The sequence below is a fragment of the Pseudomonas indica NBRC 103045 genome (assembly GCF_002091635.1).
Classification (GTDB): domain Bacteria; phylum Pseudomonadota; class Gammaproteobacteria; order Pseudomonadales; family Pseudomonadaceae; genus Pseudomonas_M; species Pseudomonas_M indica.
The window spans coordinates 1-57,671 of sequence record NZ_BDAC01000005.1; the positions used below are offsets into that span (position 1 = coordinate 1).

Below are 57,671 nucleotides of genomic sequence, written 5' to 3' on the forward strand. Positions count from 1 at the left end.
ACCGCTCAACGCGAACGGCAAGCTGGATCGCAAGCAACTGCCGCGTCCGCAACTGGAGCAGGCCGAAGACCGCCACGAGAATCCCCAGGGCGAGGCCGAGCGGCGCATGGCCGAACGCTGGGCCGAGCTGCTGGAAATACCGCTCGAGCTGATCGGCCGCGACAGCCACTTCTTCCGCCTGGGTGGCCACTCGCTGCTGGCCACCGTGCTGCTCGCCCGGCTGCGCCAGGAGTACGGCCAGGCACCGGCCCTGCGCCAACTGTTCGAGCAGCCGACGCTGCGCGCCTTCAGCGCCCTGCTCGGCACGCCGGCGGGCAGCGCCGCCGCCGAGCTGACGCCTCAGCCGCGCCCCGAGCGCCTGCCGCTGTCCTATGCGCAGCAGCGCCTGTGGTTCCTCGACCAGCTCAACCCGCAAGCCGCCGAGTACAACATCACCTCGGCCGTGGAACTCAGCGGCCCGGTGCGCCTCGACTGGCTGCAGCAGGGTCTGACCGAGATCGTCGCCCGCCACGAAGTGCTGCGTGGCCGTCTGCTGGAGCGTGGCCAGGGGGCCGAGTTGCTGATCGACGCCGAGAGCCGCGCGCACCTGCCTATCGAGCCGCTGGCCGAGACGGACTGGGACGCCCGGGTCGCCCAGCGCCTCGAAGAAGAATCCCGGCGCCCCTTCGACCTGGCGGCCGGCCCGCTGGTCCGTGGCTGTCTGCTGCACAACGAGCGGCGCACCCTGCTGCTCCTGACCCTGCACCATACGGTGGCCGACGACTGGTCGATGCAGTGCCTGATCGACGAACTGGCCGAGCTCTACCGCGCCCGCGGCGAGCAGCGCGAGGCATGTCTGCCGGCCCTGCCGGTGCAATACGTCGACTACGCCCTCTGGCAGCGGCTGCCGGCCCAGGCCGAGCGCTACCGCCAACAGTTGCAGTACTGGCGCGACACCCTCGGCGATGGCGACTACCAATTGGAGCTACCCACCGACCATCCGCGCCGAGCCGAACCCGACACCGCCAGCGGCTTCCACGATCTGCTGCTGCCCGAGGCTCTCGCCCAGCGCCTGCGCCAGACCGCGCAGCGCCAGGGCATGACCCTCTACGTGCTGCTGCTGGCAGCCACCCAGGTGCTGCTCGGCCGCCTGGCCGGCCAGCGCGACGTGCGCATCGGCACCGCCGTGGCCAACCGCGATCTGGCGGAAACCCAGGCGCTGATCGGTTGTTTCGTCAACACCCTGGTGATTCGCGCCGAGGTCGACCCGCAGTTGGCCTTCGAGGCCTTCCTGAAGCAGGTCGGCGAACGCGTGCTCGCTGCCCAGGAGCATCAGGAGGTGCCCTTCGAGCAGGTGGTCGATGCCCTGGTCAGCGAACGCGACATGACCCGCACGCCGCTGTTCCAGGTGCTGTTCGCCATGCAGAACGCCCGCCTGCGCGCCGATGCCTGGGCGCCGCTGACACTGCGCGAAGTGGAGGTACCGTCCAGCGCCTCGAGTTTCGACCTGGGCTGGGAGGTGCACGACGACGGCCGACGCCTGTCGCTGCGCCTGAAATACAAGCGCCAGCTGTTCGAGGCCGATACCATCGCGCGCTGGGCAGGCGCCTGGCAGCGCCTGCTGGCCGATATCGCCGAGCGGCCGCTGGCGAAACTGGGCGAACTGGACCTGCTCGGCAGCGCCGAGCGCAGCCGCCAACTGCAGCAGTGGAATGCCACGACCAGGGCCTACCCCAGTCCGCACGACTTGGCCCAGGCACTGGCCGAACAAGCTGCGCGCACCCCGCACGCGCCGGCGCTGGTCTATGCCGAGCAGCGCCTCAGCTATGCCGAGCTGCACGCCCGCACAGGCGCCGTGGCCAGGCAACTGCGCGAGCGCGGGGTGGGCCGCGAGCAGGTGGTCGCCGTGTGCATGCAGCGCTCGGTGGAAATGGTGGTCGCCCTGCTCGGCATCGTCCGCGCCGGCGCCGCCTACCTGCCGCTCGATCCGGAGCTGCCGCCGGCACGCCTGACCCTGATGCTGGAGGATGCCGCCCCGGCCCTGACCCTGGCCCAGCCGGCCACCGCTGCCTGTCTGCCGGCCGGCACACCGCTGTGGTGCCTGGATGCCTCGGCGCTGGAAGACGGCCCGCAGCCCGAGCCGATCAACCAGCCCGGCGACCTCGCCTACGTCATCTACACCTCCGGCTCCACCGGCCAGCCCAAGGGCGTGCTCAACGAGCACGGCGCGCTGATGAACCGCCTGTACTGGATGCAGGAGGCCTTCCCCATCGGCACCGACGACCGTGTGCTGCAAAAGACCCCCTACAGCTTCGACGTGTCGGTATGGGAGTTCTTCTGGCCATTGATCACTGGCGCCTGCCTGGTGGTCGCCAAGCCCGACGGTCATCGCGACAGCCATTACCTGGCCGAGCTGATCCAGCGCGAACGCATCACCACCCTGCACTTCGTGCCCTCGATGCTGCAGGCCTTCGTCGGCGAACCGGCCCTGCCGCGCTGCACCTCGCTGCGCCAGGTCTTCGCCAGCGGCGAGGCCCTGCCGCTGGAACTGCAGCAGCGCTTCCAGGCGCGCCACCCGGCTAAGCTGATCAACCTCTACGGCCCCACCGAGGCGGCCATCGACGTCAGTTGCTGGGTCTGCGATCCGGCCTCGACCCTGGGCTTCGTGCCCATTGGCAAGCCGATCGCCAACCTGCAGCTGTACATCCTCGACGAGGCGCTCGCCCCGCTGCCCATCGGCGCGGTCGGCGAGCTGTACATCGGCGGCGCCGGCCTGGCCCGTGGCTACCTGAACCGGCCGGAACTGACCCACGAACGCTTCGTGGCGAGTCCGTTCGACGCCGGCCAGCGCCTGTACCGCACCGGCGACCGTTGCCGCTTCCTCGCCGACGGCAACATCCAGTACCTGGGACGCCTCGACCATCAGGTCAAGCTGCGCGGTCTGCGCATCGAACTGGGCGAGATCGACGCCACCCTGCTCGACCAGCCCGGCATCGACGCCGCGGTCACCGTCCTGCGCGAAGACCTGGCCACGCCGCAACTGGTCGCCTACCTCTGCGGCCCCGAGGCCCTGGACGTCGACGCGCTCAAGCAGGTCCTGAGTCAGCAGCTGCCGGCGCATATTGTGCCGGCGTTCATCGTGCAACTACCGGCCCTGCCGCTGAGCAGCAACGGCAAGATCGACCGCAAGGCATTGCCCAAACCCGAGCTCGAGGGCCAGGCGCGCACGCAGCGGGCGCCGAGCAACGCCACCGAGGAGGTGCTGTGCCGGCTGCTCGGCGAACTGCTCGGTGTGGAGCGGCCGAGCGTCGACGACAACTTCTTCGCCCTCGGCGGCGACTCGATCCTCGGCCTGCAATTCATCGCCCAGGCGCGCGCCCAGGGCATCGGCCTGACGCCGCGCCAGCTGTTCCAGCAACGCACCCTGGCCGACCTCGCGCGGGTCGCCAGCCAAGTCGAGCAGTGCCAGGCGGAACAGGGCCTGCTGGAGGGCGAGGCGCCGTTGCTGCCGATCCAGCACTGGCTGCTGGAACGAGCGCTGGCCGAGCCCGGCCATTGGAACCAGTCGGTGCTGCTCAAGCCCAGCCGCCCGCTGCACGCCGATGCCCTGCAAGCCACGCTGCAGGCCCTGGTCGAGCAGCACGACGCCCTGCGCCTGCGTTTCACCCGCGAAGGCGATCAGTGGCGCCAGGCCTATGCCGATGCCAGCCAGGCAGTGGCATTCGCCCAGGTCCGTCTGGCCGTGCCCTGCACGCCGGAAGCCCTGCGCGCCTGCATCGCCGAACAGGTCGAGGCGAGCTTCGACCTGGCCAGCGGGCCGCTGATCCGCGCCCTGCTGATCGACCTGGCCGAGGGTGAGCAGCGCCTCTACCTGGTTGCCCATCACCTGGTGGTGGATGCGGTGTCCTGGCGCCTGTTGCTGGAAGACTTCAACACGCTCTACCCACGACTGGCCGCCGGCCAGAACGCCACGCTACCAGCCAAGACCAGCTCCTACCGCCAGTGGGGCCAGCGCCTCTGGCAGCAGGCCGCCAGCCCGGCCGTGCAGGCGCAGCGCGACTACTGGCTGCAACAGACGCTGCCCGGCGAGCTGCCGGTGGACCAGCCCCAGGCCGACAACCGCGTGGCCGACGAGGTCAGCCTGAGCGCGGCGTTGAGCATCGAGGAAACCCAGGCGCTGCAGCAGGCGCAGGGCAGCTATCGCACCCAGGGCCATGAACTGCTGATCGCCGCCCTGGCCGGCGCGCTGCAGCAATGGTCGGGCGCGAGTGCCATCGGCATCGACCTGGAAGGCCACGGCCGCGACGCGCCGTTCGCCGAGCTGGACGTCAGTCGCACGGTGGGCTGGTTCACCCAGCTCTATCCGGTGCGTCTGGACCTGCCGCAGGGCGGCGACAGCGGCGCGCTGATCGTCGCGGTCAAGGAGCAACTGCGCGCCGCGGCCGACAAGGCCCTGGGCTACGGCCTGCTGCGTCACCAGACCGGGGTGCCGCTGCCGGCGCACCGCCATCCCGTGCTGTTCAACTACCTGGGCCAGATCGATGGCGTCGGCGGCGAGGGGCTGCTGCAACTGGTGGATGAGCCGCTGCCGCCCACCGTCGCCGCCGACACCCCGCGCAGCCATGAGCTGGAGGTGGTGCTGGCGGTGCTTGGCGGGCGTCTGCAGGTGGAGATGAAGTTCGCCGGCCTGCGCCTTGCGCCGGCCACCCGCGAGCGCCTGTTGCAGGCCTACCTCGCCCATTTGCGCGGCGTCATCCGCCACTGCCAGGGCAACCAGACGGGGCAACTGTCGCCGACCGACTTCCCCCTGGCCAAGGCCCTGAACCAGAAGAACCTGGACACCCTGCTGAGCAAACTCAAGAGCAAACCGATCTCGCAGAGCTAGCGGGCGCTGCGCCGGCTACCCCATGGGGCGCCGGCGCCCGCCACGCACTCGATACCTTTTTACGGCCTACGGACTGGAACAAGAATCATGAGCAACATCGAGGACATCTATTCCCTCTCGCCCACCCAGCAGGGTCTGCTGTTCCACAGCGTCTACGAGCCGGATTCGCGCGTGTACTACCAGCAGCTCAGCCTGGACATGACCGGCCCGCTCGACAGCGGCGCCTTCCGCCGCGCCTGGCAGGCGCTGCTGCAGCGTCATGCGGTGCTGCGCACCGCCTTTCTCTGGGAAGACCTGGACGACGCCTACCAGGTGGTACAGCACGAGGTGCCGCTGCCGCTGAGCGAACTGGACTGGCGCGACCGCGACGAGGCCGAGGAGGCGCTGCGCCAGCGCGCGCGGCAGGAACGCGACCAGGCGCTGGAACTGAACGAGGCGCCGCTGATGCGCCTGTGCCTGGTGCGCCTGCCCGGGCAACGCTGGCACCTGATCTGGACCTTCCATCACATCCTCATGGACGGCTGGAGCGTCGGCGTGGCCATCCAGGAATGGCTGGCCCTGTACTACCAGCAGGTGCGCGGCGACGCCCCCGGCCTGCCGCCGAGCCCTGGCTACCGCGACTACATCGCCTGGCTGGCCGAGCAGGACGCCCAGGCCACCGAGGACTTCTGGCGCGAGCAGCTGCTGGACTTCAGCGACCCCACCCCGCTGCCCTGCTTCGCCCTGCCCGAGGCGCCGCAGACGCATCCCTACGCGGAACGCGAGACGCGCCTGGACGCCGCCGAGACCGAACGCCTGAACCGGTTCGCCCGCAGCCAGCACCTGACCGTCAACACCCTGATCCAGGGCGCCTGGGCACTGCTGCTGGGACAGCACGCCGGGCGTGACGAGGTGGTCTACGGCGTCACCGTCGCCGGTCGCCCGGACGGGCTGGCCGGGGTGGATGCCATGGTCGGCCTGTTCATCAACACCCTGCCGCTGCGCGTGCGCCTGGACGACGCCCGCCCGCTCGGCGACTGGCTGCAGGACCTGCAGCAACGCAACAGCGATCTGCGCCAGCACGCCTACCTGCCGCTGAGCCGGCTCAAGCCGCTGAGCCAGGTGCCGGCCGAGCGCGCGCTGTTCGATTCGATTCTGGTGTTCGAGAACTTCCCCGTTACCGACGCGCTCAACCAGGACGCCGGAGGACTGAGCTTCAGCGCCCCAGCGGAGCTGCGGCGCGAAGACGGCATCCGCCTGACCCAGGGCCGCAACCACTTCCCGCTGTCGCTGATCGTGATACCCGGCGAGCGCCTGAAATACCTGTTCAGCTACGACCGCAGCCGCTTCAGCGACGCCGAGATCGCTATCCTCAGTGCCCAGCTGCGGGCGATCCTGCTGGCCATGGCCGAACAGCCGCAGGCGCGCGTGCAGACGCTGGACTGGCTGAGCGACGAGGAACGCCAGCGCCTGGAGGCCCATGGCCAGGGCGCACGCCTCGCGGTGCCCGCCGCCACCCTGCAGCAGCGCTTCATCCAGGGCGCGCAGGCCCATCCCGAGCGCCTGGCCGTGCAGGACCGCCAGCGCGCGCTGAGCTATGCCGAACTGGACGCCGAGTCCAACCGTCTGGCCCACCGCCTGCAGGCCCAGGGCATCGGACGTGGCCGGTTGCTCGCGCTGGCCCTGGAGCGCAGCGTCGACTTCGTGGTGGCGCTGCTGGCCACCCTCAAGAGCGGTGCCGCCTACCTGCCGCTGGACCTCAAGCAGCCGGCCGGGCGCCTGGCGGACATCCTCGAGGACAGCCGCGCCGATCTGCTGCTCAGCCGCCGTGCGCTGGAGTCGCGCCTGCCGCGCAGCGAGGGCCCGGCCCGGTTGTGGCTGGACGACGAGGCGAACGCCCTCGCCGACCTGCCGGCCAGCCCGGTGACGGCGAGCGACGACCCGGGCGCCCCCGCCTACGTCATCTACACCTCCGGTTCCACCGGCACGCCCAAGGGCGTGGTGGTCGAGCACCGAGCCATCGTCGGCTATCTCGCCGCCGTCGCCGAACTGCTCGATCCACCACCCGCGGCGCGCTACGGCCTGCTCTCCACGGTGGCGGCCGACCTCGGCCACACCCAGCTGTTCGGCGCGCTGTGCAACGGCGGCAGCCTGATCCTGGTCGACGAGGACACCAGCTTCGACCCGCTGGCGCTGGCCGACTTCTTCGGCGAACACCCGGTGGACGTGCTGAAGATCACCCCCGGCCACCTGCAGGGCCTGCTCCAGGCCCACCCCGACCCACGCCTGCTGCCGCGCGAACGCCTGGTGTTCGGCGGCGACGCACTCAAGCCCGAGCTGCTGCGCCAGGTCGGCGCCCTGGCGCCGGCGTTGCGCCTGTTCAACCACTACGGCCCGAGCGAGGCCACGGTGGGGGCCCTGGCCACCCCGCTGGCGGCCGACATCGGGCTGGTCGCCCTGGGCCGGCCGCTGGCCAACCGCCGCCTGCGTGTGGTCGACGGCAGCGGCCGCGAGGTGGCCATCGGCGTTCCCGGCGAATTGTGGATCGCCGGCGACTTGGCGCGCGGCTACCTGCACCGCGCCGACCTGACCGCCGAGCGCTTCGTCGAAGCCAACCGGCAGCGCTGGTACCGCACCGGCGACCGCGTGCGCTGGCTGGCCGACGGTCAACTGGCGTTCCTCGGCCGGATCGACAACCAGGTCAAGATCCGCGGCAACCGCATCGAGCTGGGCGAGGTGGAAGCGCAGATCCGCCGCCTCTCGCCGCTGATCGAGCAGGCCCTGGTGCGCATGCTGGAGGTGGATGGCATGCCGCGCCTGGTGGCCTACGTGGTGGCGCGCCAGTCGCTGTCGGCGAGCAAACTGTGCGACGACCTCGGCCGCCGCGTGCCGGACTATATGGTCCCGGCGCACGTCATCACCCTCGACGCCATCCCGCTGACCGCCAACGGCAAGCCGGACCTGCGCCAACTGCCGCTGCCCAGTGCACCGGCCGCCGACAGCGCCAGCCACGTCGCCCCGCGCAACGAGGTCGAGGCGGTACTGGCGCGCATCTGGCAGGACGTGCTGAAGGTGGAGCGAGTCGGCGTGCACGACAACTTCTTCAGCCTCGGCGGCGACTCGATCCTCAACCTGCAGATCATCGCCCGCGCCAACCAGCAGGGACTGAAGCTGACGCCCAAGCAGTTGTTCGAGAACCGCACCATCGCCGATATCGCCCAGGTACTCGGCGCCGGCGCCGAAAGCGCGGCGGCCCGGCAACAGGGCGATGGCTTCGTCATACCGCTGAGCGCCGGCCAGCATTCCCGCCTCGAAGCCGGGGCCCTGCAGCCCAGTTGGCGTTGCCTGGCCATCGACGGCGAGCTGCCTGCCGCCCACCTGGCCCAGGCACTGGCCGCCCTGCAAGGGCATCACCAGGCGCTGCGCCTGGCCGTGCAGCGCACCCCGGAAGGCGAGTGGCAACAACGCGTGCTGGCCACTGCCGCGCCCGTTGCAGTGAGCGAGCAGCCGCGCAGCGACGAGCCGCTGCAAACCCTGGCCGAAGCGGCCTTCGCCCGCCTCGACCTCGTCGCCGGACAGGGCCTGCATGCCAGCCTGCTGCGCGGCGAAACGGGTGATCGGCTGCTGCTGGTCGCCCATCCGCTGTGCCTCGACGAAGCGGCCTGGCCACTGCTGCTTTCCGACCTCAACCTGGCGCTGTCGCAGTTGCGCCATCAGCGGCCGATTCGCCTGTCCTACACGGGCGGCGAGCTCGGCGCCTGGTGCGAACATCAGCAGCGAGACGCCGGCAGCGATCGCCTGGACGAGGTATGGGAGCACTGGCTGCAATTCGCCGGCCTGGAGCTGCCCCCGCTGGCCCTGCCTGAGCAGACCGGGCAGGCCGCGCAACGCCTGGACGACGCCACCTCGGCGCGGCTGAAGCGTCTGGTCGACACCCTGCAACTGGACTGGAATGCTCTTCTGGCGGCCAGCCTGGTCGAACGCCTGCGCGGCGAAGACGGCGCATCGGTCGCGCTGACCCTGCTGGCCGGTCGCCCGGACGCCACGCGCCTGCCACTGCACGCGCCAATCGCCCAGGCCGATCTGGACCCGGCGCGTCTGCTCGGCGCCCTGGCCCTGCCGGTGCCGTTCTATCTGCAGGCTCCGACCGGCGACAGCCTGGCCCGCCTGCAGGACGTGGCCGCGCAGTTGCGCGCCTACCCGCAACAGGGCGCGGATTACGGCACCCTGCGCCACCTGGCCGACAACCCCTACCTGCTGGAGCCGCTGCGCGAGTTGCCGACGCCGGCGGTGGCCCTGCGCTGGCTCGGCGATTGGGATGCGCACCGCGAGGCGCAGGCGGTACTCGCCGGCGTCCAGGCTGCCAGCCGCGAACCGGTCCTGGCCAAGGCGCTGACCCTGGACGCCTGCTGGCACGATGGCACCCTGCACCTGCACGCCGAAGGGCCGCTGTCCAGTGCCTGGCTGCCCGCCCTGGTGGAACAGCTGCAGAGCCTGGCGGCGCTGGCGGATAGCCCCGAGCTGCGCCCAGCCAGCGAGGCGTTCCCGCTGTGCCACGCGCAGGCCGCGACCCTGGCCAGCGAGCCGCTGCCCTGGGCACGCCTGGAAGACCTCTATCCGCTCTCGCCCATGCAACAGGGCATGCTGCTGCACACCCTGCTGCAACCGCACAGCGGCATCTACCTGATGCAGCAGCGCTACAGCTGGGACGGCGCGTTGCAGCGTCCGGCCATGGAACGTGCCTGGCGCCTGCTGCTCGAGCGCCACCCGATGCTGCGCACCGCCTTCTGGTGGCAGGAGGATCATGCCCCGCTGCAGTGCGTGTACCGCGACACCGAGCTGGCCTTCGAGTGGTACGACTGGCGTCACCTCGACGCCGAACGCCAGCGCGAGGCGATGGACGCCGTACTGGCCGACGAGCGCCAGCGCGGCTTCGACATGAGCCGCGCGCCGCTCACCCACCTGCGCGTGTTCCAGTTGGCGGACCAGCGTTTCAGTCTGGTGCGCAGCTTCCATCACATCCTCACCGATGCCTGGTGCTTCGGCCTGCTGATGGAAGACCTGCTGGCCATCTACCAGGCCGTGGCGCGCGGCGAAGCGGTGGCGCGCCCGCGCCTGCGTCCGTTCCGTGGCTACATGAGCTGGCTCGCCCGCCAGGACATGGACAGCGCGCAGGCCTTCTGGCGCGGCGAACTGGCGGGCTTCGAGGCGCCGACGCCGCTGCAGGTCGATCTGCCCGTGGCCCAGCCGGACCGCGCGCCGGAGGTGGTCGGCGACTGCGACCTGACCCTCAGCGTCGCCCGCACCCAGCGCCTGCAGCAGCTCTGCCAGGCGCACCAGCTCACCCCCAACACCTGGATCCAGGGCGCCTGGGCCCTGCTGCTGTCGCGCTACAGCGGCAACCGCGACGTGCTCTTCGGCGTCACCGTGGCCGGCCGCCCCACCGCGCTGGCCGGGGTCGAGGAGATGGTCGGTCTGTTCATCAACAGCCTGCCGCTGCGTGTCGACGTCGACCCCGAGCGCCCGGTGATCGGCTGGTTGCAGGCGTTGCTGTCGCATAACGCCGAGCTGCGCGATCACGAATATGCGCCGCTGGTGGACATCCAGCGCTGCAGCGAAGTCCCCCGTGGCCGCCAGTTGTTCGACAGCCTGGTGGTGTTCGAGAACGCGCCGCTGGACGTCGCCAGCGTCAGGCTCGACGGCTTCAGCATCGACATCTACGAAGACCGGGTGCACACCAACTTCCCGATGACGGTGGTGCTCTACCCCGGCGACCGCCTGGGTATCCGCCTATCCTACGACCAGAGCCGGTTCACCTCCGACAGCGTGCAGCGCATGCTGGGCCACCTGGTGCAACTGCTCGGCGAGATGCTCGACCAGCCCGAGGCGCCGCTCGGCAGCCTGCAGATGCTGCCCGAGGCCGAGCGCCGGCAACTGCTGGTGGAATGGAACCGCAGCGCCGTCGACTTCCCGCTGGAACGCGGCTATGCGGCGCTGTTCGCCGAGCGGGTGCAGGCGCATCCGCAACGCCTCGCCGCAGTCTGCGCCGGTGAAACGCTCAGCTACGCCGAACTCGACCGACGCAGCAATGCCATCGCCCATGCCCTGCAGCAGGCCGGCGCCGGCCCGGACACCCTGGTCGCCCTGGCCGCCGAGCGCGGCCTGGCCCTGCTGTGCATGATGATCGCCACGCTCAAGGCCGGCGCCGCCTTCCAGGCGCTGGACATCCAGCACCCGCCGCAGCGCCTGGGCGAACTACTGAGCCTGAGCGGCGCGCCGCTACTGCTGGTGGACGAGAAGGCCAGCGGGCTGCTCGATGCGGTACTGGCCGGCGTCGCGCGGCAGCCCACCTGCCTGGTGGCCCAGGAGCTGTGGCAGGCCGACGCCGCGCCGGTGCGCTACGTCCATCGCGCCGACCAGCTCGCCTACGTGATCTTCACCTCCGGCTCCACCGGCACGCCCAAGGGCGCCCTGGTGGAACAGCGCGGCATGCTCAACAACATCTTCGGCAAAGTGCCGAGCCTCGGACTTTGTGGCGAGGATCGTATCGCCCAGACCGCCTCGCCGGCGTTCGACATTTCGGTCTGGCAGTTCCTCGCCGCGCCGCTCGTCGGCGCCACCGTGCATATCCTGCCGGACAGCGTCGCGCACGACCCCGCCGCGTTGCTCGACGCCATCGAAACGCAGCGCCTGAGCCTGCTCGAGGCGGTGCCCGCGCTGATCCGCGGCCTGCTCCAGGAGGCCGGCCCGCAGCATGAACTGGCCAGCCTGCGCTGGCTGCTGCCGACCGGCGAGGCGCTGCCGCCGGCGCTCGCCCGCGACTGGCGGCGGCGCTTCCCCGGCACCCCGCTGATGAATGCCTACGGCCCGGCCGAGTGCTCCGACGACGTCGCCTTCCACGCCATCCACGACGCGCCGCAGGACGACTGCGCGCACATGCCGATCGGCCGCCCCACCGCCAACAACCAACTGTTCATCCTCGACGACGCCCTGCGCCCGCTGCCCATCGGCGTACCGGGCGAGCTGTGCGTCGGCGGCGTAGGTGTCGGCCGCGGCTATCTCAACGACGCCGAGCGCACCCGCGCGGCGTTCGTCGAGCACCCGTTCGAGCCCGGCGCACGCTTCTACCGTACCGGCGACATCGGCCGCTACCGCGCCGACGGCGTCATCGAGTACCTCGGCCGCCGCGACCAGCAGGTGAAGATTCGTGGCCACCGCATCGAACTGGGCGAGATCGAGAACCGACTGATGCGCCACCCGCAGGTCGACAGCGCCGCGGTACTGGCCCTGCCCGACGCCCGTGGCGACCTGCAACTGCTGGCCTGCTACGTGACCTGCGACGCGGCGCTGGACGATGCCATGGCGCAGGCACTGCTGGGCGAGCATCTGCGTGGACAACTGGCGGCCTACATGGTCCCCGGCCACTGGCGCCGCCTGGAGCGGCTGCCGCTGAACGCCAACGGCAAGGTCGACCGCCGCGCCCTGGCCGCCCTCGGCCTGCCCGGCGAAGCCGCCGCGCAGGCCCGGGTGGCGCCGCGCACGCCCACCGAGCAGGCCCTGGCCGAGCTCTGGCAAGACCTGCTCGGCCTGAACTCGCTGAGCGTCGACGACGATTTCTTCGCCCTCGGAGGCCATTCCCTGCTGGCCACCCAGGTCGTTGCGCGCATCCGTCGCCGGCTCGCCGTCGACCTGCCGCTGCGCGCCCTGTTCGAGCACCGCACGGTGGCCGAGCTGGCCAAGGTGGTGGACGCCCAGGCACCCAACGAATCGGCAGCCGAGGAGATCGTGCCGGTGTCGCGCGACCAGTTGCTGCCGCTGTCCTACGCCCAGCAGCGCCTGTGGTTCCTCGACAAGCTGGAAGGCCCCAGCGCCGCCTACAACCTCTCCACCGCGGTGCGCCTGGAGGGCGAACTGGACGTCGAGGCGCTGCGCGCCGCGCTGCAACACGTGCTCGACCGCCACGAGTCGCTGCGCACCGGTTTCAGCCTGGACGGCGATACGCCGCGACAAGTGATCGCGGAGGACGTGCGCGTCGAACTGGCGCTGCAGCCGCTCAGCTCGGACGAGGACGTCCAGCGGTGGATCGACGACGAAGCCGCGCGCCCCTTCGACCTACAGCGCCCGCCAATGCTGCGCGCGCGTCTGCTGCGCCTGGGCCAGGCGCGCCATGTGCTGCAGTTCACTCTGCACCATATCGCCACTGATGCCTGGTCCATGGGCATTCTGGTCGAGGAAGCCATCGCCGCCTACAGCGCCTATCGCGCCGGCCGGCAACCGGCGCTGGAGCCACTGCCGATCCAGTACGCCGACTACGCCCACTGGCAACGCAGCGCCCCGCAGCAGCGCCGCCTGGCACGCGACATCGACTTCTGGCGCGGTCAACTCCAGGGCGCACCGATGCTGCTGCGCCTGCCGCTGGACAAGCCGCGCCCGGCGCAGGCCGACTATCAGGGTGCGGCACTGCGCCAGACCCTGCCGCGAGCCCAGGCCGAGCACTTGAAAGCCTATGCGCAGACGCAGCGCGCGACGCTGTTCATGGTTCTGCTCAATGCCTTCAACTGCCTGCTGCAGCGGGTCACCGGCGACGACGACTTCCTGGTCGGCACCGACCTGGCCAACCGCGAGCACCCGGCACTGGAACGGCTGATCGGTTTCTTCGTCAACGTGCTGCCGTTGCGCGCGCGCCTCGACCCGGCGCAGGACTTCGCCGCCCGTCTGCAGCGCCTGCGCGACGACACCCTGGCCGCCTTCCAGCATCAGCAGGTGCCGTTCGACAAGCTGGTCGAGACCCTGCAGCCGCCGCGTCAGGCCGGCGTCAACCCGCTGGTACAGGCGCTGTTCGTCCTGCAGAACACGCCGCGCTCCTCCGCCGAGCTGCCCGGCCTGCACGTCGAGCAACTGGCCCCGCGCCAGGAAACCAGCAAGTTCGATCTGGCGCTGTTCGCCGAGGAAGACGAACAGGGCCTGACCCTGCGCTGGGTATACCGCACCAGCCTGTTCCAGCAGCGAACCATCGAGCAGTTGCAGCGCGGCTTCGACGATCTGTTGCAACGGGTCATCGAGGCCCCCGAACACGCCTTGCAAGGTTGGGACTGGCGCCTGTCCAGCCCGGCCGCCACGGAGAATGCCCCCATGTACGATGCATCCGCCAGCGACGAGGCGAGCCGCGCCTCGCGCAAGCTGTCCAAACTGAGCAAGCTCAAGCAGACCCGTGCCACCGCCGTCAGCCAGCGCCCCGAGGAGCAGGTGCGCACCGCCACTCTGGCCACCGGGCGTTCGCTGCCCCTGGTGATCGAGCCGCGCCTCGGCGAGCTGGACCCGGTGAGCTGGGCGCAGCAGGCCCGTGGCTGGATCGGCGAACAGTTGCGCCATCACGGCGGTCTGCTGTTCCGTGGCTTCGACCTGCCCGACGCCAGCGCCTTCGAGCAGTTCGCCCAGGCCATCGAGCCCGACCTCTATGGCACTTACGGCGACCTGCCGAAGAACAACTCGGGCAAGAACATCTACCACTCCACGCCCTACCCGGAGCAGCACATGATCCTGTTCCACAACGAGAGTTCGCACCTCGCGCAGTGGCCGCGCAAGCAGTGGTTCTATTGCGAGACGCCGGCACCGCGCGGCGGCTGCACGCCCATCGTCGACTGCCGCGACGTGCTCGCGCGCCTGCCGCGGCCGATCGTGGAGACGCTGCGGGCCAAGGGCCTACTCTATGTCCGCCATTTCACCGACAAGCTGGACGTGCGCTGGCAGGACTTCTTCAAGACCGAACGGCGCGAGGAGGTCGAGCAGCGCTGCCGCGAGGCCGGCACCCAATGGCAATGGCTCGGTGAGGACGGTCTGCGCATCGCCCAGCGCTGCCCGGCCATCGTCAGCCACCCGGACACCGGCGAGGCATCCTTCTTCAACCAGGTGCAGCTGCACCATCCGGCGTGCCTGGAGCCGGAGGTGCGGCGCAACCTGATCGAGCTGTTCGGCCCCGAGCAACTGCCACGCAACGTCTGCTACGGCGACGGCAGCCCCATCGAGGACGAGGTGATGGCCGAGATCGGCCGCGCCTACGAGGCTTGCGCCGTGCGTTTCGCCTGGCAGAAAGGCGACGTGGTGATGCTCGACAACATGCTGGTCGCCCACGCCCGCGATCCCTTCGAGGGCGAACGCAAGATTTGCGTCGCCATGGGCCAGATGATGCGCCGCGACGAACTCGACGCGTCCACCGGCGCGGTGGCGCGTCACCATCTGGCGCTGGAGGAGAGCCTGTGATGGAGCAGTTCCAGCTTTCACCGCAACAGCGCCTGCGCTGGCAGTCGGGCCTGCCGGCCGCCTCATTGACCCTTGACCTGCACGGCACGGTCGAGCCAGCCGACCTGCGCCGGCGCCTGCAGGCCCTGGTGGCACGGCACGAGGCCTTGCGCCTGCGGCTGTGCCCCTCGCCCGGTCTGCGCGTGCCGCTGCAGCAGGTCGTGCCGCCCAACGAGGCGATGCAGGTCGAAGACGGCGTGCGCCTGGACGGCCAGGCGCTGGCCGCCGATCGCCAGCGCCTGCACCTGCAACTGCCGGCACTGAGCGCCGACCGAGGCACCCTGCTGCGCCTCGCCAGGGCCCTGGCCGGCGAGGTGCAGCCGGACGACGAGGACATGAGCTACACCCAGTACAGCGCCTGGCTGTACGAGCTGCAGGGCGAGGACGACGCCGAGCTGGGCCGCCGCTACTGGCGCGAGCAGGCCCTCGGCGAACACGAACAGGTCGAACTGACGTACCGCGAAGCACGTGTTCGGGCCGAGCCCGGGCACCTGAAGGCGCAACTGGATGGCACGCCGGAGCTAGCCGCCAAGCTCGATGCCTTCTGCCAGCGGCACCAGGTCACGCCCGCCGAGGTGCTGCTGACGGCCTGGTGCGCCCTGCTGCAACGCCTGAGCCCGGGCGAGGCGCCGGTCCTGACGATGAACTGGGTGCATGACTGCCGCGACGATTACGAGGAGCTGGCCGGTTGCTGGGGCGCGTTCGCCAAACCCCTGCCCCTGGCCTGGCGCTTCCCGTTGCAGAGCCGCTTCGGCGAGGCGCTCGACGGCGTGCAGCGCCTGTGCGACCGCGCCCGCGAATGGCAGGAGTACTGCGCCATCGTCAGCGACCCCTCCCCCTCGGCCAGCCGCTACGGCTTCGAATGGGGCAGTGTGCTGCCCCAGGCGCTGCCCATGGCCGGTGCCTCTGGCGCAACGCTCTCGGTGCTGGAACTCGATTCGCCGGCCCAAGCCTTCGAGCTGCTGCTCACGGCCGAAGCCCTGACCGACGAGCACGGCACCATCGCCTATCGCTTCAACCTCGCCTTCGAGACCGCCGGTTACAGCCTGCAGACTGCCCTGGTGCTGCTGGAACAGTACCGCTCGCTGCTGCTTGCCGCCCTCGACGATCCCGAGCAGGCGCTCGCAGCCCTGCCGCTGCACAGCCCGAGCTTCGACGCCACCCTGGCCGCCGTGCAGGGCACGCGGACCGAGGCGTCCGCGACGCCCTTCGTCGCCTTCCCCCAGCGCTTCAGCCAGCAGGCGGCGCGCTTTGCCAAACGCCTGGCACTGTGCGATGCGACCCGCCAACTGACTTATGCCGAGCTGGAGGCGCGCAGCAATCAACTGGCCCGCTACCTGAACGCGCGCGGGATCGGTACCGAGGACCGCGTCGCCCTGCATCTGGAGCGCAACGCCGATGCCATCGTCGCCATGCTCGGTGTGCTCAAATGCGGCGCGGCCTTCCTGCCGCTGGACGTGCAGCAGCCGCTGGCACGCAACCAGGCGATCATCGAAGCCGCCCGCCCCGCTTTCCTGATCGTCGATGGCAGCGCCACGCCACCTGCGCTACCGGGTCTGGAGAGTCTCGACCTGGGCGATGCCCAGCGCTGGCAGGATCGACCGGACAGCCCGCTGACACTGCCAATCGCCGCGCACAACGCCGCCTATGTGCTGCATACCTCCGGCAGCACGGGCACACCCAAGGGCGTGGTGATCGAACACCGCCAGCTCGGCAGCTATGTGGACAGCCTGCTGCGTCGCCTGGCCCTGGCCCCCGGCGAGCGCAGCGCACTGGTCACCTCGCTGGCCGCCGACCTCAGCTATACCCTGCTGTTCCCGGCGCTGCTGAGCGGCGGCGAGCTGCATGTGGTGGACAAGGCCACCAGCCTCGACGCCGCAGCCTGGGCGGCTTACCAGGCGCGTCACCCGATCGACCACCTGAAGACCGTGCCGTCGCTGCTCGACGCCTGGCTCGGACACAGCGCGGCCGTCGCCACCCTGCCGCGCCGGCAACTGATCCTGGGCGGCGAGCACAGCCCGCAGCGCCTGCTGCAGAGCCTGCGCCGCCTCGCGCCGGACCTCGCCGTCTACAACCACTATGGGCCGACCGAAACCACCATCGGCGTACTCATGCATCGCCTCGACCCGGCCATCGAGTACCGCCACCTGCCGCTCGACGACCGCCTGGACGGCATGCGCACCTATCTGCTCGACGAACAGGGCAATCCCGTGGCGCCGGGCCAGGCCGCCGAGCTCTACTTGGCCGGGCCGCAACTGGCCCGCGGCTACCTCGACGAACGGCAGACCGACGAGCGCTTTCGCGACCATCCACAACGCCCCGGCGAGCGCCTCTACCGCACCGGGGATCGCGCGCGCTACCGCCCGGACGGCAGCCTGCAGATCATCGGCCGTGCCGACCGCCAGGTGAAAGTCCGTGGTTTCCGCGTCGAACTCGACGACATCGAGGCGCAGCTCGCCCGACTGCCCGGCGTGGCCCAGGTGGCCGTCACCTGCGTGGCGCGCGGCCCGTTCGATCAGCAGTTGTTCGCCTTCCTCACCCTCGAACACGACCAGGCCGGCACGCTCGCCCGACTTCAAGCCCTGGCCCAGGAGCGCCTGCCGGAGCACATGCTGCCGACCCTGCGGCTGGTCGACGCCCTGCCCCTGCTGGGCAACGGCAAGCTGGACCGCAAGACGCTCGCGCAATGGGCCGAGCAGGTGCTCGAGCATGTCGGCGACAGCCTGCCGCGCACGCCGCTGGAGCAGTTGCTGGCCGAGGTCTGGGCCAGCGTGCTGGGCCTGGAGCGGGTCGGCATCGAGGATGACTTCTTCGCCCTCGGCGGCCACTCGCTGGCCGCGGTCAAGCTGGCCAGCCGCCTGCAGAACGCGCTCGGCGCGCCGGTGCCGGTCAACGCCGTGTTCGATGCACCGAGCGTGGCGCGCTTCGCCGAGCTGGTGCAGGCCCGGTTGCAGCTCTCGCCGCTGGTGCAGCTGTCCCGGACGGAGGCGACGAAGGGCAACCTGTTCTGCTTCCACCCCTCCACCGGCCACGTGCAGGACTACCGCGCCCTGGCCGAGCCGCTGGCGGACTGGAGTCTCTGGGGTCTGCAAGCCACCTACCTGGCCGAGGGCAGCCCGCTGCCGGGCCGCGACAGCCTCGATGCCCTGGCCGCGGTGTATGTCGAGCAGTTGCGCCGGCAACAGCCACAGGGTCCCTACCACCTGCTCGGCTGGTCGCTCGGCGGCCTGCTCGCCTTCTGCGCCGCGGCGCAGCTGGAGGAAGCCGGCCAGGAGGTGGCGTTCCTCGGCATCGTCGATTCGCAGACCCAGCGCAGCGCACCGGCAGAAACCTTCGAACAGTTGCTGCAAGCCGCCGCCGAACGGCTCGACACCGACAGCCAGCGACGCCTGTCGGCGCTGACCGAGGCGGCACGCGCGCACCTGCTCGAGCGGACACCCGACGAATGGCCACTCGCCCTGGCGCAATGGGCCCGGCAGCAGGGCGTGCAATTGGCAGGCGACAGCTGGGAACAACTGGAATACCGTTTGCGCCAGCACGGCCACACCCAGGCGCTGATCGGCACCTTCCGCCCCGTCACGCTGCGCTGTCCGCTGCACCTCTGGTGGGCCAGCGCGACCCTGGAATCCGAGGATTTCAGCGCGCCGGACTGGAGCCGCCTCAGCCAGGGCCCGATCAACGAACGGGTCATCCCCGCGCAGCACCTGGACATCCTGCGCCAGGATGAGTGGCAACAGAGCCTGGTCGAGAGCCTGGCCGCCCTGGGCACGAACCGACGCGAACCTTCGAACGACGAGACGATTTGAGATGGATCTGTTACTGCTACTGGCACGCCGTTCCTGGCTCACACTGCTGATCGCCACCACCACCGGCCTGGTCTGCGGCCTGTCGGCCGCCGGCCTGATCGCCAACATCAACCACTCGCTGGCCGACTTCGGTCAGTTGCGCCCGGTCGATGGCCTGCCGTTCGCCGGTCTGGTGGCGCTGGTGGTGGTCTCGCGCGTCGTCTCCGACGTCAGCCTGCTGCGCCTGGGGCAGACCGCAGTCAGCGACATGCGCCTGCATCTGAGCGGCAAGCTGATCGACACGCCCTACCCGCGCCTGCAGCGCCTGGGCAAGCACCGCCTGCTGGCGATGCTCACCGACGACACCCAGGCCATCAGCCAGGCCGTCGAGCTGGTGCCGATCCTGCTGGTCAACAGCGGCATCGTGCTGGCCTGCCTCGGCTACCTGGGCTGGCTCAGCCTGCCGTTGCTGGGCCTCACCGCGGCACTGATCCTGCTCGGCGCGGCCAGCTTCCACTGGCCGCAGCGCAAGGCGCTGACCTCCATCGCCAAGGCCCGCGAACTGAAGGACCAACTGTTCGACCAGTACCGCCTGCTCACCGACGGCAGCAAGGAACTGCAACTCAACCACTCGCGGCGCCTGCAGTTTTTCGAGCGCCTGCTCTACCCCATCAGCCAGCAGTATCGCCGCGACTTCGTGCGCGGCATGAGCATATACGCCCTGGTGCTCAACTGGGGTAACGGCATCTTCTACTTGCTGATCGGCACGGTGCTGTTCCTCGCGCCGCAATTCATCGAGCTCGGTGCGACGCTGGTGACCGGGTACATCCTCACCCTGCTGTACATGATCACGCCGTTGTCGGAGCTGATGAACGCCCTGCCAACCCTGGGCAAGGCCAGCGTCTCGCTGCGCAAGATCCGCACCCTGGAAGGCCAGCTGGAAGTCGCCGGCACGCCCGAGGACGCCCTGGCGCCGGCCCGTCAGGTGACCGGGCTGAGCTGCCGCCAGGTGCGCCACACCTACTATCGCGAAGGCGAAGACGGCCGCTTCACCCTCGGCCCGTTCGATCTCGACCTGCGGGCCGGCGAAGTGGTGTTCATCACCGGCGGCAACGGCAGCGGCAAGACCACCCTGGCCTTGCTGCTGACCGGCCTCTACCAGCCCGAAGGCGGCGACCTGCTGCTCGACGGCAAGGTCGCCTCCAGCAGCCAGAATCACCTCTACCGCCAACACTTCTCGGCGATCTTCACCGACTTTTGCCTGTTCGAGCACCTGCTCGACGGCGACGATCCCCACCTGATGCAGCAGGCCCGCGACTACCTGGCGCATCTGCAACTGGCGCACAAGGTCAGCATCGACGGCGGCCGCCTGTCCACGCTCGATCTCTCCACCGGCCAGCGCAAGCGCCTGGCGCTGCTGGCCGCCTATCTCGACGACCGCCCCTGCTACCTGTTCGACGAGTGGGCAGCGGACCAGGACCCGGTGTTCAAGCGCTTCTTCTACACCAAGATCCTTCCGGACCTGCGCCAGCGCGGCAAACTGGTGATCGTGATTTCCCACGACGATGCCTACTTCCCGCTGGCCGACCGGATGATCAAGGTGGACCAGGGCCGCGTGTTCGAAGCCAGCCCCGAAGCCCTCGCGGCTACGGCGTCCTGAGGAGCGGCCGATCATGCACGTTCATCGTCTGCAGGACTCGCCGTGGGTCCAGACCCGACTTCTGCCCGGCGCGCGCCTGCGCCTGTTCTGCTTCCCCTTCGCCGGCGGCAGCGCCGGCAGTTTCATGCCCTGGTCCCCGGCCCTGGCGCCGGATATCCAGCTCTGCGCCATCCAGTTGCCGGGGCGCGGCGCACGCTTCGGCGAGCCGGCCATCCATGACTTCGCCACGTTGATCGAGCAGCTGGGTCAGGTCCTCGCCCGTCACGACGACCTGCCCTACGCCTTCTTCGGCCACAGCCTCGGTGCCCTGGTGGCCTTCGAACTGGCGCACCACTGCGTCAGGCGCGGCCTGGCACGTCCGCGTCATCTGTTCGTCTCGGCCAGCGGCGCACCGCGCCACCGTGGCGGCGCGCCACGCTACGACCTGCTGAGCGACGGCGAACTCGTGGCCAAGCTGCGCGATTATGCCGGCACCCCGCCCGAGGTGCTGGCGAACCAGGAACTGATGGCGCTGCTACTGCCAGCCATCCGCGCCGATTTCGCCCTGCTGCGCCACTACCGCTACCAGCCGCGCCCACGCCTCGATGTTCCCATGAGCGTGCTCGCCGGGTACGACGATGCCCATGTAGGCGAGCAAACGCTGCGCGACTGGCAGACGGAAACCTCGGCCGGTTGCGAGCTGTACGGCTTCGACGGCGGGCATTTCTTCCCGTTCGAGCGGCCGGATGAGGTGCTGGAATTGGTGAGGCGTCGGTTGGGCCAGGGGCTGTAGCGAAATCGGCGAATCTAGGATTCGCCGAGATAGATATAACGCAGATAGCTCGCCTGCTCCGCCTGCGGCAGGCGATGCAGCTTGGGACAGGACTCACAGAGCACCTGCGGCTTGCCGGGCACCGGGGCGTGCAACTGGTAGTGCAGGCAGCAATGACGGCGCAACGGGATGCGCGCGCAGACCTCCGGCGCGGGCGAGTCGACCATCCATTGCAGACTTCTCGGCTTCAGACGGCCGTCCGCGACGACGGCCCGCTCCAGCCAGCGGTGGGCCTCGGCGAATCCTTCACGTTCCAGGTTGGCGTCAATCCGCGCGAATGCGCCATCCCAGACCGCCGCCAGGTTGCCCCACAGCACCTTCGGCGCCAGCCCGCCCCAGGCGGCGAGGCTGGCGAACAGCGGCTCCAGGTGCTCGCGCAGCAGGCGCGTCCAGTAGTCGTCACGCTGCCGGGCGGAGAGCGCCGGCTGCGGCGATGGCAACCGTAATGCCGATGGCTGGCCGGCGTCATGCAGCAGCGCTACGTCCCGCTCCCAGAAGGCGATGGCCCGATCGCGCGTCAGTACAGCCGCGAGGGTGACAGGCAGCAGCACGCTGAGGTAGTTCATCGACCACTGGGAGGCGACGGGAGGACGCTTGATGCCGGGATAGAGTTCGGCGAAACGGTCAAGCAAGGGATGCAGCACGCTCGCATCGGCCAAGCTGGTCAGCGGCACCCCTGCACGACCATCGCTTTCGACCTGGATCACGCGCTGGATGGGTGGCCATGCGTGGCACAGCCAGTCCGGTAGTTCGATGGCCAGCCTCCAAAGCCCAAGGCATAAAAACAATGAGAACGATTAGCGTTGATGGTATAGCCGTCCCTCTATAAACTCAACGCGTTTAACGCCGGGCAAACCTTGAGGCCACATGCAGACACTCCGTGATTTCTGGTCGCTCGCCCGGCCGTTCTGGTCCTCTTCCGAAAGACGTCCCGCCCTCCTGCTGTTGTTCGGCACGATCCTGATGAACCTGTGCCTGGTGGGCGTGAACATCCTCTACAACCTGTGGAACCTGCATTTCTACAACGCCCTCCAGGCCCTCGACTACGACGCCTTCCTGATGGGCGGCGGCTATTTCATCCTGCTGCAGGCGGGACTGGCCACCTTCACCGTGGCCGCCTTCCACTTCCAGCAGAAGCTCACCCTGCGCTGGCGCCGCTGGTCCACCGAGAACACCCTGCAGCTGTGGCTGCAGCGCCAGCGCTACCTCAAGTTGCAGCTCACTTCGCCGGAAACGGATAACCCCGATCAACGCATCGCCGACGACATCAACCTGTTCATCGGCATGTCGCTGAAGCTCAGCCTGGGCCTGATGACCGCCCTGGTGTCGCTGTTCTCCTTCCTGCATATCCTCTGGCAGGCCTCGAGTCTGGTGCGGATTCCCATCGCCGGAGAAGAGCTGGTGATCCCCGGCCTGCTGGTCTGGGCGGCCCTGCTGTACTCCATCCTCGGCACTGGCGGCGCCTTTTGGCTGGGACGCACGCTGCCGCGGCTGAACTTTCTCCAGCAGCGCCGCGAGGCCGACTTCCGCTTTTCCCTGATGCGCCTGCGTGAGAATGCCGAAGCCGTTGCCCAATACCGCGGCGAGAGCGAAGAGCACGCCCGCTTCAGCCAGCGCCTGGGCGCCGCGCTGGAGAACTTCTGGGCCCTGGTGAAGCAGCAGAAGGTCGTGCTCGGCTACTCCACGTTCTACATGCGCAGCGCCATGATCATTCCCATGTTCGTCATGGCGCCGCAATTCTTCGCCGGCGCCTTCCCGCTCGGCCGGCTCACCCAGCTCAGCGCCGCCTTCGGCGAGGTCCACGAGGCGATGGCCTATCTGGTCAAGGTGTTCCCGGAGATCGCCGAATGGAAATCGATCATCGACCGCCTGACGGGCTTCCAACAGCGCCTGGCCAGTGTCGGCGACGAGACCGGCGTACGCCTCGAACACGACGCCGACGGCTTCGAGGTACAGGACTTGTCGCTCTGGCTGCCGGACGGCAAACCGCTGCTCAGCGGCCTGAACCTGTACCTGCAGCCGGGCGAGAGCCTGCTGATACAGGCCCCGTCCGGCTATGGGAAATCCACATTGATCCGCGCGCTTACCGGTATCTGGAGCCATGCGTCCGGCAAGGCACGGTACGATCTGGGCAACGTCCTCACCTTGGCGCAAAAACCCTATCTGCCGCTCGGCAGCCTGCGCGACATGCTCTGGTATCCCGCCACTCCCCGCCCCGAGGACGATCCGGCGCTACAGCGCATCATGCGCCAGTTCGGCCTTGGGCATTTGATCGAGCAGTTGGATGCCGAACTCGACTGGTCACAGACCCTGAGCATCGGCGAACAACAGCGCTGTGCCTTCGCCCGCGCCCTGTTGATGCGTCCCAAGGTCCTGCTTCTCGACGAAACCAGCTCGGCGCTGGACGAAGCGACGGAGCGAACCTGCTACACCCAACTGAAGCAGTCGCTGCCACACTCGATCATCATCAGCGTGGGACATCGGGCCTCCTTGGAACTCCTGCATACCCGGACATTGAATTTGCAGCATTGCCGACTGCCCGAGCCGAAACTGGATTACTCATGACAGTCTGTACGCGTTCGTTCCCACCTCTTAGCCGGCGTCTTCGCCCAGTTTGATCCCACCTGCACCCCGTCCAGGGTCCCGCATGCGACCCGGATGGAGCTGGTCATTGCGTCGCAACCGGTACTGGCGGTACGCAAGAGAAGCGTTTTCCCGCCGCCCTCCACTTGAATCAGCGTAACGCCGTCGGCTGTCATAACCATCGATGATGTCGCCCTGTGGCTGTGTATCCGAAGCCGAATTGCCCCGCGCGCCCTCTTTCCCTGATATCTCGCCAGACGTACCGCTTTTTTATGAAAAGTCCTATTTGATCAAGCGCTTGTCTTTTAAGCGATAGCATAGGCAAGGCCCTTCGGTTTGCGACTTATTTAACCCACATACCGCAAAGCCCATAGCAGTTTTGCCCGACTTAAGTGACATACCGCTAAATAAGAAAATAACGCACTTAATTGATCTCAAAGACGGGCAGAAATGGTTCGCAAAACCGAAATGCCACATCATATTGCGCAAGACTTTGCGCACCGAGTGTGCGTTACCATCGGTCAACTTCAATTAATCATTAAAGAAATTCGAAATATTTAATTTCTATTACCGGCATATTGATTACCGAAAAACTCTTTAGTTATTGATCTGATATTTAGCACTCACACCCATGAAACCGCTTTGGCTGGCAGGAGGCCCTTGCAGCGCAAATTCCTGAAATTTCTTTTCTGAAAACAACTCGTCAATCGTCCGCACGCTGGACAACTACATGGCTGAATCAGGCCAAGGGCTGGGTTTTGCCTAAAAATAGAGGGAGCGAATAATGAACACTAAGTTCACCGAGACACTAGGCAGTTATCCACGCACCACCATCGATGGGACTGCCATATCCGATTCCCCTTCTCTCATCCTGCCCTCCAACCCTGTCCTGCTCGGCGGCGAAAACCGTTCCGGCACCACGTTGCTCAGCATCCTGCTCGACTCCCATCCCGATCTGGTCGTCGGCCCTGAAATCGATTTCACCGAGCCCGTCGATCTCGGCCCGCACATCCTCGCGATATGCGATCTGATGGATCGCCACAGCTCACAGCTCGCCGATGCGACGAAGGACAGCATCGATCCCGGGCTATACGACGGCGCGCACTTCGTTGTGCAGTGCGAGCGCTTCGGCCTCGGCCGTGACGACCTGCGAGAGCTGGTGAGCCGCGTGATGGCCGAGCGCGGAACCGACTTGTCCGCCCTGGAGGACCGTTGCCTGCTCATCGATGCCATCGGCGAATTCCGCCGCGAGCAGACGGGCGCCAAACGATGGGGCCTAAAGCTCCAGCGGAAGATCCGGAACGTCGGAACCTATGCTGCAATCTGGCCGCAGGCCCACTTCATCCACATCATCCGCGACGGTCGCGACCTGGCCGCCTCTCATCTCAAGACCGTTCCCGACTGGGGCTACCGAACTGTCGCGGAAGCCGCGCGAGGTTGGCTGGAAGTCGTCAGCCAGCCCCGCCAGGCTGCGCCAGAGGGCCGCTACCTTGAGGTGCGCTACGAGGATTTGATCACCCGACCCCGAGAAACCGCCGAGCGGATGCTGGCTCACCTCGGGCTGCCCTGGAGCGAGGCGATCCTGCACCACGCAGAGCAGAAGCACGCGCTGTTCGACAACCCCTGGGGCCATCCCGCAGCGGAAGCCGCGGGTAAGCCGCTCTACACCGGGCGTAATGGGCGCTATCTGCAGGACCTCTCCCGCGGGGAAATCGAGGAGTTCGAGCGGATCGCCGGAAAGGAACTGGAACACCTGGGCTATGAGCTGGCGACCGGGGGCGTGGCCTGATGCAGGAGGCATCCGAGGTGTCCCGACGCCATCTGCCGCGCAGCTTCTATCTCCTTCTGACAGGGCAGACGGTCTCGCTCGTCGGTTCCCAGGTGACGCTTCTCGCCCTTCCCCTGATCGCGATCGAACAGCTCGCTGCAGGCCCGTTCGAGACCGGTGTGTTGCTCGCCTGCGGACGGGCCCCTTATCTGCTGCTGGGATTGCTCACCGGCGTTCTCGTCGACCGTCTCCCGCACCGTGTCCTCCTGATGACGGCGAACATGGCGATGGCCGTCACCCTGGCCACTGTGCCGCTGGCCGCTCTCCTGACCGGACAGGTCGCCATGCCTCATCTGTACGCTGTCGCCACCCTGGTAGGCGCAGCCACGGTGATCGCCGATGTGGCTTTCCTGGCCTGTGTGCCAACCGTGGTGCGCTCTCCCCAACGGGTACAGGCGCAGAGCAGACTGGAGCTGGGACAGTCGGCGGCATTGGTGCTGGGTCTGCCGCTCGCAGGCTGGCTCATCGCCACATTCTCTGCGCCTGTCGCGATACTCGCGGACGCGGCATCGTTCCTGCTGGTGACCATGCTGCTCCCCTATGTGGTGATGCAGCCGACACGCGACAGGTCCGGCGCATGGGAGCGCAGCGGCGGAATCGTCCGCCGAGTCTTCTCGGAAGCAGCAGAAGGTGCGCTGTTCGTGCTGCGTGACCGCCAGCTGCGCGCAGTCACGCTCGCCACCGGCACCCTCGTCTTTTTTCATAGCGCCTACTCCGCTGTCCTCCTGTTGTACCTGACCGCAGAGCTGGGTCTGAATGCCACGGCAATCGGCATCGTCACGGGTATCGCTGCGACGGGAGCTGCCGTCGGTGCGCTGCTGGCCCGTTCGGTGGCGCAAGTGTTGGGGTTGGGCCATGTGCTGATTGCGGCTCTGCTCGTCAGTGCTATCGGTGCGGTACTCACCCCTGCGCTTCAGGTGTCGGGATGGTGGGTGTGGCCGGTGATAGGGCTTTCACAATTCCTGTTGTGGGCTGGCCAGCAGCTCTACAACGTCCATCAGGTCCCGATCCGTTATGCCCTGGCGCCACCCGAGCTACACGGCCGGGTGAACGCGAGCATCCGCACCGTCGTCTGGGGGCTCGCCCCCGTGGGAGCCCTGCTGGGTGGCGTCTGTGGAAGCTGGCTCGGCGCCCGCACGACGCTCCTGCTCAGTGGTGCCCTGATCGCACTAGCCACCGGGTGGCTCATGGCATCGCCCCTGCGGAACATCCGGACAGCGCAACTCGAAGAGGCCTCCCCGGAACCGACATCCCCCTTCCCCGCCCGCCGTTCGCCGGACGGGACTCCACCCACCGTTTCCGTTTCTCGAGGATAAGGACAGTCATCACTATGAAGTTCTTGGACATACCATCGTTCGGTCTGTCGCCGGGGCGCCTTACCGTCTGGCGGGCCAGCGCACCGCCCGATTTCGACGCTCCCTGGGTAGACGATCCGCGTCCGGCCTCCTATGGCCAGGAAGCGCTCATCACCTACGCCCTGGAGGCGGCTAGCGAAGGCCCCCTGCCACCGTCCTGGCTGGGCGGCGTATTCGACCTACCCGCCGAACTCGATGCAGACGCCTTTGCTGCGGCCTTGCGCAGCTGGATAGACCGCCACGAAACCCTGCGCAGCCGTCTCATTCTTTCGTTGCCCATCACCACGGGCGGCTACTTGCGTCGCATGACGCTACCCACCGGCGTCGTGACGATCCAACCCGATGCGACGCGCGACATTACTGACGGCCGGGAGCTGACTCGTTATCTCGAAGCGCTGTTCGACGGCGAAGCCGGCCCCCTCGACTGGCCCGGATATGTCTGCGCCACCATCAGCCACCCGGGGGCGACCACCGTCTGCCTCGCCGCCGACCACACACTGATGGATGGCTACTCCATTCTCCTGAGCGCATACGAGATTCGAACCCTGTACGCCGCAGCCCTCGCTGCCCCCACCGGCAAGCCCGTACCGCCCCCTCTCCCGCCCACGGCCAGCTATCTCGACTTCGCGGAGGCCGAACGGAACGCCGCCGACACCCTGACCGCCGACCACGAATCCATCGTCCGCTGGCGACGGTTCGTCACCGAGGCCGGCGGCCGCCTGCCGACGTTCCCTGTACCGGTTGGTGACACGAGCGGCAGCTCCTCCGCCCAACCTGGCGGATACGCCGAGCTTCTCGATGCATCCACTGCGCATGCCTTCGACCGCGCCTGCCGGGCGGCGGGCGGCGACTCCTTCTCCGGGCTGCTCGCCTGCCTGGCCAAGGTCGGCCAAGAAATCACCGGTTCGGACAATTTCCGCACCATGGCCCCTTTTCATACGAGGACTGGCCTCTCGCGCTCCGCCATCGGCTTTTACGTGGGAATGAGTCCGATTGCCTTCTCCCTGGATGCAGCCGGCTCCTTCGCTGAGGCCGTGCGCTCCGCGGCTTCCGGCCTCGACGGTGTAAAAGAACTGGCCCAGATTCCCTTTCCCCGGGTGACGGAGCTTCTCGGCCAACCGCTCCGCGACCCCTTCATGGTTTCTTACGGCGACCTTCGCCGCGCCCCTGGCGCCCGCAGTTGGAATACCTGGCGGACCGCAATGCTCCGCAGCCGCAGCACCGACCCGGACGACGTGTACTTCTGGTTTATACGTACCCACGACGGCCTTTCCGTCAGTTACCGCCACCCTGCCACCGACGAGGCAGAAATCGCGGTTCCCCGCTACGTGGCCCGTACCAGGCACCTTCTGGCATCCGTTGCGAGCACAGGCTGCTGGTCCACCCTCATCCCACAGGAAACTATTGCCCATGACGGACTTCAGGCACATCGCAGCGGCCTCTTGTGATTACACGCACTTCGATGCAGTTATCGTCGGCTCCGGGCCATCCGGGTCGATCGTCGCCCGAACACTTGCGGAAAAAGGCTGCCATGTAGCCGTTCTGGAGTATGGCGGCCTGGTTTCCCCAGGTGCGCTGCACGGGCCTCATCAAGCGGCCTACAGCACGGCACTCACCTCCAGCGGCACCGCCGATGGCAAGCCCTGGACAGCATGCTGCGTCGGCGGCGGCATGCAGTTCTACAACGCGATCACGTTCAGGTACCGGCAAGCCGATCTGTCAGCCTCCCGGTATCTGACGACCGACATGGAAATCGATTGGCCAATCACCCTCCAGGATCTCGATCCGTACTACACCGAGATCGAGCACCTCCTGGGCATCAGTGGCGCGAATGGATTTCCCTCGTACCCAGCCAGTTCGCGTGGGCTGATGCTCTCCAATGCGATGCAGACGCTCGGCATACGCCCCAAGAACATCCCACTGGCTATCCGGCCGCCAGGAACTAGCAAGGGATGCACCGAATGCTCCGCTTGCGACGAACTGGCATGCCCTACAGATGCAAGGGCCTCGGTGCTGGCGAGAAACATTCTGGATGACTCCGCCCTGCCGGGGACGATCACCGTGTTGTACGGCTGTTTCGTCAACCGGATCGAGACCCGCAGCGACGGTCGGGCCGAAGCCCTCGAGTGCTATGTGCCACTCTCCTCGGAGCGAATCCGGATTCCGGTCGAAAGGGTCATCGTCTGTGCGAACGCCATACAGACGGCGGCACTGATGCTGCGGTCGAAGAGCAGGCATGCACCGAGAGGAATAGGCAACGAATCCTGTCTGGTCGGTCGCGGACTCTCCTTCAAGATCAGCGGCTACTCCGTCGGCCACATGGAGCTGACCTGCTCCAACGCTTTCGTGCCGCACTGGGGGCCGCATGCGACCGTGTATACGGACGAGTTCTACGAGCATGCCGACGTGCCATGCCGATTCGGCGGGCTCATTTATGAAGCGAATTTCCCCTTGCCGGACGAGAACGTCGGCCTTGTGCGCCTGCATTACATCGCCGGCGAAGAGCCGTGGTCGCACAACCGCGTCGTACTGGACGAGGCCGTCGACCGGTACGGAATCCCTTACATCCGCTTCGAATACCGGAACTCGGAAAACGACCGCGCCCGGATAAGTTTTCTCGCCGACCGCGCGGACGACATTCTTCGCCACCTGGGCGCCTTTCGCATCGAGCGGGAACCTTTCGCCCATGCCAAGGGGAGTGCCCACCTGCACGGCACGATGCGTGCCGGGCACGACCCCGGAACCTCGGTCGTGGACAGCTACGGCAAGGTCCATGGGTTCACCAACATCCATGTCATGGATGGCTCCGTCATGAATTTCGCGGGGAACAGCAATCCGACACACACCATCATGGCCAATGCGAGGCGCATGGCCCTGTCGCTCGAGTGAAGAGGGAATTGAAATGCTCGATCCTGTAGTTACCGGCTATCTGACCGAATGGGAGCGGGAAACCCGCTCGTCCATCGTATTCCGTTCCGCCAAAGGCGCGATGGCGGAGGACATCGACGGCAAGACCTACCTGGACATGACGTCCTGCAGCGGGGCTTCGCCCTTGGGCAGCAACGACCCCGTGTTCAAGGCCAGGCTTGCGCAGGCGATGGAGCGGGAAACCGACGTCCTGCCATCGCCGGTGAGCGAGCAACGCCAGCGCCTGGCCGAAAAAATGGCGACGATGTTCCCGGACCATCCCCGCGTGTTCTTTCTGAGGACCGGCTCCTGTGCGACGGAAGCGGCAGTCCGGATCGCCCGGCACCGGACTGGCCGGCCGGTGATCCTGACGGCGGGCTTCCATGGCTGGCACGATCTCTTCCAACAGCACCCCTGGTCCAACAACCCGCCGGCCGAGGATCGGCACATCCAGGATTTCCAATACGACCTCGACATCCTGGAACGGCAGTTGGTCGAGAACCAAGGCAGGGTCGCGGGCATTTTCTTCACGCCCGAGCCCTCGGTCTTTCCCCCGGAATTGCTCCAGAAAATCTCCCGGATGGCCAAGCTGCATGGCGTATTGCTGATCGTCGATGAGGTCCTGTGCGGGCTTCGCTACGCCAAGGGTGGCTACTGCCAGCAACACGGTGTGAAAGCCGACCTCATTACCTTGGCCAAGGGGATCGCGCAAGGCGTCGGCCTGTCCGCAGTCGTCGGCACCGCCGATGCCATGGAAGGCGCCGACAGGGCCTATCTCGGCAATACCTACCTGCGCGAGAACCGGGCCTTCGTGGCCGGCAACCTGACACAGGAACTCTTCGAAGAAGGTCAAATCGTCGCGCGCCTCGCCGAGAGCGGCGCTGCACTCAAGGAACTGTTCCTGCTCTCGTTCGAGCGCAACGCAATACCGGCGCGCATCCTCGGCAGCGACAGCATGTTCGACATCGTCCTGCCCTCGCTCAGCCATGGACGAGCCTTCGCTCAGAGGTGCCTGCAGCACGGCATCTACATTGGCTACCCAGGCAAGTACATGAGCAATGCGGCCATGGACGACGCATTCTTCAGAGCCCTACAGCCGGCATTGGAACGAGCGCTCGCGGACTACCGCAAGGACCAGGACATGACGGTCCAGGTCACCGAGGCATCCGTCGTCGAGTACTGCGCGAAAGCATTCCATGCCACAGAGCACGCATGCCTCTCCAACAAGCATCACTGGGCCTGATACAGGGAGAAGTTCGTGAAGAATCGAATGGAAACGGCAACTGCCTATTCGCACAAGGGATGGGGGCTCCGGGAAGAAGATTTCATCGGTATTCGGCTCAAGGGTTACGACCACATAGCCTTCGATCTGGACGGAGTCCTCGTGGATTCCGAGGCCGTGGTCGAAACCGCACTCCGTCGCTGGGCGCAGGAAGAAGGCATCTGCCCGGATTACACGGTGCGCATGTCGGCCGCCCGCCGGGATATCGAACTGGTGGCAGCGATTGCCCCCGGTCTCTGCCCGGAGCGCGAAGCGGCTCGCATTGCGGATTACGAAATACAGGCGATGAAGCTGCTGCAACCGATCCAGGGTGCTGCCGAGTTCTATGGATCGATCCCCTTCGGCCGAAGATCCATCGTTACCTCGTCGGCGAGGATTTCAGCCCTTGCCCGCCTCGATGCGGCGGGAATTCCCCACCCCAAAATCCTGATTGCAGCGGAGGATGTCAGCCAGGGAAAGCCGAATCCGCAACCCTATCGAACGCTGCTGCGCATGCTGGGTATTACCCCGGAAAGATGCCTGGTTTTTGAGGACTCCCTGACCGGTATCGAAGCCGCAACCGCCGCCGGTTGCGACTGCATAGGTGTTGGCCTCAATGCCAAAGGCCACCCCGAAACCAAAGGCTGGATAGAGCACTTTCGCGAGATTTTCTTTCCGGCCGGCCTCGCTGAGCCTGCTTTCCAGATCGAACGAAGGGACACGCCATGAAAGTATCCACGGAACGACGCACACCGCTATTCGATGAAGTACTGGTGGAGGGCTCGGTACTCGAGCATTACACCGCAGAGCGGGAAGAGTATGGGACCCTTCTCGATCACTTGCTCCGCTCGTCTCGCGCAATGCGTGACACGTTCGGCCACCGTCGTATCTGGCACATGAACTCCACTGCGTTCGGCGGTGGAGTCGCCGAGATGCTTCCCCACCATATAGGCCTCCTCCGGGAACTGGGCTTCGATGTGCGCTGGCTCATCTTCAAGCCGAAGGAAGAGCAGTTTTTCCAGTTCACCAAAGGGCTTCACAACGCCCTTCATGACGCCACCGTCGCTGGTCTGGATGCCTTGCTGCCGCAGTATCTGGAAACATCGATGCAAGGGGCCGCGGAATTGGAGCGAATTATCGGGCCGGACGACTTCCTAGTCATCCATGATCCGCAGCCGCTCTGCGCCGCTGCCCAGTTTCTCGAGGCTTACCCGCATCCCGCCATCTGGCGATGCCACATCGGTTATCCCGAGCGCACCCCGAGGGTCGACAACGTCTGGCGGCTCCTGGGGAACTACCTGCAGCCTTTCCAGCGCATTGTCCTGAGCGCAAAGGAATATGCCTTCGATACCGACCGCCCCATCGATATCATCCAGCCGTCGATCAGCCCGTTCTCGAGCAAGAACCGCAACCATGTGGAGCCGGCGAACCGAATGCTGGAGGACTCGGTTTCGTTCAATGCCCACGAGGTTGAAGCCGCTCCCTCACTGAACGAGATTCTCGGCTCGCGATATTTCCTGCATGTCTCCCGATGGGATGGGTTGAAAGGCATTGACCGGGTCATCGCCGCTTTCGAGCGTTTCGCCAGAACGCCGGTCGACGAGGCAGACGATATCCGCCTGGTCATCGCCGGGCCAGACCCGTTGGGTGTGGCTGATGATCCCGAAGGGCGTGCGTATTTCGAGAAATGCGTAGAGCTGCACGCCCAACTGCCCAAGGAAGTACGGCAGCGCGTGTATCTCGCCTGTATCTCGATGAAGAACCATGACGTAAATGCCGAGATCGTCGGCCGGCTGCAACAGAACGCCCACGCCGTGTTTCAACTCTCCCGCGAAGAGGGCTTCGGCCTGACGGCAACGGAGGCCCTCTTCCGAGGCAGGCCCGTCATCGTGTCATCCGCCTTCGGCCTGAAAAGGCAGGTCGTGAGCGGGCTGAACGGCCTTGTTCTCGACGAGCCGGACATCGAGGCCAAGGCAGCAGGAATCATGCAGCGCCTGGCGACCGATTATCGTGACTTCGAGGATATGGCCAGAGCCGCGCGTGAGAGCTGCCTGCGCTCCAGTACGCAAATCTCGCAGCTTCCCAGGTGGTATGCGTCGATGCAGTCAGCTCTATTCAGTTTTGAGGGAGTGCACGGCAAGGAACCCTCGAATCGCACAGCGTATGAGCCAAGCGTATGATCGATTTTGCTTTCTGGCTCAGCCATGACGTGCATTGGCAGGCAATGGAGGTCGACCGCAAGGCAAGATCGGCTCTCAAGCAGCAAAAAGCTGTCGTCGTCTGGTTCACCGGGCTGTCGGGCTCCGGCAAATCGACGATCGCCAACCGGTTGGAAAAACTCCTCCACTCCCGAGGCCGCCACACCTATCTGCTGGACGGCGACAATGTTCGCCACGGACTCAACAAAGACCTCGGTTTCACCGACAAGGATCGCATCGAGAATGTCCGTCGGGTTGCCGAGGTCGCCAGGCTGATGGCCGACGCGGGCCTGATCGTCCTGGTGTCGCTCATTTCCCCCTTCCGTTCGGAACGCCAGCTCGCGCGCGAACTCATGGCCAACGGTGAGTTCATCGAAGTCTTCGTCGATACGCCCATCGAGGAATGCGCCCGGCGGGACCCGAAGGGGTTGTACAAGAAGGCAATGCGCGGCGAGCTTCGCAACTTCACGGGCATCAGTTCGCCCTATGAACCGCCCGAACATCCGGAAGTGCATCTCGAAACGGTCGGGACGACTCCCGATGAGCTGGCGATGCGAATCCATGCCCTGCTGGAAAGCCGGATAACGTGCTGATGAATGTCGCCGGCGTCAGCTCCGAGCAAGGAGCATGCGCTCGTCATAGGTGAAGTCATACACCTCGATCACCTTGACTCGGTTGATTGCCGGATGACGTGGATTCAGGACGATATTGCGTTCGAATGGCAATACCGCCGCTCGAACGCCCTGTCCTTACCAGCTATGCCGCAGCCCCGCCTGGACGGCCCAGTTGCGCTTGGTATCCACGCCCGTGGCTTCGGACGCTTCGAGATAGAGGCTGGTGAGGCCGAAACCGATGTCGCCCCCGAGCACGAATTCGCTGCCCGTACCGTTGCGGTCCGCCGTATCGGGAATGACCGTAGCGCCATCCTGGGAAGCCTCGATTTCCAGGTCATCACCCATGTAGCGCAATGCCGAAGCCCGTGCATACAGGCCCCCGTTCACGCCAAGGCCCTGTAGCGTTCTGCCCACTTCCACGCCGGCCCGGGCAACGGAGTTGACCTGTCCGTCCTGCTCGATTTTCACGCCGTTACGCGTGGTGTGCTCGCTGCCGCGAATGGCGCCGACGGACAAGCCGAGCTGGGGCTCGATGTAGTAACCCTCACTGAACCTGAACGGATAGCCGCTATCGGCATACACGCGGGCTGCGGGTGTCCGGTATTTCCCGGCGATATGGCGCCCGACCGAGTCGCGTGCGGTGTAGCGGTTCTCCAGCATCGACGCGTCGGCGCCGAGGACTACATAGGGGCCGCCGTCCGCGGCCCAACCGCTGTACAGCCCCAAAGTGGTTTCGCTCAGTTCGCCCTTGCCCTGCTCGTAGTTGGCGTTCGAACGCGTCTGGCCGAAGCTGACGCCGACGGCACTGGACGCACCATCGCGGGTGAAACGGCGGTCCGCCCCGGCGGTGACGCCGTTGTAACGCTGGCTGTGGTCACGTGAATAGGCGGTCTTCGCGTCCAGTTCGCCCGCGTCGCCTCTGACCCATACAGCGGTATCCTCGGCATCCGAGCTGCGCAGTTGGGTACGCGCATGCTGAGCGGAGGCTTGGCCGTCCTGGCTCCAGAGATTGACCAGGCTGTCGGCGGCATCGGCGGCGGTCAAAACCGTCTCCGCTGGACGCATAGCGGCAACGGCGACGGCGACGTTTTCCCCCGTGGCGACGGTACCCACCGCCGAACTCACGCTGCCCTCGGCCCCGTTGTCCGCGAGCGTGGCAACGCTGCCCCCCGAACCGATGACGATCCCGGTCAGCAGGATTCTGCGGCCATCGGCACTGAGGCTGACCTGCGGGGCGTAGCTGAAACTCACCAGATTGTTTTCATAGGTCCCGCTCCAGGCCCTCGCCAGGCCCGTGGCGGCGGCGAACGTGGCCGTACCGCCCGCGGCCGCCCTGGCATCGACGATGGTGATGGGCGATGCGGCCTGAATGGTCGTTCCCGAACTGATGGTCGAGGCATTCACCCAGGAGACATCATCCAGTACCGGGTCATAGGCGATGCTGATGCCCTGGGTGCCGGTGGCGGAGAAACCGGTGATACCGCTGCCGAAAACGATCTTGTCCGCCGTGACCGTGCCGGACGCGCCCGTGATGTCGCTGAGCAAGCGGAAGCGCGCGTCATCGTTCAGCGAGACCGTAGCGCCTTTCGTACTGTTGATCAGCAGCGTGCGATAGGAATGGCTGGGAATGGACGAAGGTGCGAAAGTCCCCCAGTAACTGGCCATATCGATCATGCCGGCATCACCCAGGGTGAGAGAGCCCGAGCCGAAGTCGGTACTCATCGTGCCTGTTCCCTGGGGAATCCAGCGCGCGCCGTTGCTGAACGCCAGTGTGGTGCGGCCTATCGAATAGGCCGTCGAGGACTGCCAGCCACCGGCCAGGCCAGCCAGGAACGAGTTGGCGGTATCGAAGTTGACGTCCACCGAGCCCAGGAAACTGCCGTTATCGCTCGTGGCGGTGACGATATGGCCATCCAACTGGACGCTGTGCCCACCGTTCTGATTGACGGTGATGCTGGCGTTTTGCGTGTCCAGCGGCACGCTCCAGAGCGAATAGGCATTCCCCGTCCCGCTCGGCGACGTCGTGATGTTCAGGTCGCCGGCGACGGAAATGCTCCCCAGGTTGCGGAAGCCGTAGACGTCGCACGTGCTGCAGGTGGAGGCGACCGTGAAGGACACCGGGTCGGACGTCGAATTGAAGCGAATGTCACCGGTGTTGGTGATGCCGTAGGTCACCGCGGCGGACAGCACATCGGCCGAGACCGCGCCGTTGTAATCCATCTGCGCGCCCGGCGTGCGGTCGTTGCTGATCCCGGAGGGGTTGCCGAAGGGAACGTAGGAACCGCCGCGCACCGTGATTTGCAGATCGCCGTCCCAATTCATCCTGGCCCGCCAATGGGTATTGGCGACCCCGAAGGCCGAGCGCGGGCTGGAAACATTGACCGTGGAATCGCCAGTGACCGTCAGGATGCCCTGGTTACGGATACCGAAGGCTGTGGAACCTTGGGCGATGCTCTCCAGGGTCAGATTGCCGTTTACCGTCAGCCGGCTGCCGACATTATCGTTATAGATGCCATGAGCGTTGTCGCTCGGCCAGATGGAATGAGCCAGAACGGTGGTATCGCCGTTGAAGATGATGGTGCTGAGATTCGAGTTGTATACACCTTCAAGTGTCTCTCGGCTCTGGGCCAGGATGTGGGTCGGACCATTGAAGGTGATGGTACTTCCGCCTGACGTGAAGATGCCTTGGGCCTTGCCGGGTGTGAAGGCGTCGATGCTGGTTGTGCCATTGAACACGATGTTTGCCCCGGACGTAGCTCGCACACCAATGGCGACGCCGCCGCCAGTAGCGCTGGAGTCATCCGCCTGTGCCTTGATCGTGCTATCCCCGTTGACCGTAAGAGCGGTACCGGCATCGTCGATGCCTATCGCCAACCCCCAGACACCGCTCTGCTTCCTGACGGCGGAAATGCTCAAGGGCTGGCTTCCTCCGGTATCCAGCGCGACTGGCGCCGAAGCAGTACTCAGGGAGACAGCAAGCACATCGGTACCCGTTCCCTCCAGGGCCACGCTATCGCCGTTGGCAAAGGTGTAATGCAGAACACCGTCGATCTCGGTGAGGGCATAGGCCGGATCGTAGCCACCGGTGCCGCCGGGTCTGTCGTTATTGGCCACGCCGGTAATGGGTTCGTCGTAGATCACTGCGCCGCTCACCGACGGCCAAGCCGCCAACCCTGCCAGCAATGCGACGGAGATCGACTGGGCCAATGTCTTGCGCGGATAGGTGCTAGCCTCCGGCCCGGTTGCTTGTGGCAGGTATCCAGACGGATGACGGGCGGCCGGGCGAGAAACCCGCTTCGGGGGGAGGCAAGGCATCGGTTCCCTCGTTTCGAAAGACGGCAGGCGGCGGAATGTTGGATTGCCGGACGCTAGCACGGCCCGAAAACCCGGTGGTCACGTCGCCTCGGAGCTGTGAGCCATCTCCCATGACCTTTGCCAAGCGGTTTGACCTTATGGTGCTTGACCTGCTGAACGGTTGTTTAAGGCCCCCCGTGAATTGTCGGCAGCGCCCGCCGTTGTAGGAGCCAGCTCTGCTGGCGAAGTTTTGGCGTGGTTCCATCGCGAGCAGAGTTCGCTCCTGCAAGGCCTGAGTTGGCAAGATGAGGAAACGGTGAAGCTGGGGAGAGGCGAAGGGCGAATGAATTCGCCCCTACAGAAGATACGTAGCCCGGATAAGCCTTGGCGTAATCCGGGCTACGGCCGGTGCGGGACGCGATGGAGTTTGGCTGCCTTTGTAGGGGCGAATTCATTCGCCCGGCACATGGAGAGCGGGCCATCCACGAATGGCTGTCGGATGGATTCGCTCCCCACTGCCCTGTTACGCGGCGGGCATCAAACGCTCGAGCACTGCTCGGCGCCCCAGTCACCCACGTCCGGGTTGTTGCAGGCGCTGGAGATCAGGCTGGTGCCGCGCGAGGTCACCTGCTTGATCTGGGTGCGCTTGGTGTCGGCCTGTTGCAACTTCTTCTCGGTGTCCACCGCCGCTTTCGGCACCGTCGAGGCGACTACCGGTTTCTTGGTTTCCGCCTTGGCGACCTGGGTCACGGTCTGGCGCTGCACGCCAATTTGCTGGAGGTCCTTCTCATAGGCCTGGGTGTAGGTGTCGATGTTTTCGCCGGCACGGCCATCCACCGCGGCCAACAGCGCGTTGGTCTCCTTCAGGCCGCTGACGATCTCGGTGAAACGCTTTTTCCCCTCCGCCTCGGTGATCTTGCCGCTCTTGTGCGCCGCCTGCAGGTTGGTGAATTCGCGCTGGTAACAGTCCTGCGCCGCCGAGGCATAAGCGATGCTGCGGTCCATATCGCCGACGCTGGCGTCGATATCGGCGCCATAGGAGGCGATGCGGGCCTGGTCGTCGGTGATCTGTTTCTGCCGCTCGGTGTAGTAGCCGACCGCCCCGCCGACCAGCGCGCCGGTGGCCGCGCCGATCAAGGCGTTGCGCGCGGTGTGGTCGCCGCCGCCGGCCAAGGCGCCGGTCAGGCCGCCCAGCAAGCCGCCCGTCACGGCACCGGTGGCCACGGACTTCTGCATGGCGGCATCGGAACTGCGCAGATGGCTGACCGGCTCGTAGCAGCTCGGGTAATACTCCGCTCGGGTGGTGGCCGCCACCTTGGAACTCGCTCCGCCGCCGACGCTGGCGCATCCGCTGAGGAAGAGGCTGGTACAGACCGCTCCGATGGCGAAGCGGGCACAGACAGACACAGTATTGCGATGATTTTCCATGGTCGCTCTCTCCTTCCAGTTGATTCCTTCTTCGGCCCGCCGACGTTCCCTCCGTTGCCGGACGAAGCCACGCTTGCGCCCGCCCGTCAGGGAGCGAGCAGTTCCTTCAGGATCGCCTCCGGCTCGGCGCGCTGTTCCTTGCGATATCGATCGATATGGCGAACGAACAGGGTGGCGCGTTTGACCAGGCTTTCGCCCAGTACCGGCTTGCGACTGAGTTCTTCCCGGGTGCGCTGGAACTGCGCCTGGATGACCGCATCGGTATAGCGCGTACCGGTCGCCAGGTTGTCGATGTAGATCGCCACGGCGCCATTGAGTGCGCTGCGGCCGTTGCCGATGGCGGTTTCATAGAGCTTGGCGGCGGCCGTGTCCTTAGCCGCCTGGGCCTGTTGCAGGCTTTTCTTCAGATTGGTCAGGCGGATGTTGTAGTTGTTGATGGTCTCGGCCACCAGTGCGGCCGACTGGATCAGGTTGCCGGCAGCCTCCTCCCGTTGGCGGGCGATCAGCGAAACGTTGCGCTTGAGTTCTTCGTTCACCTGCGACAGGCGCGCCTGCAGATTCGGGTCGGTACTGCCGGCGATGATGTCGTCGAGCAGCTTGGTCGGGTCCTCGGTGTCCTGGATTTCATCGGTGAGCCCGGCCAGCCGGCCTTCGGCCTGCCATTGCTCGAACAGCTCCTTGTAGCGTGAGCGCGGTGCCGACAGCGCGCCCAAGGCCACCCGGAAACCGGTGGTTTCGTTGCGTTGCTCACTGCCGTCGGCGGCGAACAACGGGTATTCCCGGCGCATACCGGTGAACAGGGTCATCTCGCCTTCCAGGTAATTGCCGCCCTTGACCACAAAACCGCCGTAGGTCCCCTGACGACGTCCGGCATGAACCAGTTGGAAGGGTTCCTCGACCATTTCGGCGGCGTTGCCGATCACGTCGAACAGGCCGATGGGGTTGGGCTTCTTCAACCCGACCGGCAACAGCCGAGCCCCCTGCCCGGTGCCGCCGGCGACCTGGTTGAATACCGCCCAGTCGCTCAACGGGCCGTCGTTGTCACTGCCCTCCACCTGGCGCGGGAACAGCCGGGCTTCCAGCTCCTGCCGGCTCACCGCATGGGCACCGCGGGCGGCGAACTCCCACTCCACTTCGGTGGGCAAACGGACGAAGCCGATGCCACCGTCGTCGCCATTACCTTGGCGTCCGCTCACCGGCAGACGGTCACGATGATGTTTCATCAGCCAGGCGCTGTAGACCGAGGTGAAGCGCTCCGCCTCCAGGCGCGAGAGCTTCACTTTCGGCAAACGTGCCTGCATGCCAGTGGCCGGCGGCTCGCAGGCGGGAGACTCGCCCTGCCCCTCCAGCGCCGGAGCCTGGGCCATGACCAGATCGTACTGGCGCTGGGTCACTTCGTACTTGCCGACGAAATAGAACATCGGCTTGAGCAGCGTATCGGCCTCGACCTTGGGCAGGTTCGGCTCGATGCGTGGACGCCAGTCGGTCGGCAGGTCGTCGAGTACGAACTGGCCATTGATGTAGTCGCGCCGGTAACCGGAAATGAAGGACTGCTGGTAGCCCGTCTCCCCTTCGCTGAACGGGTAGCCGAGGCTCACCTCGCGGTCGTCCAGTGCGCCTCGCGCCAGGATGTAGACATAGCGGAACACCATTTCGCTGTCGCAGGGCAGCGGCAGGCTGAGGTCGTCCGCCATCGGCTTCGGATTGTCCGGCGTGGCGGTTTCCTCGGCCCATGCGACGTTGCTTCCGACCAGCAAGGCGAGTACGACCAGGCTGTAAACGACAGGACTAGACATCGCGCAATCCTTCCGAGGCTTCGATCTGCGCGGCTCGCCAGCCTCCCGACGCCGAAGCCAGTGCGCAGCAGGACAGGGTTGCCAGCAGTGCCGTCAGGTAATGGCTGAACAACAGGCGGCAGGCATATTCTCCTGCGGCCGTCTCGAACAGCCTGTTCAGCCCCATCTGGGCGACACCGTACAGCCCGGAGGCCAACAACACACCGAACAGGCCGGTATAAAGCGATTGCAGCACTACGAAGGCGATCAGCGCCGCCGTGGAAAATCCCAGCAGGCGCAGGACCGCCAACGCCCGCCGCTTGCGCTCCACGGCGGCCAGGGCGCTGGCGGTCATCGCGGCGAAGGCACCGAGCAGCGCCAGGCTGGCGATGATCCAGAACACCAGCGACAGGTTGCGACTGAGCGAGCGGACCTGGGCAATGGCCGCCGCCTGGGTCGCCACTTCCAAACCTCGCTTGGCGAACAGTTGCCGCAGCCGCTCGACGCTGTCCAGGTCGCGGGCATAGAGCCGGAAGCCGGGATAGACCCGGTTGGGATTGGCGGCCGGCTGGTAGCCGGGCCAGTCCTTGCCGTCCCGGTAATCCTCGGCGGCCTCCAGCAGGCCGGTCCGGGAGAACAGCGCATCGCGTGGGAAGGCTTCCAGCGGCAGCACGCCCTTCACCCGCAACGGAATGCGCTGGTATTCCTGCCGGCCGTTGCGCTGGCGGCCGAAAGCAGCGGTGAACGTGTCGCCGGTATGCAGGCCGAGCTTTTCCGCCGCTCGCTGGCTGAGGGTGACCTCGTCGGGTGCTTCCGGCAGTTGCATCGGCGGGACGAGCGGATCGCCTTCGGCGGTGGGCAGCATTTCCACGGTCAGTGCCTGGCCGTTGCCGTTCGGATAGAGATCGGCGGTGGCGGCGATCTGGCGGGTGCGCGGCAAGGCGAAGGCGACGTCGCGACGGGACGCCAGTTCGTCGACGTCCCGGGCGCTGAAACGACCGCCAGCCAGCGGGATGATCTCGCGCACGCCAGGATCGTGTTCGAGGCGCGTGGTGAGGGTGGTGACCAGCCCGAACTTGAGGCCGAACAACACCAGCAGCGGTGCCAGGACGGCGACCAGCGCCAGCACCGCACACACCGACAGGCGTGCCTCGGCCCGGTAGTCTTGCCAGGCGAGCTGGGCCATCAGCCCCGGTCTCATGGCGCCGCTCCCAGGGTGGCGGTCACCCCGCCGTCGTCGCCCGGTCGTACTTGCAGCTCCCACGGCTGGAGCCCGGCGCGGCGTGCCAGGCTGGCATCGTGGGTGGCTACCACGATGCACACGCCCCGCTCCTCGGCCTGGGCCACCAGCAGGCGCATGACCCGCTCGGCATTCAGCGGGTCCAGCGAGGCGGTCGGCTCATCGGCCAGGACGATGGGCGGATCGTGGGCCAACGCCCTCGCGATACCGACCCGCTGGCGCTGCCCGACGGACAGGGCCGACGGTTTCTTGCTCAGTTGATCGGCGATCTCCAGACGCTCGGCCAGGCGCTGCACCGCGGGGTCGGTCGGCAGGCCGAGCAAGGCGCGCGACAGGCCGATGTTGCGTTCGACATTGAGGAAACCCAGCAAGCCGCCAGTCTGCAACACATAACCCACCAGATGGCTGCGCAGATCCGCCAGGACGTTCTGCCGACCACTACGCCAGAGTGCGGCGATGTCGTGGTTGCGGCCGTTGGCGGTGAGTTCGATGCGGCTGCCCGGGTCCGGCGAAAGCACCAGGGCCAGCAGGTCCAACAGGGTGCTCTTGCCACTGCCGCTGGGCCCGACCAGGGCAATTCGCTGCCCCGGCTCCAGGTCGAACCGGGGGACCACCAGGCTGTAGCGCTGGCGCCCCTCCCCACGGGTCTTGCGCACATCCCTGAGGGTTAGCATCGGTACGGGCTCCCGAACGTCTCGCGTCTCACCCTTCCCTCCTCACGGCAGCGTCGCCAGCGGCACGCGGTACAGCGCATCGCCGGGCTGGGCGTCGCCGAAACGCACCCAGTTGGCGATGTCGTTGTGGAAGGTTTCGTACAGGCGGATCTTCGACTCCAGCTCATCGATGAAGTCTTCCTGCTCCGCCACGCTGAGCGAGAGCCAGAGTTCCTGGGTCATGTTCAGCGACTTGCTGCGGTACGGCAGCCCTTCCAGGTATTCGCCGAGCACACCGCTCTGCAACAGGTTGCTGCCACGGGTCAGCCGGGTCGGGTCGCGGCTCATGTGGGCGCTGGCGCTGGCGATCTCCTGGAAGAAGTCCTTCGGCGAGGTCTGGGTGCGGCGTGCGGCTTCGACGATCAGCTTCAGCGATTGCTGCAGCTCGTTGAGTTGCAGCTTGCTCAACAGCACGCAGACTTGGAAGGCCGGCAGCGACGGATTCGTCAGGTCGCGGTCGGCGGTCCAGGCGGTGACCAGTTGCGGCGCACGGGTGGCGGAGCGGCGGCCGAGGAAGTCCATGTGCATGGCGTAGCCCACGGCGGTGGTCTTGGCCGCGACGCTGGCTCCGTCATGCAGCGGTGGCGGGCTGGGTAACCGGTCATTGCCGGCCTCATGGACGAGGTTGGCGATCACCGAGCCGATCTCGGCGACGGTATCGCCGAAGCGGTCCACGCCGCCATCCGCCACCGGCACGTAAAGGTCGGCGATCTGCGGGTTGGGGTCGGCGGTCAGGCTGCGGTACTGCTGCTCGGCGAAACCGTGGTTGTTGCGTCCGGCCGGGGTACGCAAGTGCAGGGCGAAGATGCGGATCTGCTTGGCCTGGGCGGCTTCGCGCACTTCCGCCTCGTTCATCTGGGTGCGGCCCAGCGGGTCGTTCTTGCGCAGGGCGCCGGCGTCGGTGATCAGCAGAATCATGCGTCCGGCGTAGGGCGTCCAGTCCATGTTCTCCACTGCCTCCATCACGCCGGCGAAGGCATCTTCGTTGAAGGCATGGCTGGAGACGTCGGTGGCCTTCACCTGGCTGGCCAGCTCGGCGAAACGCTGGGGATTGCGTCCCTCTTCCAGGGTGACCAGCGTCTTCGCCACGTATTCCAGTCCCGGCGTCTTTTCCACGTTGCTGCGGAACCCGACCAGCCCGAAGCTCACGTTGTCCAGGTCGCCCTGGCTGGCGATCTGTTGCTGCAAGCCCTGCACCACCCGGTTGACCCGGTCGATGTAGGGCTGCATCGAAACCGAGGTATCCACCACCAGCACGATGCCGGTACGGAAGCTGCCGCCGGCGGCTACCGTCGCACCGCCCTCACCCCGGACCTGCGGTGTGTCACCGGGATCGATGGAGGCCACGTTGAGCAATTGCACGGGCTGGCCGCTGGCGTCAAAGCTCTCCCGCGACTCGAAGATCGGCAGCAGATAGAAGGCCTCCTGGGGAACGGCCGTATCGCCGGGCTCCAGCGCCACGACCTGCGGATCGGCCTGTTCGAAACGCGCCTTGTGCAGGATGTTGCGCGCCTGTGCCGGATCGGCAAGCAGGCGTTCCACTGCGGTGGCGTCCCGCAGGAACATCACCGGCGAGCGGCCGGAGCGTTCGGTGAACCTCAACACCAGGCTCTGTTTCCAGTCGCTGAGCTGTTCGGCCGGCAGCCAGCCGTCGCGCTGACCGTCGCTGGAAGCGCCGACCTCGACCCACGGGCGGCCATCGACCTCCTGGCGCCGATAGACATAGAACACCGAGAACGCGGGGATTTCTGCGCCCTCGGCCGGCGCACCGGGCTCGCGGGCGAAGCGCGCCTCGGGCTTGCTCAACACACGCTGGAACAGGGTCTTCTTCCCGGCCATGAGCAGCGGCCGATCGCCGCCATCGCCAATCACGGCGACGTCCCCCGGCGCCTGCGTCTCGTCGACCGTTCGATCCGGGGTCTCGCGATCTGTGTCCGTCACGGGCTCGTGCGTACCGTCGGTCTGGGCGGTGTCCGGCTGTGGCGGCGCCTCCGGACGCAGGAGCCAGTAACCCACGCCACCCGCGACCACGACGGCGAGCAACGCCAGGGCGAGCAGCGCCATCCAGGGTTTGCGCGGGCCGTCGTCGCGGTTGGCCGCCGGGTCCGGCACACGCAGCTCGGCCACGGTGGGATGCGGCACGGCGGTATCCAGCGCCGGCGTCACGCTGACCGGCTCTGCCTGTACCGCCGCCGAAAGCGCGGACAGATCGACCGGGCGGACCTGGGTGGCCTGGTTGTCGTCCACCGGCACGCTGGCGTTCAGCCCGTCCAGCGCCGCGATCAGAGCGTCGGCGTTGGGGAAACGGTCGGCGGGGTCCTTGGCCAGCAGCTTGCGCAGGATGCCCTGGTAGCGGCCCTGCTCGATGGGCAGCTCGGGCAGCGGCTCGGTGAGGTGGGCCAGTGCGGTGGAGAGCGAGTCGCTGCCACTGTAGGGCAGCTTGCCGGTGAGGATTTCGTAGAGCACCACGCCGAGGGCGTAGAGGTCGGCACGGCCGTCGACCTGCTGGCCGCGCGCCTGCTCCGGACTCATGTAACTGGGGGTGCCGACAGCGAAGCCGGCCTGGGTGAACTGGGTGCGGTCCTCCAGCGACTTGGCGATGCCGAAGTCCGAAAGCACCGCCGAGCCGTTGGCCCGGAACAGGATGTTGGCCGGTTTCACGTCGCGGTGGACCAGCCCCTGGGCATGGGCGTAGCCGAGCGCCGAGGCGATCTGGCGCAGCCAGACGATGCCCTGCTCCGGACTCACGCCCTCGGCGATGCGGTCCTTGAGGGTGCCGTTGGGCAGGTACTCCATGGCCATGTAGTAGTGATGGCCGACGTTGCCGATGTCATGGATGGTGACGGTGTGCGGATGGCTGAGACGCGCCAGGGTCTTGCCTTCGCGCAGGAAGCGCTCGCAGAAGCTCGGGTCGGCCGCCAGCGCCGCCGCCATGACCTTCAGCGCCACCTTGCGCTCCAGCGAGCGCTGGGTCGCCAGGTAGACCGTGGCCATCGCGCCGTCGCCGAGCTCGCGCTCGATCTGGTACCCCGGAATCTCTATGTCCATGCTCGCTACTTCCGTCAACAGGCCTTGACGACCACCGCCGTGATGTTGTCCGGCGCCCCCCGGGTCAACCCCAGGTGGACCAGGCTGCGAACCATTTCGTAGGGCGCTGCGTAGCCCAGCACTTCGCGCAGCTCGTCATCCTCGACGGTCTTGTTCAAGCCGTCGCTGCACAGCAGGAAGCAGTCTTCGGGCAACACATCCAGCTCGACGCTGGCCAGATCCAGTTGCTCCTGGGCGCCCACCGCCCGGGTGACGATGTTGGCTAGCGGATGGCTGCGGGCTTCGGCTTCGCTGAGCAGAGTGCTGTCCACCAGTTCCTGGACGTAGCTGTGGTCGTGGGTGATGGCCTCCAACTGGCCGCCACGCAGGCGGTACATGCGGCTGTCGCCGGCCCACAGGCAGATGGCGCGGGAACCTCGGGCGACGAGCAGGACCAGGGTGCTGCCCATCATGCTCACGCCGCGTCGCACGGCCTCATCGCGCACCGCTGCGTTGATCTGCTCCAGGGCGACCCGCAGGGCCTGGACGTAGCCTTCCAGATCCGGCTCCGGCGGAATGCCGCGCAGGGTGTCGACAATCAGGCTGCTGACGAAATCGCCGGCCGCGTGGCCGCCCATGCCATCGGCCACCACCCACAGGCCGGCGTCCGTTGCGTCCAGGCAGGCATCTTCGTTGACCTGACGCACCATGCCGACATGGGTGTGGCTGGCGGATTCGTAATGATCGATGGATATCGGGACCATCAAAGGATTCCAAACTCGGACTGAATGCTTTCCGGGACGGACGGCTGGCCGCCCTCTCCCACCAGAAATCCCACGAAACCCTGCGGACCCGGCAAGCCTCGATAGCGCAGCAGGCCAGCGGGTACCCGCTCGGACCCCTTGCCCCACCAGAAACTCACGCCCTCGCAGGCCAGTTGGCCCAGCGCGGCGCTACGCGCCTGGGGCGTGGCGGCGGCGACCTGCCAATGACCGTCCCGCCCCTCCCGCCAGGCAGGCCCAGCAGCACAGGAGGGCGTGCCGAGGCGCGTCACCGCCGCCTCGAACGCCTCGACATCGGCTTCGTCGCCCAAGGTCGAGAGCAACAGCGCCTCGGCCCGTTCGTACCAATCGTCCGGCCCGCTCACCAGGGCCGCCAGGTCGCTGTCCGCCGGCAGCAGCACGGCGATGGTCAGCGGAAAGTAGCGTCCGACCCGGTCGATGCTGGGCATCATCACGCCGGTCACCGCCTCGCCGCCGAGCAGGCCCGGTGCTACGGCGAAACGCCACAGCGGACTGACCAGATAGGCGTCCAGCCAGCCGGCGCCGAGTTCCGCCTGGCTCGCCGCCATGCCCGCCGCCAGCCAGGCGTCCCAGGCTTCGATGAAGGTCGGTGGCAGGTCGCGGTGCATGAAGTCGCCACGACCGGCCAGTTTTCCGTAGAAACCGGGTGTCGTCATAGGCGCTCCGGCAAACTGAAGCCGGACACCACACGGCTACGGAACGGGTTGAACGCGCTGCTGGCGCGCAGCTCGTAGGAAATGCTGGCGTTGTCGACACGCATGCGCAGGGTGAAACGATCCGGCGAGCTGCCCTGGGTCAGGTCGGACTGCTCCAGTAGACGGAACCAGGCCCAGGGACCTTCCACGGTCATCCCCGAACGCCCGCTGCTGGTGGGCGGCGTGACGGAGACGCGGACCATGCCCAAGGCATTGGGGCTGGGCCATTGCATCGCCACCGGCCGGCTCGGCCCGTGGTCGTAGCTGAGCTGCTGACCATCCAGGTCGAGCATGAACTGGTTGACCGAGGCGTCCATGGTCACCGGCTTGAGTTCGAAGCGCACCGTCGGCTGGGTGCCGCCCGCCCGGAAGAAGGCATCGCGGATGTTCGCCGCGCGTTGGAAGGTCTGCAGCACGCCGGAGCCGATGCCGAGCTTCTCCGCCGCGCCCGGCTGCCAGCGCCAGGTGCTGGCGGAGGTGTCGACGTAGGGTTGCAGGTACTTGCGGAAGTAGCTGTCGAGCACACCGCCGACGCCGAAGAAGTGGCCGAAATCCTCCAGGGTCGCGTCGCGGCTGCTGCTCCGGTCGAGGGGGTAGCGGCCGGCCAGGGACTGCCGGTAGACGCTCACCACTTCGCTGAGCCAGGCAGCGTTCAGTTGGTTGCGAATGCCGCCCATCATGCTGTTGGTGGTGGCACTGACCACGGACTTGACCAGGTTCTGCACCACCGGGGGCTGGCGCTCGGCGTTGAGGGCGACCCGGTTCGCGGCGGCCGACGCCTGGTTCTTCGCCTCGCCGAGCAGTGCCTCGCCGCTGGCACCGCTCATGCCGCTGACCTGTACGTAGAGTTCATTGAGGTCGGCCAGCAGGCTGTCGATCGGCGCCTGTTCGTCCCCCTCTTTCGCCACCAGGCTGTTCAGCTCGGCGAAGCGCGCGCTGATCGGGTCTTCCACCGTTGCCGGGCGGTTTTCGCTGGCGCCGGACTGCCCCACCAGCGAGCCGAGCTGCTGCTTGAGCTTGTCCACGGTACCGCCCTCTTTGGCTTTCTGGGCCAGCAGGCGTTCCTCCTGTTGCAGGTCGGTTTCCTTGGCCACCGCCACGAGCAGCTTTTTCAGCGGCGAGTTCGGCCCGGAGAGCACTCGCAACACGTCGGCGGCCTGGGCCACGTTGGTGATGGGCACGAAATCCAGGTCGGCGAGCAAGGCTTCCCAGTGGTTCAGATAGTCCTGGAAGTACAACTGGCGTACGTCCACCGCCAGGCTGGCGACGTCCTGGTTATCCTCCAGGGTGCGGCCGAGCACCCACTGCTCTTCGGCCAGGGCTCCAGATTGAGTCAGGCTGGCAGCCAGGAATCCTTCGCGGTAGCCGCGCTGGGTGAAGAAGCCGTTCAGCGGATCGTTCAGCGGCCGCCCGCTCTTGCGCGCGAACACCAACGGCGCATCGCGGCCGGCGGCTTCGCTGATGCGGAAGTCCTTCACGCCTTCCGGCAGTTTCTGCCGCTTCACCCGGTTGTAGACCCGCTGGGCCACCGACATCTGCTGCAATTGTCGGCGCAGGTCGGCGATCAGCGCCTCGTCCAGGCGGGCCGGCGGCGGCTTGCGCTCGAACAACGCATCCAGATGCTCGCCCAGGGCCTGGCGCTGCCCGGGCGCGAGATCACGGGGCAGGCTGTGGTCCCAGTCGAGGTTGATCCAGGCCTTGATGAAGTCCGGGTCGTAATGCTCGGCGCTGGCCAGCATCAGGTAGGCCTTCAGCCCTTCATAGAGGAAGTCGGAATTGCCGCCGTTGCGCAATTGCTCCTCGATGCGAGTGAGCAGGCGCGGCGCGAGTACCGCAATCAGCAGCTTGCGGTAGACGCTGCTGGCCTCGGCGCCGAGCATGTCGCCCTGGAACAGGCCATAGCCCTCCGCCCAGGACGGCGGATTGGCAGCCACGTTGCGGATCGCATTGAGTACCGGCAGCACCGCCAGTACGTCGCGTTGAGCCGGGCTGATGGCTTCGACCTGATCCTTGAGTGGCTGGACCCGTCCATCGACTGCCGCGATGTAGTTCTGGTTGGCCCGGTAGCTGGCGATCCACACCAGGCAGACGCCAAGGAACAGCATCGCCGTCGCCGCCAACGCGCCGCGTGTGATCCACTTGCGCCGGCGCTCCACCTTCGGGTTGGTGCCGACCAGCCCGCGCTCCCCGAACGCCACGTCGCGGAACAGCCGTTCGATGAAATAGCTGCGCCCGGTGCCGGTCTGCCGTGCCAGGTGCTGGCGGTCGAGGTTCATGCTCTGCGCCATGGCACCGATCAACCGGTCGATCGGACTGCCTTCCTGGGTACCGCTGGTGAAGTACACGCCGCGCAGCAGTGGCCGCTCCTCGTAAGGGTTCGGCTTGAACACCGCCTCGAGGAAGCTGGTCAGGTTGTCGCGGATCGCCGCGAACTGCTGCGGGAAGCCATAGATCAGGTCGCGCCGCGCCGGGTCGCGCTCCTGTTGAAGGCGTTCCACCAGGCGTTCGGTGAGGCGCTGTTCGAGGGCGGCGAACTCCGCCGGGAAGGTCGCCAGGGGACCTTGCGCACTCTTGCCATCATCGAGGGCGAAAGTGGTGCCCCAGACCTGGGCGCGGTCTTCCTTGTTCAGGTTGTCGAAGAACTCCATGAAGCCCGGCACCAGGTCGAGCTTAGTGAGCATGACGTAGATCGGAAAGCGCACCCCGAGCTGGGTATACAGCTCCTGCACCCGGGCACGGATAGCCTGGGCGTGGGCGGCGCGCTCCGCGTCGCTGCCGAGCAGCAAGTCGGACAGGCTGATGGCAATGAAGGCGCCATCGATGGGCCGACGCTTGCGTTGGTTACGCAACAGATCGAGGAAGCCCAGCCAGGCCGCCTTGTCCACCGCCGCATGACTGTCCTGAGTGGTGTAGCGGCCGGCGGTGTCGAGCAGCACGGCTTCGTCGGTGAACCACCAGTCGCAGTTGCGCGTGCCCCCGACCCCACGGATGGCGCCGCTGCCCATCTGCGCCGCCAGCGGGAAGTTCAGCCCGGAGTTGATCAGCGCGGTGGTCTTGCCCGAACCCGGCGGGCCGATAATGACGTACCAGGGCAGCTCATAGAGGTTGCGCCGTTCGTTGCCGCCCAGCTTGGCCCGCTTGAGCAGGGCCAGCGCCTCGTCCATGCGCTGCTTGAGGGTCGCCAGTTCTTCGGCGGTGGCGACGCTGGTCGCGTCCGGCGCCACCGCCACCAGGCCCTGCATGACTTTCGCCGCGTTGCGCCGCGCCTGGATGACGCGCAGTACGCGAAAACCGATCCAGATCGCGAACACCAGGGCGATCAGCACCCAGCGGGCCGTGGCCGAGGCCAGGGGTTCGTACTCGCCGAAGGCGATCAGCGGGCCGAGGAACCAGATGACCAGGCTGAGGGCGATCAGGCCGAGTACCGGCACCACCCAGCGAACGAAGAAATTGAAGAACGCCTTCACTGCGCACCCTCCGCGAAAACCGTGATTTCGACCCGACGGTTACGCGCCCGTCCTTCGCTGGTGTCGTTGGATGCCACCGGCTCGGTGTCGCTGCGCCCTTCGGCGGTGAAGCGCGCGGGCTGGCCGGTACGTGCGGCGAGGATGTCGAGCACCTGCTGGGCACGGTCCTGGGAAAGCTTCCAGTTCGACGGGTAGCGCAAGGTCTTGATCGGCCGGTTGTCGCTGTGGCCAGCCACCAGTACTTCGCCGTTGACCTTGCGGATGGCGTCGGCGATGCGCAGCAGCAAGGGTTGCAGCTCCTCGGAGATCGACGCGCTGCCGGAAGCGAACAGCTCGTCGCCGCGAATGGTCACCACCGAGCGGTCCACGGCGTCCTCCACGGCGACCCGCTGAGCCTTGATGTCCTCGGCGAGGAAGCGCGCCAGGCGTGGCCGTTCGATCAGCTTGGGCTGAACCGGCGGGCGGTCGATGGTCTGCACCGGGATTTCGCCCAGGGCATGGATATTCTTGAACACCGGCTCGGCATCCGAGGCCAGCTTCAGGCGCAGGCCGAGCAGGAGCAGCAGCAGCAAAGCGGCGCAGACGGCAAACCCGACCCAGGGTGGCAGGTACTGGGTGAGGCGGTCGCGGACCACCGTCAGTCCGCGCCAGTGCGGCGACAGCTCGCGCTCGATCTCGCCACGCACGGTGCGGATCGTCGCCCCGGTGCGCTCACGCAGCGCTTCGAGCTGGCTGCGGCCGTCGTTCATCACCCGGTAGCGGCCTTCGAAGCCCAGGCACAGGCACAGATACAGCAACTCCAGCAGATGCAAGCGCTGGCGGGGGTTCTGCAGGCAATGGTCGAGCAACTGGAAGACCTTCTCGCCACCCCAGGCCTCGTTGTGCAAGGTGATCAGCAGGCTTTGCTTGCCCCACTCGCTGCTGCTGCCCCATGGCGTGCTGAGCACGGCCTCGTCCAATGCGGTGCAAAGCACGTAACGGCTGAGCATCACTTCGTCCTGCGGCACGCCCGCCTCGCGGGCCTGCTCCTCGAACTGCCGCAGGTAGGCCAGCAACTGGGCCCGCAGGCTGGCGGGCATCGGGTGGGACAGCGTCCTGCGCAAGCGGGTCAGCAAGGCCAGCAACGGGCCGGCCGCACGCTCCAGCGGGTTGAGGCCCTGGCCACGGATATGGGTCAGCGGCGCACTGGGCATCTGCGGAGCAGGCCCGGCGGCCTGGCCGGCATCCGGGCGAGCCGGCTGTGGGTCGGGGCCTCGTCCGCCGGGCCGGGGCATGATCATGGTGCGGTCGCTGGCACCCCCGGAACCGCTGCCGACAGGCGCTCCGCCGAAAGGGTCTTCTATCGGATGCATCGGATTATCCTCGAATGGCCCAGAAGGCCAGGTTCAGGCCGGGGAACTGGCCGGCGACGTGGAAGGCGAAACCGCCTGAATGGGTCAGTTGCTTCCAGTGGTCGCTGCCGCGATCCAGTTCGAAGTAGGTGGAGCCGGCGTGATAGGGAATCTGCCTGGGCGCGACGGGCATCGGTAGCAGCGCGATGCCCGGCAGTTGCAGGTTGACCAGGTCGCGGATGTGCTCCACCGAACCCACTTTCGCCTGTTGCGGGAACAGGCTGCGCAGGTGCTCGGCCGGCACATCGGCACGCACCACCAGGACGAAGCTGGCGGCGTCGATGAGCGTTCGGTCCGGCAGCATCGCCACATGTACGCCGTAGGATTTCTCGACGATGGGAATCGGGATGGCGCGGCTGTCGATCACCATCGACAAAGCCTGGCGCAAGGCGAGCATCACCGGGGCGAAGGTGGCGTCGAGATCGTCGTGCTGGTAGGCCGGATAGTCGGCCGGCCGGCGCGCATTGGAAGAAAAGGTACAGAACTCCCCGGCCAGGGCGACCAGCTCGCGGTACAAGGATTCCGGGTGCAACGGGCTGAGCCGGGCCAGATGGGCGAGCAAGGGCTCGGCGCGGTTGACCAGTTGCAGCAGGAGGAAGTCGGCGATTTCCGAGGCACCACCGGCCCCCGAGGCCACCACCCGTCCGGCCAGCGCCTCGCCGCGTTGGTGCAGTAGTCCCTGTAGCTCACTGCGAAAGCCGGACAAGGTGTGCGACGCGGCGACGTCCAGCAACGGCGGAATGTAGGTTTCGTCCAGTTGCAAGGCGCCGTCGTTGCGCTTCTCCACCACCCGCACCACGCCCACGCAGGCGTATTCGCCGAGGCCATCCCGCTCGGTGAGCAGGCGGAAGGCACGGGAACCCACCGCTACCGGTGCGCGGCTCTCGAAGGGCGCGTTGTCGTCACGTACCTCGCGGACCTGGCTCACATAGCGCGCGCCACCCAGCGGCTCGCCCTCGCCCGCCGTGTCGCGGGTCCCGGCGCGCTTGAGCGGCAGGGCCAGGTAGACCAGCCCATCGCGCAGGTTGTCGTCGACGGCCAGCGGCGGCGGCGCCGGATCGTCGCCGGGAATGTGGAACGGCGTGCCGTCGGGCAGCACGCCGCGGGCGGACACGATGGCCAGCTTGCCCTGGGTCAGCAGGGCGTCGTCGATGCGCAGCTCGGAGAAGCCCCAGCCGCCGGCGATCAAGCTGCGGCAACGGCCGTCGAGCAGGGTTTCCATGAAACGATCGTGTTGCTGAAAGTGCTGGGGCCGGAGAAACATTCCCTCGGACCACACCACTCGGTTATTCCAGGACATGGTTGGGCTCCGACCGGGCTATTTCTCTTCCGCGGGCATGGCGCTTACGACGCGGGCCCCGAGGGTGATGTCGAACCGGCTCTCCTCGTTGGCCGGTATGCTGACGAGCTGCCGCCACACGGCGCTGTCCAGGTCGCGGTAGGCGACCACGATGCCGAGCAGGCGGGTCGAGGCATCGAGGGTCCGCTCCAGTTCCTGGCGGTCGCCCGGCTGGATCAGCAGTTCATCCTGCTCGATCAGGTCGGCCGCGAGCGTGGCCTGGGGGGATTCGACCAGAGAGAAGTAGTCGGCCCGGCTGAACGCGGCGCCGCTCTTCAACTCGTAGAGCCGGACACGGACGGGTGCCGCCTGCCCGCTGGCGGAGGGGTTGAGATCAGCGGAGGCCTGGAACTGCAGCAGGACCCGGGTCGGTGGAGGTTCGGACGCACAAGCGGCCAGTAATAACGCAGCCACTGTTATCCATAATGTCCTTGGCATGTATCCGTCCTCTATGACGTTTAATTCCGAATCAGAATAGACCGCAAAAACGAAGCGCGGCCAAAGAAGTAAGAAACTTACGAACTCCGACAAAGTGCCATTACTTTAATGGCCATTTAATTGCGTCTTAGTCTGAGACTTTGTTCTTCGTAGGCGCGACTGAATTCGCGTCCGAACAGATCCTGAAAATCGTCTTCGGCCTCCTTCGAAATATTGGCATAGAGTTCGGTGAACAACGCCCAGTATTGCGCCTGTCGGCCTCCCGGCAATAAGCCAGCAAGTCCGGAAGGTTTACTCAGGCGCGCTTCAAGTTCTGCCGGTTCGAATCGCTTCAACAAATGTTTGATGGCCGCTTGTACACCGGCCATGACAGCCAGTTGGTGAGCCTTGAGGTCCTCGAAACTTTCCGCGATGGCCCGGTCCGGTGCCATGAAGGCCTGGTTGCCATGCCGCAGCAACAGCAACATGGCCTCGTCGGCATTGGGCGCGAATTTCAGCGGGTTGTTCTCCACCGGGCGGATCATGGTCTGGGACATGCGGAACTCGCCCTTCAGGCTGCTACGGGCACGCAGCACATCCAGCAACCCTTCCACCATGAGCCGATAACTGCGGCCGATGGCCTCCATCTGCGCAGCCGCCTCGTCGCGGTCGACGTTCACCTGATCCATACCGGCGCCCCGCAGGAAGGCTTCCAGGGCTTCGCTGTGACCGGCCGGAGCGCCGCTCCGCTCGGCGCGCGGCGGTACCGGTGTCGGTTTCGGCGGCGGCATCCGGCTCGCTTCAGGCTCGGGGACGATTGGCGTTTCCGCGACAGGCTCGCTCGGCATGGCCGGTGGAGCCGGCTCGACCGGTGGGAGCGGCGGTACGGCAGTGCCCGATGCGGGCGTGCTCAGGTCGGCGAACGGGTCCCAATCCATGGGAATCGCCGGCTGCGGCGAGGACGTCTCAGGAATGGCCGGCTCTGGCAGCACGGGCTCCGGCGGCCGGAAGTCATGCCGGTCGGCGGGGACGTGGTCCGGCCGGGGGGCTGGCGGCACCGCCGGCGCGGCGAGGAAATCGAACAGGTCGGGCTTGGTATCGAGGGATGAACGCCCCTGGAAATGCGCGTTGATCGGCACGCTGGGGGGCGCCGGCTGGGCGGCCGGGGCGATTTCCGGTGCGCCGGTCTGCCGGCTCATGAGGGCATCGAAACTGGTGAAGGGATCGGCCGTCACCACGCCGGGGCTCATGGCCTCGAGCTGCACCAGGATCTCGTATTCGCCCAGGCGCAGCACCTCGCGGTCCTGCAGCGGTTCGCTGTTGCCGCGCCGCATGCGAACCCCCGAATTCACCAGTAGCACTCCGTTGGTGCTGGTATCGGTCAGGTAGTAGGTCCCGTCGCGGAACTGGATGGTGCAGTGCTGGCTCGACACCAGACGCTCCGGATCGGGCAGCACCCAGTCGTTATCCGTGCCCCGCCCTATCCTCAGCTCGCCTTGATCGAGCGTCATTTCCGCACACTGTCCCGGTGTGAGTTTGTGATAACTGGTGATGGTCAAACGCAGCGGCATTAAAGCTCCTTGCACCCCGCCAATGATGGCTATTAAATATCAAGCCAGTTGCATCCAGTATAAACTTCATAAAGCCGTTGAGTGTCGCCCATTGAGGCAATGAGTGTTGTGCTTTTTTGGAATTGAACATATAGCAAAACAAAATAAACATCTCTTTCCGATTTGACCTATCTTCTATCCCCCTGAACTTCGGGCGCCCATCCGAGACTTCTTGACAAGTTCGAATCGCGACCAAGAATTAGCTCATTCTTACAAACAGATTTACTGAAAGCGGTGCTGCCAGAGCGTAATCCGAAGGACGCGGATTAAGTCGTACGCTCATGATGTCGGCGCGCCAGCTTTATTCAGGTTGATATGGAGATCACCCGCTGTGGTGGACTTACCACTGTTGATTACGGCTGTCAGCGCAGACTCGCCCTGTGGCGACGACCTGGAATACGATGCCTCCTTTCTCGAGCTGGAGCGTGCCGCACAGGGCTTGCCCGAGCGGCAGATGGGTGATGCCGTACTGGCCGCCGAGCCCCCCGAGTGGCGCAAGGTCCGCGACCTGGCCACAGGCCTGTTCGGGCGCAGCAAGGACCTGCGCATTGCCAACTACCTGGTGCAAAGCACCGTCGCCCTGGATGGTCTCCCCGGCCTGAGCCAAGGCCTCGCGCTGGTTCGCGAACTGCTCGAACGCTACTGGGACGGCCTCCATCCCCGCCTGGACAGCGAAGACGACAACGACCCCACCTTCCGCCTCAATGCCCTGCGCGGGCTGATCGACGAAACCCTGCTGCAACTGCTTCGCGACGCGCCCCTGGTGCGCTCGCGCGCCTTCGGCACGGTCAGCCTGAGAGCGGCGCTGAACGCGTCGGGGTTGCAGCGTTTCGCCTCGGAGACGTTGAACCTGGAACAGGTCTCCGGCGCCTTCCAGAACAGCGAAGCCGAGGAACTGGAAAGCACTCGGGCGGCGCTCGCCGAGGCCCAGACCCACCTGGCCGCCATCGAAAGCGAAGTGAGCAACCGCGTCGATGCGGCCGAAGGCATCGACCTCGCGCCGCTCAAGCAGTTGCTCCGCCTGGCATTGCAGTTGATCAACGAGCACGCACCGCACGTCAATGGAGCACCGGTCGACATGCCCGCAGCAGAATCCGCCGCGAACGATCCGCTGCCCCAGGGCGCCGGCAACGCTCCCGCAGCGCCTCGCGCATCGGCTGAAATCACCAGCCGGGAGGATGTGCTGAAGACCCTCGACCGCATCCTGGCGTACTACGCCACGCACGAACCCTCCAGCCCGGTGCCCGTCCTGTTGACCCGCGCCAAGACGCTGGTGACCGCCGATTTCGCCGCCATCGTGCGCAACCTGATCCCGGACGGCCTTTCGCAATTCGAAAACCTGCGAGGCCCCGGTTCCGAATAGCGCAGTGACGCTTATCCGTTTTTTCCGACGCCAATCCAGCCCGTCAGAGGCTGCCAAGGAGGAGCAACATGGCTAGCACCAGCAGTCAGAAGTTCATCGCGCGAAACCGCGCACCCCGCGTCCAGATCGAGTACGACGTGGAACTCTACGGCGCGGAGAAGAAGGTCCAGCTGCCCTTCGTCATGGGCGTCATGGCCGATCTCGCCGGCAAGCCCGCCGAACCGCTGCCGGCGGTCGCCGACCGCAAGTTCCTGGAGATCGACGTCGACAACTTCGACTCCCGTCTCAAGGCCATGAAACCGCGCGTGGCCTTCAACGTGCCGAACGCACTCACCGGCGAAGGCAACCTGAGCCTGGACATCACCTTCGAGAGCATGGACGACTTCAGCCCGGCGGCCATCGCCCGCAAGGTCGACTCGCTCAACCAGCTGCTCGAAGCCCGCACCCAGTTGGCCAACCTGCTGACGTACATGGACGGCAAGACCGGCGCCGAGGAAATGATCCTGAAAGCGATCAAGGACCCAGCGCTGCTGCAGGCACTCGCCAGCGCACCCAAGCCGACCGATTCCGAGCCGCAAGCGTAAGGAGGACCTGAACCATGGCCGAACCGATGAGCAACGAAGCGCTGCAGCCCGAAGCCGCCACCGAGCAGACCAGCGAGTTCGCGAGCCTGCTGCTGCAGGAGTTCAAACCCAAGACCGAGCGTGCCCGCGAGGCGGTGGAAACCGCCGTGCGTACCCTGGCCGAGCATGCGCTGTCGCGCACCGACCTGATTTCCAATGACGCGATCACCTCCATCGAATCGATCATCGCCGCGATCGACGCGAAGCTGACCGCCCAGGTCAACCTGATCCTGCACCACCCGGACTTCCAACAACTGGAAAGCGCCTGGCGCGGCCTGCATTACCTGGTGAACAACACCGAGACCGACGAGCAATTGAAAATCCGCGTGATGAGCATCTCTA

At 66.5% G+C, this 57,671-nt stretch carries 31 protein-coding genes (1 of these 31 running past the window's edge); 17 read left to right on the plus strand and 14 right to left on the minus strand.

The window, feature by feature from the left end; genetic code table 11:
• The 5 genes from PIN01S_RS07885 to PIN01S_RS07905 all read left to right on the plus strand — a co-directional run.
• A partial coding sequence (locus PIN01S_RS07885) for a non-ribosomal peptide synthetase (protein WP_139809697.1) occupies window positions 1-4,864 on the plus strand: 4,864 nt, incomplete at its 5' end.
• An 87-nt stretch (window positions 4,865-4,951) separates the two neighbouring features.
• A complete protein-coding gene (locus PIN01S_RS07890; protein ID WP_084335043.1) occupies window positions 4,952-15,103 on the plus strand; it encodes a non-ribosomal peptide synthetase in 10,152 nt (3,383 codons plus the stop codon).
• Entirely contained in the window at window positions 15,103-18,948 is a 3,846-nt protein-coding gene (locus PIN01S_RS07895) for a non-ribosomal peptide synthetase (protein WP_084335045.1), read from the plus strand. Before PIN01S_RS07890 ends, PIN01S_RS07895 begins: the two co-directional genes overlap by 1 nt.
• A gap of 1 nt (window position 18,949) precedes the next feature.
• The gene (locus PIN01S_RS07900; RefSeq protein ID WP_084335047.1) at window positions 18,950-20,587 is read left to right on the plus strand and encodes a cyclic peptide export ABC transporter; all 1,638 of its coding nucleotides are present in this window, start codon (window positions 18,950-18,952) and stop codon (window positions 20,585-20,587) included.
• A gap of 13 nt (window positions 20,588-20,600) precedes the next feature.
• Window positions 20,601-21,359, plus strand: coding sequence for a thioesterase II family protein (locus tag PIN01S_RS07905; RefSeq protein WP_084335049.1), 759 nt, complete (start codon window positions 20,601-20,603; stop codon window positions 21,357-21,359).
• A gap of 14 nt (window positions 21,360-21,373) precedes the next feature.
• Here the strand turns inward: PIN01S_RS07905 and fhuF are convergent, their stop codons facing one another.
• Window positions 21,374-22,030, minus strand: coding sequence for a siderophore-iron reductase FhuF (fhuF, locus tag PIN01S_RS07910; protein WP_084335330.1), 657 nt, complete (start codon window positions 22,028-22,030; stop codon window positions 21,374-21,376).
• A 235-nt stretch (window positions 22,031-22,265) separates the two neighbouring features.
• Here fhuF and PIN01S_RS07915 point away from each other — a divergent pair, with 235 nt between their 5' ends.
• The 9 genes from PIN01S_RS07915 (at window position 22,266) to cysC (ending at window position 34,123) form a co-directional block, all read left to right on the plus strand.
• Complete coding sequence (locus tag PIN01S_RS07915; protein ID WP_084335051.1) at window positions 22,266-23,963, plus strand: ABC transporter ATP-binding protein/permease; 1,698 nt, start codon at window positions 22,266-22,268, stop codon at window positions 23,961-23,963.
• Between the two features lie 802 nt (window positions 23,964-24,765).
• Window positions 24,766-25,770 (plus strand): sulfotransferase family protein, encoded by a 1,005-nt coding sequence (locus PIN01S_RS07920; protein ID WP_084335053.1) that lies wholly within the window; start codon window positions 24,766-24,768, stop codon window positions 25,768-25,770.
• Window positions 25,771-25,787: 17 nt separating this feature from the next.
• Window positions 25,788-27,125, plus strand: a complete 1,338-nt coding sequence (locus PIN01S_RS07925; RefSeq protein ID WP_212633059.1) for an MFS transporter — start codon at window positions 25,788-25,790, stop codon at window positions 27,123-27,125.
• 14 nt (window positions 27,126-27,139) lie between these two features.
• Window positions 27,140-28,612 carry a condensation domain-containing protein gene (locus PIN01S_RS07930; protein WP_084335057.1) on the plus strand — a complete coding sequence of 491 codons (1,473 nt, stop codon included), beginning with the start codon at window positions 27,140-27,142 and terminating at the stop codon, window positions 28,610-28,612.
• Window positions 28,575-30,053, plus strand: a complete 1,479-nt coding sequence (locus tag PIN01S_RS07935) for a GMC oxidoreductase (RefSeq protein WP_084335059.1) — start codon at window positions 28,575-28,577, stop codon at window positions 30,051-30,053. The genes PIN01S_RS07930 and PIN01S_RS07935 overlap by 38 nt, the downstream gene beginning before the upstream one ends.
• A 13-nt stretch (window positions 30,054-30,066) precedes the next feature.
• A complete protein-coding gene (locus PIN01S_RS07940; protein ID WP_084335061.1) occupies window positions 30,067-31,314 on the plus strand; it encodes an aminotransferase class III-fold pyridoxal phosphate-dependent enzyme in 1,248 nt (415 codons plus the stop codon).
• A gap of 15 nt (window positions 31,315-31,329) precedes the next feature.
• Entirely contained in the window at window positions 31,330-32,061 is a 732-nt protein-coding gene (locus tag PIN01S_RS07945) for an HAD-IA family hydrolase (RefSeq protein ID WP_212633060.1), read from the plus strand.
• Window positions 32,058-33,512, plus strand: coding sequence for a glycosyltransferase (locus PIN01S_RS27315; protein ID WP_084335065.1), 1,455 nt, complete (start codon window positions 32,058-32,060; stop codon window positions 33,510-33,512). Before PIN01S_RS07945 ends, PIN01S_RS27315 begins: the two co-directional genes overlap by 4 nt.
• Entirely contained in the window at window positions 33,509-34,123 is a 615-nt protein-coding gene (cysC, locus tag PIN01S_RS07955; protein ID WP_084335067.1) for an adenylyl-sulfate kinase, read from the plus strand. The genes PIN01S_RS27315 and cysC overlap by 4 nt, the downstream gene beginning before the upstream one ends.
• A 156-nt stretch (window positions 34,124-34,279) precedes the next feature.
• On the opposite strand, the gene PIN01S_RS07960 is transcribed toward cysC, so the two are convergent.
• The 13 genes from PIN01S_RS07960 to tagH all read right to left on the minus strand — a co-directional run bounded on the left by PIN01S_RS07960 (window position 34,280) and on the right by tagH (window position 55,304).
• Window positions 34,280-37,285 carry an autotransporter outer membrane beta-barrel domain-containing protein gene (locus tag PIN01S_RS07960; RefSeq protein ID WP_169715799.1) on the minus strand — a complete coding sequence of 1,002 codons (3,006 nt, stop codon included), beginning with the start codon at window positions 37,283-37,285 and terminating at the stop codon, window positions 34,280-34,282.
• 690 nt (window positions 37,286-37,975) lie between these two features.
• A complete protein-coding gene (gene tagQ, locus PIN01S_RS07965) occupies window positions 37,976-38,866 on the minus strand; it encodes a type VI secretion system-associated lipoprotein TagQ (RefSeq protein ID WP_084335070.1) in 891 nt (296 codons plus the stop codon).
• A gap of 86 nt (window positions 38,867-38,952) precedes the next feature.
• On the minus strand, window positions 38,953-40,662 hold the full coding sequence (locus PIN01S_RS07970) for a formylglycine-generating enzyme family protein (RefSeq protein WP_084335072.1): 1,710 nt from the start codon (window positions 40,660-40,662) through the stop codon (window positions 38,953-38,955).
• Window positions 40,655-41,842 (minus strand): ABC transporter permease, encoded by a 1,188-nt coding sequence (locus tag PIN01S_RS07975; protein ID WP_084335074.1) that lies wholly within the window; start codon window positions 41,840-41,842, stop codon window positions 40,655-40,657. The genes PIN01S_RS07970 and PIN01S_RS07975 overlap by 8 nt, the downstream gene beginning before the upstream one ends.
• The gene (locus PIN01S_RS07980; RefSeq protein WP_084335076.1) at window positions 41,839-42,555 is read right to left on the minus strand and encodes an ABC transporter ATP-binding protein; all 717 of its coding nucleotides are present in this window, start codon (window positions 42,553-42,555) and stop codon (window positions 41,839-41,841) included. Before PIN01S_RS07980 ends, PIN01S_RS07975 begins: the two co-directional genes overlap by 4 nt.
• Window positions 42,556-42,597: 42 nt before the next feature.
• Window positions 42,598-45,642 (minus strand): serine/threonine-protein kinase, encoded by a 3,045-nt coding sequence (locus PIN01S_RS07985; RefSeq protein ID WP_084335078.1) that lies wholly within the window; start codon window positions 45,640-45,642, stop codon window positions 42,598-42,600.
• A gap of 14 nt (window positions 45,643-45,656) precedes the next feature.
• Complete coding sequence (locus PIN01S_RS07990; protein ID WP_084335080.1) at window positions 45,657-46,385, minus strand: PP2C family protein-serine/threonine phosphatase; 729 nt, start codon at window positions 46,383-46,385, stop codon at window positions 45,657-45,659.
• Window positions 46,385-47,080, minus strand: coding sequence for a type VI secretion system-associated protein TagF (tagF, locus tag PIN01S_RS07995; RefSeq protein WP_084335082.1), 696 nt, complete (start codon window positions 47,078-47,080; stop codon window positions 46,385-46,387). The genes PIN01S_RS07990 and tagF overlap by 1 nt, the downstream gene beginning before the upstream one ends.
• On the minus strand, window positions 47,077-50,586 hold the full coding sequence (gene tssM, locus PIN01S_RS08000) for a type VI secretion system membrane subunit TssM (RefSeq protein WP_084335084.1): 3,510 nt from the start codon (window positions 50,584-50,586) through the stop codon (window positions 47,077-47,079). Before tssM ends, tagF begins: the two co-directional genes overlap by 4 nt.
• On the minus strand, window positions 50,583-51,938 hold the full coding sequence (locus tag PIN01S_RS08005) for a DotU family type VI secretion system protein (RefSeq protein WP_084335086.1): 1,356 nt from the start codon (window positions 51,936-51,938) through the stop codon (window positions 50,583-50,585). The genes tssM and PIN01S_RS08005 overlap by 4 nt, the downstream gene beginning before the upstream one ends.
• A 4-nt stretch (window positions 51,939-51,942) precedes the next feature.
• Entirely contained in the window at window positions 51,943-53,277 is a 1,335-nt protein-coding gene (gene tssK, locus PIN01S_RS08010; protein WP_084335087.1) for a type VI secretion system baseplate subunit TssK, read from the minus strand.
• A gap of 18 nt (window positions 53,278-53,295) precedes the next feature.
• Window positions 53,296-53,754, minus strand: a complete 459-nt coding sequence (gene tssJ, locus PIN01S_RS08015; RefSeq protein ID WP_084335089.1) for a type VI secretion system lipoprotein TssJ — start codon at window positions 53,752-53,754, stop codon at window positions 53,296-53,298.
• A 116-nt stretch (window positions 53,755-53,870) separates the two neighbouring features.
• Window positions 53,871-55,304 (minus strand): type VI secretion system-associated FHA domain protein TagH, encoded by a 1,434-nt coding sequence (tagH, locus tag PIN01S_RS08020; protein WP_084335091.1) that lies wholly within the window; start codon window positions 55,302-55,304, stop codon window positions 53,871-53,873.
• 370 nt (window positions 55,305-55,674) lie between these two features.
• Here tagH and tssA point away from each other — a divergent pair, with 370 nt between their 5' ends.
• The 3 genes from tssA to tssC form a co-directional block, all read left to right on the plus strand.
• Window positions 55,675-56,706, plus strand: a complete 1,032-nt coding sequence (gene tssA / locus PIN01S_RS08025; protein WP_084335093.1) for a type VI secretion system protein TssA — start codon at window positions 55,675-55,677, stop codon at window positions 56,704-56,706.
• A gap of 68 nt (window positions 56,707-56,774) precedes the next feature.
• On the plus strand, window positions 56,775-57,290 hold the full coding sequence (tssB, locus tag PIN01S_RS08030; protein ID WP_084335095.1) for a type VI secretion system contractile sheath small subunit: 516 nt from the start codon (window positions 56,775-56,777) through the stop codon (window positions 57,288-57,290).
• Between the two features lie 14 nt (window positions 57,291-57,304).
• Window positions 57,305-57,671, plus strand: the start of a protein-coding gene (gene tssC / locus PIN01S_RS08035) for a type VI secretion system contractile sheath large subunit (protein WP_084335097.1). It continues 1,130 nt past the right edge of the window; only the first 367 of its 1,497 coding nucleotides appear in the window; the start codon lies at window positions 57,305-57,307; its stop codon lies beyond the right edge, outside the window.

Bases quoted from the DNA above. Each gene is read 5' to 3' on its own strand.
- tssJ (WP_084335089.1), bottom strand. From the start codon at position 53,754: ATGCCAAGGACATTATGGATAACAGTGGCTGCGTTATTACTGGCCGCT.
- PIN01S_RS07930 (WP_084335057.1), top strand. From the start codon at position 27,140: ATGAAGTTCTTGGACATACCATCGTTCGGTCTGTCGCCGGGGCGCCTT.
- PIN01S_RS07975 (WP_084335074.1), bottom strand. From the start codon at position 41,842: ATGAGACCGGGGCTGATGGCCCAGCTCGCCTGGCAAGACTACCGGGCC.
- PIN01S_RS07890 (WP_084335043.1), top strand. From the start codon at position 4,952: ATGAGCAACATCGAGGACATCTATTCCCTCTCGCCCACCCAGCAGGGT.
- PIN01S_RS07900 (WP_084335047.1), top strand. From the start codon at position 18,950: ATGGATCTGTTACTGCTACTGGCACGCCGTTCCTGGCTCACACTGCTG.
- PIN01S_RS07915 (WP_084335051.1), top strand. From the start codon at position 22,266: ATGCAGACACTCCGTGATTTCTGGTCGCTCGCCCGGCCGTTCTGGTCC.
- PIN01S_RS07935 (WP_084335059.1), top strand. From the start codon at position 28,575: ATGACGGACTTCAGGCACATCGCAGCGGCCTCTTGTGATTACACGCAC.
- PIN01S_RS27315 (WP_084335065.1), top strand. From the start codon at position 32,058: ATGAAAGTATCCACGGAACGACGCACACCGCTATTCGATGAAGTACTG.
- tssB (WP_084335095.1), top strand. From the start codon at position 56,775: ATGGCTAGCACCAGCAGTCAGAAGTTCATCGCGCGAAACCGCGCACCC.
- tagF (WP_084335082.1), bottom strand. From the start codon at position 47,080: ATGACGACACCCGGTTTCTACGGAAAACTGGCCGGTCGTGGCGACTTC.
- cysC (WP_084335067.1), top strand. From the start codon at position 33,509: ATGATCGATTTTGCTTTCTGGCTCAGCCATGACGTGCATTGGCAGGCA.
- tagH (WP_084335091.1), bottom strand. From the start codon at position 55,304: ATGCCGCTGCGTTTGACCATCACCAGTTATCACAAACTCACACCGGGA.
- tagQ (WP_084335070.1), bottom strand. From the start codon at position 38,866: ATGGAAAATCATCGCAATACTGTGTCTGTCTGTGCCCGCTTCGCCATC.
- PIN01S_RS07985 (WP_084335078.1), bottom strand. From the start codon at position 45,642: ATGGACATAGAGATTCCGGGGTACCAGATCGAGCGCGAGCTCGGCGAC.
- PIN01S_RS07980 (WP_084335076.1), bottom strand. From the start codon at position 42,555: ATGCTAACCCTCAGGGATGTGCGCAAGACCCGTGGGGAGGGGCGCCAG.
- tssK (WP_084335087.1), bottom strand. From the start codon at position 53,277: ATGTCCTGGAATAACCGAGTGGTGTGGTCCGAGGGAATGTTTCTCCGG.
- PIN01S_RS07920 (WP_084335053.1), top strand. From the start codon at position 24,766: ATGAACACTAAGTTCACCGAGACACTAGGCAGTTATCCACGCACCACC.
- PIN01S_RS07940 (WP_084335061.1), top strand. From the start codon at position 30,067: ATGCTCGATCCTGTAGTTACCGGCTATCTGACCGAATGGGAGCGGGAA.
- PIN01S_RS07895 (WP_084335045.1), top strand. From the start codon at position 15,103: ATGGAGCAGTTCCAGCTTTCACCGCAACAGCGCCTGCGCTGGCAGTCG.
- PIN01S_RS07905 (WP_084335049.1), top strand. From the start codon at position 20,601: ATGCACGTTCATCGTCTGCAGGACTCGCCGTGGGTCCAGACCCGACTT.
- PIN01S_RS07990 (WP_084335080.1), bottom strand. From the start codon at position 46,385: ATGGTCCCGATATCCATCGATCATTACGAATCCGCCAGCCACACCCAT.
- PIN01S_RS07970 (WP_084335072.1), bottom strand. From the start codon at position 40,662: ATGTCTAGTCCTGTCGTTTACAGCCTGGTCGTACTCGCCTTGCTGGTC.
- PIN01S_RS08005 (WP_084335086.1), bottom strand. From the start codon at position 51,938: ATGCATCCGATAGAAGACCCTTTCGGCGGAGCGCCTGTCGGCAGCGGT.